Raw genomic sequence first — 54,763 nt, forward strand, 5'->3', positions numbered from 1 at the left:
TCGCTACAATTAGGGCAACGTCTATTTTGGTTTAAAATCTTATCCGGCGCTACATAATATTCATGACCACAATCGTTATGTTTTACAAGAATCTTGTCTCTCGCTGTTGTGTATTGACCAAGTACAGAATACTCGTCTTTTAATAGCTTGTACATTCTTGTTACAAATTCATTGTGATTAGATTTATTATATGGCCCTTCAGATTTAGGTCTTCTCTTTGCCAATAAAGCTGCTGTTTTCCCTGTGTTCTTATTGGAGCAAAAATTACATCTTCTTTTTCCGCTATTTTTAAAAGAGTCGAATGTGGTAACAAATTCGTTTCCGCACCTACATTTAAGTTTAATAGGTGTTTTACAATTTGTGTATTCGTTGCTAATTAAAGTGCAACCACTGTCGCTTTCGAGATCAATAAAGGCTTTTATCTCGCTATAAGTGAATATCTTATCTTGATTGCATCTTTTGAAACCGCACTTATTACATTTACGTTTCCCTTTCCTAAATTGATTGAAAGTGGTTATAAATTCATCTCCGCAGTCACATTTGAACTTCATTTTTTCGCGATTGCCAACATATTCATCTGAAATCAATGTACAATCACTATTCTCGTTAACGAAAGAAATAGCATCTTCTAAACATCTGACTCTTTTAGACATAACAAATACCCCTCCGACAGAGTTTTTATCCGATTATTTAATTTTTAAATGAGAAAAAAGGTGCCGGAACATTCTTTCAATTGAGGTAGCTAATCCAAATCTATCTCTCTCCTATATTATACCATACTTGAAATTGTTGATAAAACTTAGGTTTCCCCGAATTCACACGATATTTTATGCTGCCGATTTCTCGACAACCGGGCTAGATTTAACCCCAATTAATGTAGGATTACCGGGCTTAATTAAAGCTCCATTCGCAGCCCATTTAACATCGAAAGATGGCAGACCTTCACTAGCCCAATTTACTGGGTTTAATGATCCATTTACACTAATCTTCGGAACAGGAATGTGAACGCCACTGAACATATTTGAAACACCTTTTTTAATTTTATCAATCCATTCCATAACACCTTCCCAAGCATTTTTAAATGGGGTTGCGATTGCATCTTTCACTTTTCCGAACACTTCTTTTATCACTGTAAGGGTGTCTCCTGAACTTTTAAAAATACCTTCGAACATGTCAGAAAATACTTTCTTTACACCTTCCCAAGCTTCTCCAAACAGTCCTTTCATTTTGCTGCCTATTTTGCCAATGATGCCAAGTACCTTTCCAACTCCCCATATTTGAATGAAATTCCAAATGAATTCCCATGCTCCTGATAAAATCTGTTTAATGGCTTCCCATACACCAGTCCAATCACCAGTTAGTAAGGAAGAAAATAATTTAATTGTCCCTAAAATGATATCAAGAGCGCCGTTAATAACACCTTTTATGTTTCCCCAGACATCTTCAATAATGAATAGAACAACAGGCATTACAAATTCTATAATTCCTTTTATAATATCGAATGCATTTTTTACAGCTTGAACAATTTGATCTCCGTTTTCTTTCCAAAATGCCGCGATTTTTTCTATAATTCCGTTCACAAACGACATCACATCTGTTAGCAAAGGTAGTAAGTAAGGAGCTATCGTATTAAATACACCCTTAATAAAATCCCACGTAGCACCAATGATTCCCATAATTACTGGAGCAGCAGCTGAGATTAGAGATTGTACATTTTCTATAAAACTACTTAATTGGGCATGTACATCCTGAACGAACATAATAATATCCGCTTTTTGTTCTGGAGAAAACCCTAACTTATCCAAGAAATTACTAGCGGCTCCCCAATCACCAGATATGAGGGCTTTCATAGTTTCTACACCATATTGCACTGCGGCTGTAGTTTCTTGTATAAACTGAATTGCATTAGCCGAAAAACCTAGTTTAGTAAGGATGTCATACCCTTCAACTAGCGCATTCCTATCTCCAGTTGCAGCAATCCAGAATTGCTCGATAGCAGCTCCCACTTGTTGGATGATTCCAATTGCATCACGAAGTGGTTCGAATACTTTATTCATCGCTTCTTGACGTTGACGAGTTTGCTCAATACCCTGTTGGAGTTTCTGGTATTCAACTTCAGATTGGTCGAGGATTTTATTGGCTTCTTCTTGAGTCATGGTCCCTTCCTCGACCTTCATTTTTAACTCTTCTTTTTTCTGAGCTAACATACCATCGGCATTCATCATATCTTCAGCGTGCTTCTTAGATAAAGCAAGTTTTTCATTATACTCTTCTTGCGTTATCTTCCCTTTTTTGAGATTCATATCAAGAATGGCTTTAGATTGAGCTAACTGCTGATCAGTTTGTTGCATTAGCTTAGCTGCTTCAACAGCTCTACCAGATGGATCAAGCCAGTCAGTAAGAGATTTAACAGCACTATTTGTTCCGTTTGTCATTGCAACAAGTGCTGGTTCAACATGTGAGAAAACAACAAGCCCTAAATTTTCTAATTGTGATTTAACGCCATCAACTGCACCTGATAAGTTATTTGCCATTGTTTCAGCCATAACCTTTGCAGAGCCTTCAGCAGTTTCGAGGGTATTTACCATATCATCAAAGGCAGGTTTACCACCTTTAATAACTTGGATCCATCCTGCATACGCTTCTTCACCGAAGATTGCTTTTGCAGCAGCGATTTGTTGAGCGTCGGTTAACTTCCCAAACCCATCGTGTAATTGACCAATAATCTCATTCATTGGTTTTAAATTACCTTGTGAATCCTTTACAGTTACATTTAATGCTGATAACGATTTAGCAGCTTCTTTCGGCGGGGCAGCTAAACGAGATAATCCGGCACGTAATGCAGTACCAGCCATAGAAGCTTTGATACCGTTATTTGCAAATATCTGAGCAATTGCAGCTGTTTGTTCGATGTTTAAACCGAATGTAGCAGCTACAGGAGCTGCGTATTTCATGGTCTCGCCGAGTTGTTCAACATTTAAGTTGGCAGTCGCTTGGGCTAACGCGAATACATCGGCCGCTCTTCCTGCTTCAGAAGCCTTCATTCCGAATGGTGTCATTGTATCTGTTACGATATCAGAAGCCTTTGCAAGGTCTAATGCACCAGCAGTTGCTAAATCAAGTAGTGGTTTACTAGCTGCAATCATTTGGTTAGAATCCCAACCTGCGAGAGCCATATATTCATAGGCCTCGGCTACGTTGGTAGCAGACCATCTGGTATCAGCACCAAGTTTACGAGCGTTAGCTCCAAGCTCAGCCATTTGTAGTCCGTTCGAACGCGAAAGAGCTTCTACCTTTGACATTTGTTTCGTGTACTCAGAACCAACATGAACTACACCAGCAACTGCGGCACCAACACCGACAGCGATGCCGACTAATCCGCCCATAGCTATAGCAGCTCCACCAACAGAAGAACCTAAACCAGCTGCCGCAGCACCAACTTGACCAAATCCACGACTTAATATACCTGTGGTCCTTTGCCCGCTTCTTTCTGCATTAGTCAATCCTCTTTGTAACTGATCATCCTTTAAGAAAATTGACCCAAACATCTTAAATAGTTCCATCTATTCACCCGCCTTTCCGCGGATTTTCGCAACACAAGCAAACACTTCTTCTTTTGTGAGTTTCTGTTTCGGTGTTTGTTCGATTGAATTGCTATATTGATGCACCTGTTCTTGCGTAGGATTTTCACGCTTATGTTTAAATTGAGGAAATGTTTCATCGCAGTACGGTTGTAGCGCGCACCATTCCTCCCATAACATACGATTCATTTCTTTTTTCTTTGCGGTGAGATACAGATTAATAACTATCTCGGCCTCCAAGCCACGTATGTACTCCATGTTTGGATAACGAGAAGCTAACGTATCGATGAAGTCTATTTCATCAAGTTCACCGCATTGGAAAAAAGTTTAACCAATCCAACTCCTGAATCTTTGATTGCAGTAAACAGCTTAACTAACTCTTCTAGATTTAAAGTTCGTATTGTTTCCCAATCTGGAGATGTTTTTTTACCCTTTTCATCTTCATGAACTAAAAGTCCAGCTACAAATTCAAAAAATTCCTGTTCCGCTTCTTCTAATCCGAAAATAAACTTCATGATAATGTCGTAACCAAAAGCCTCTTGTGCAGCTAATACATCAGCTTGTGTTGCCCCTTCTTTATTTCGTACGCCCATCATTAAATCTTTAAGTAAGTTAATATCAACCTTAAATTTCGATTTCTTCAAAATACGAACTACAGAAAATAAATCTCCGCCATGAATTTGTCTCACTTTGTATTCTTTTTCTTGAATTGCAATAGTCACATTTATTCCTCCTTAAAATAAAAAGAGCAGGGATTGTCCCCACTCTTTAACCTGCTGGTATTAATTTTGCTACTTCTGTTGCTGTTAAAATACGTTTTTTCCATGGTACTTTTCGAATGTTTTCTGGATCACGGTGTCCTGTGAATGTTACTTCTGGAACAACTTCACTTTCGTTTTCAAATCCTAGTTCTAATGAACCGTCAGATAATGCGTTATATACGATAATTTCAACGATATCGCCACCTAAAGTTTCGCCAACCCATGCTACATTTTTAAGATAGCTTTCTTTCGTAAGACGTTCCGTTGCTTCAATTACATCGTATTTGATAGTTTTTCCGTCTTTCGTAACGGTTTCTTCGAAAACTTTTAATCCAGCAATAAAGTTTTTAATTTTATCTTTATCAAGGAATTCAAGTGTTTTAAAGCTGATTTGAGTTTTTGACTTAGTAATACGTTTCATCCCCATAGTGTCACCTGGAGAACCATCATATTCAATTTCTTTAAACTCTGGTTCATACTTAAACGAACCACCACCTTGTGTGGCACCTACTGGTAATTCATCTTTTTCCCCGTAATTAAAGAAGAATGCCCCCCAGTCTCCGAAGAGAACATTTTCTGGTTTTGGTTGTGGAGCTGCCATATAATCAACCCTTTCTATTGTTTAAAATAAGTTCTTAAAATGAACCGCACTTCTTTGCGTATGATATTTGGGTCTGAATCAGGTACTTTCTGACTCGAAAGATAAGAAATAGCAGCACCAAATTCAGCGCTGCTTAATCTTTTTCTATGAAGATTGCTTTCTAGTTTCGTAATCAGTTCATCTATTTGGGCAAGATGAGCAGCAGTACCGTAAATATCAATTGTAAGCATGATATTTTTTCTTCCCCATGGTTCTTTATCATCATTAACCGTGTACACCAAATAAGGCATTACAGCGGTTGTTTTAGCGATTTCATAATACGTTTCTTTATGAATCTGTTTTAATTCACTGTGTAATATATTTATAAAGTCATTCATGCTATCTACCTCATTAACGACGAATAGGTTCGCGTGCCAACTTGTGTAATTTGCGGTTTATTGCTCTCTGCTGCTGGTCTAAGAAAAGGCTGTGCATGTTGCCCTTGAGTTTTAACCATCTTCCCTGTTTTAGGGTTACGGTACATCCAAGGAGTTTTACGCCCATCACCGTATACAGCATAAATTCCTGTTCCTTTCTCAACATAAATTCCATGATCAGCAGAAGTACCGATAACAACTTTTTCTTGCTCTGCTTTAGAACTAATGCTTCTTCTTAAATTGCCAGTGTCTACAGCAGCAAGTAATTTAGCTTTAGAAGATACAAACTGACCAATAGCAGTATGAGCTGCTTTCTTTGCAGCCAAATGTCTCGCCATAACAGCGGCTCTATTGGATTGGAATTTCACGCTCATATGGCAACATCTCCAATTCTATTTGAAAGAATCTACCCGCATTCATTGGATCGCCCGGATAAGTAACGCTGTATACCTTCTTATCGATAACTAATCTATCTTGAATAGTTACGTCGAAAAGCATGCAGTAAAAGAAATGTGTGCTTTTCTCTTCTACTTTCTTATTGCGAGCATCCTTTGTCCCTTGGATTGTATCCAATACACCTTTAATAGTATTAATTTCTTTCCATTCTTCTGTTGGATATGGTCCATCATCAAAACCAGCGTTGCGAAGTACTGTAGCATCTTTTCCAAACTTGCGAATCATTGACTGAATCATCGAACACGTAACCTCACTTTCAGCCCCTTCGTGATGCTTGCTGGATAATCTCCCACGTCATCATAAGTAACAGAATAATTACCTAATGATTCGCTTTTCTTCCCTTCTCTCTCCCGCTCCTTATACTGATGAAACACCATTTTAGCGATGATACCAGGATAAGCAGGAGGGAATTCAGGAATAGTTCTATTGGTATACTCAGCAACCATTAACATTGTATCTTCAATGCTTATTAATACGTTTTCATTACTTACATTAGGCACTTGTAGCTTTACACGTTTTAAAATTTCTGCCTTCATATCTTCCATCTAATCACCTACTTACGTAAAAGAAAAAATGGAGAAGGCTTATTAAGCCCCTCCACCTGGTTTTTCCGGAGTAATTGATGTAACTGTAGCTGTAAGTACCGCTATTGACTCTTGACGAAGGATATCCCCACCATAAACCATAAGACCACGAATACCATCTGCAAAGGAATTTTGCAGACGTTGTGCCTCTGTTTCAGTTAACTGTGTCCCGTATCCAATGGCAGACTTATGAAGACCTAAAATTTTATACTTACCACCAGTACCGTGAATTTCTTCTGATACAACGATTTGTGATCCATTAATAATCTGTCCTTCAACAATACCATTTTCTAAAACAACAGGTTGCTTAGTAAAGCGATCATCTTTAGATAATAAACCTAAAACCTGAGAATTGATGATTGTGAATCGTTCAGTTTTAGGAACCTTTTTAATATTTAAAATCGTATTTAAGTCTACAATGTAATCATATGCATTTTTAGGTGATAACTCAATTGGACTAGAGTCACTCCCAATTGTATGAGTTTTATGAGCGCCTTTATAAAGCCCTAATACGAATGTATCAACGGTTTCCTGAAGTACCGCTCCTGCCTCTTGTGTATGTGGGTCGATTAAATCTCCAGCAGCCTGAACTGCATCTACATCATCAACTTTGAAAGCAAAATACTTTTGTTGATCCATATTAATTTCTACTTTAGAAGGGTTGGTATCATCCCATTCGATTGTACCATTATAATCTTTTACATTTACTGCGCCTACACGATTAAAGATAATCTTATTACCTTCGATTTTCGTTGGCGTTGTTGTAATTAAATCTGCAATAGAACGCTTGTGGAAGTTCGCCATCAAGCGCGCTTCCCAAATTGTTGGAATAAAAGTTGATACTGACATATATTAATTCCTCCTTAATGTTTTTCCATAACAAAAAAGATTACTAAATTAGCAATCTTTTTTGTTCGTTTTATATTTTTTTGAATGTACTATTCAGATCACTTAACTTTCCTAGTGCGTACTACTTACCCCAATTGCGCATATCCTTCTGAATTTGTGCCCAGTTCGCATTAATTTCAGCTTGGCTCATTGAATTTACTTGTTCTCTCGTAAATCCCCCTCCAGTTCCGCCACTAACATGGATTTCTCGGCCAGCAGCTTTAAACTTTTCAGCCACTTTTACTTCCAATGCAGTAGAGAATAAATCATTAAACTTTGACACCCTAACTTTTGTATCTTCTACATCTGAACCAATAACAAAATCTACAAATTTAAGATCCAATCCAACCGCTGATAAACCATCTGATGCAACACTCTGCATTTCTTTCTGATGAAGTACTCTTTCTCGCTCTTCTAGTTGTTCCTGAAGTTGCTTCATCTCATATTCAGCTTTCTCTTGGGCAGTCATAGAAGCGGTTTTATAGTTCTCTAATTCCTTTTTTGTTGCATTCAGTTCTTTCGAATATTTAGAGCGAACTCTATCTTCTGCTGATTGTACCATCTTCTCAATAAATGTTTTTGTTGCATCATCTAATTTCGGTTCTTTTTGTTCACCAACTGGCGGTTCTTTTTGCTCTTCAACTAGTGAATCTTTTATATCATCCGCAGGTGATGTTTGTTCATTCTGTAGTGTCTCATCTGCAGGTATTGCAGGATCAGAAAAGAATTGCAGATTTGATAAACGAAACGGTAACCTTGTTAGTTCTCTTTTTTTTAAAAACTGTACTTCCGCTTGCTTTTGTAATTGTTTCATTATTATTCCTCCTCTGAGTTCCTATAATTGCGCCCTATTAAGTTCGTAATCTATAAGCCCTCAAGTGTTTTTTATTATTCAAGAGAGTCTTTCCATTCTTCATAACTAACTGCTGTAATAACCTCATTCTTACCTGTAGTTGGGTTTCTGGCCCTTCTCTCAATAAATGGGCTAACATCCGCTACCTCAGTAATGAAAGTACAGCGGCATCGTACAACTTCTTTAGCAGGTAAATTACTATCATGTGGATATTCGCAACTATAACCACCGACTTTAAATAATCCTTTAAACGGTACTTTTTGATGATCTGCTGCTTGGTGAGTAGGACGCGTACGTTTGTCTAATGTAGAAATCCAAATCTTCTTCATTGATACGCCTTCATCAAAAGCGTGAGAAGCACTGTCATAAGTACCTAAGTTTTGCACCCTAGCACTTTCTGTCCAAGCGACCATTTGGGCTTTCTTCGCATCACTATCAAGTATCGGCTTAATCCGATTTGCCATTGTTGCATATCCTTCGCCTTTTCTAAGACCGATAGATAACTCTCTGCGTATTCGGTTAACTATCTGTACTCGATGTGTACTTAACCTTTGATTGAGTGTCATTTTATCGATTGGCAATTGTACCGCTTGTTTAATGACGTTCGGGTCAAGAAGACCATACGAAAGAACCACGCCGACTTCTTTCTCGATGAGATAACTCGTATAATAAAAAGACTCTCCATACTGATTGGAGAGCGTTTCATTGAGAGTTTTCTTTTTCTCATATGTTATTTCATTAATTACTTGTTGCAGTTCACTTTGCATGCTCTTATATCGATTAAATCGGCGCATTTCTTGCATACTCAACTGCTCATTTAACGCATATTTAGCATAATAAAAAGCCAGTATTCCTCTGACTTCTTCTAAAGCATCTTTATACAGGTAGAGAATCGCCTTTTCCAGTTCGTCCTCTATCTTTTGGAGGTGTTTCTGCTTCTTGTCCCATTCCACTAGGCTCACCTACCTTGTCGAGATTCATGGAATCAGCCTCTTCTTCCTGCATCTTCTGTATCTCCGCTTTCGGATCAGAAACAACAGATAACATAGATAACCGTGTTTCTTCGCTTACTAAACCTTGTAGTTTAGACTGCACATCAGCTTCATCAGCTAAATTAGCTGGAAGGTTTCGCGTGAATTGGAACGTCATACAAAGGTAGTCTAGCTCTCCTTTATTTGAGCGTAAGTTCCAAGCGTCAAACAATAACTTGAATTGTTGGCGCAGTGACTTAGTAAACTTCATTTCTAGCGTTCCTGATTTCGTTTCTAAAGCTAATAATTTATAACGAATAGCAACACCAGTAAGGTTACCACCAAATGATTCATCAGAAAGGTTCACATGCTTTGTGAAACGGCATATATTCTTTTCTAATCTGTCGAGATGGTGTTCTAAGATGTTGTCATTAAGGTCCTTAGTTAAGAAAGAAGCCTCACCATTCTCACCTACATCAAGAGCACCAGTTTGTCTTAGCTTCTCGATAGTATCATCATCTATATCAACGCCTTTAAAGATCATATAAGCCAGACGAAACTGTTCAATCTCACTGTTTACATCGGAAAACGAACGGTCGTAACCTTCAATAAGTGATATAGCTTTATCTACATCTCCTTGTAATTCTTCATTGTTAGGAAACCCAATAAGTGGCACACCTTTAAATAAGTTAGGAATACGTTCAGTCTCTGTTAACTTATCTAAATCTTCACCAGTGTACTCAATAATGTTTGTTTCATTGTAAAACTCTACTTTGTAACCATCCTTGAAATCATCGCCATCAATTACTTTGATTGGATAGCAGCGTATAGCGTATTTAGGTTCTGCAATGCTTGAATTCGTAAGAAATATAGCTTCGTAAGGTTTGATATTCATAACCTTTTCGATGCCTTCTTTATCGTGATACAGTAGTCTCGCTCCGTATCCACAAATAGAAGCGAACTTCCCTGTTTCTGCGTCAGCATCCTCAGTATGATTCGCTTTTAAAAAGTCCTGAATACGTTTCAATACTTCATCATCTTCATGATCTAAGCTGTATGAGATAGGCAACCCAAACATATAACCGATTTTTGTATCAATAATTTCAGAAAAAAAGTCATTGTTTAGCTTATTGTTAACCTTATCTTTATTACCATCACCTTTAAACTCGCGAGTAAAGATAGGCACACCCTTTTCACTTGCTTTGTATCGCTCGTACCTGTTAATCATGCGTTGTTTTAATGGTTCAAACTCATCAATAATTTTTTTTAGTAACTTTGATGTAGGCTCGCCATTTTGTTCATCCAGCAACGGAATATAGTGTTCAAACATCGTCTCACCTCCTTAATAGATTGACTTAACAGCCTTAGCTTTGTTATTAGTTACAACAACTGTATTTACAAAGTAACGATCACCATCCATTTGGTGGTCATTCTCTTTATTTGGTTTATCTTCACCACGAGCTGTAGCTTTTTCATCCCAAGTATAAGAAGCGTATTCACGGAATGTTTCTTTACAGCAGTCGTTGTATTTTATCTTCTCTTCATTAAGAAGTCGCGCTACATTTCTTATGCCATCTATAACTTCATTCTTAGCTTTAAGTACTTTGAATCGATTCTTTTTCAATAAAGCAATAAATGAAGCTGCTGATGGGTCAACTATAACCCCGCGAATAGAAATATCTCCGATGAATTCTTTTAGGTCGTCAAGATACTCATCATCTGTCTTTTGCCGTGAATTTTTACGACCATCATAATGGTACTCTTTTGTTTTGTACCATATACCTTTACACAATCCCCATAGTCCATATGTCATAGGGTTCTGTGTACCATAGTCACAAGATACATAATACTTCTCGTATTCTCTTTCTACTGTTTTTACAACATGCTTTTCTTTGTTAAACATGTCATAGACAATACCTTCTGCAAGCACCCATAAACCTAAAATGAAGCGTTGAAAGAAGACTCCACTATACATACGATAGTATCTTTGCTTCACTTTTTCAGATAAAGAAAGATTATCGTCCATTGTAAAATGAATATGTAGCAGGTTCTTGTCTTCCTTATTATCTATCCATTCAAGTTTAAACCAATGATACGGGCCGGCAGGGTTACAATTAAACCAATACTTTGAGCCTTCAATAGAACAACGTCCTGTAGCTTGGTTCACAAAGCTTTGCGGCATAAGAGCAACTTCATCAAAAAACATACCAGCTAATGTAATACCTTGGATAAGTTCTTGTGATGATTCGTCCTTACCACCAAATATATAGAAATGATTCGTATGGCCATCTTTACTAATGGTAAGCATGTTCTCTGATAGATGGTCTTTCACTTTATATTTACGTGATTTTAACATCTTCTTTAATGGAGTAATTACGTTGCGTCGCAGTGATCCAATTGTTTTACCTGCCATACCTAAGTTTTCACCATTAAATGTTTCAGTTCCCCACATAACATAAGAAAGAGCCATCGAAACAGTTTTGCCAGCACGAATAGAACCATCGCATATAATGCCGTCATGGTCCTTCACAGGTGAATCTTTTCTCCACCAAGTGAGTACTTGTAATTGTTTCTTTGAGAATGGTCTAAATTTAAAAGGGGCAGGTTTAAGTTTCATCTTCCCACACCTCTGCTGTTTTACCTTCTAACGCATCGATGAATCCGTCATCTTCATACTCTTCACCTTCATCACCTTTAATACGAGAAGTATCTGCTTTAATTTTATCAATTTGAGCTTTCTGCACTTCCATCTGCATTTTGTGGCGTTCTTCTTCGATTTTATGTTTGAAATTGTCAGGTACTAAGTCAAAGTACTGAGATAGTTTGTCCAGTGCTTTCATCTTGTCAGCAAGTTTTACTGACACGCCATCTTTTCCGAGTTTTACTTCGGTTATTATAGAACCATCAACCATGTCAGCCTCGTGTAAATCTACATAATTTATGATACGAGTTATTTCTTTACCGGATTCATCTTTCATCGGGCCAAACATCCCCATTACAGGTACTTCCTTCTGTCCAAAGGTTACATAGTTAGTAATATCAGCAAAAGCAATCTTAATGTACTCTTTAAGCACATCCATCGCTTCCACAAATACATTCTCGATTAACTCACCTTTAAGCTCTTTTATATAGGAAGAAACTCGTTCACGTCTTAGCAATCGACTAGCCTGTACATGAGCACCGTCTTTGGAGTATCCAGCCTTCAGTGCAGCTTGTGTACCATTGAAGTATTTCACATAATACAAACAAAAGAGCCTTTCCTTTTCGGTCAGCTCTTCATCTTCTAAAATCTCTTTCAGTTTTTCTTTCGTTTTGGGATTTTTAACATTAGTAACGCTCCTTTTCGCAATAGTAACGTTACCATTCATTTGTTCATCCCATTTGTCTTGTGATTTCCACTTTCTGATTTGCGAAGGCTTAAGGTTTAACTCAGCAGCAATATCAATTAATGGCTTCTCACCTTTACTTACTTTATATATTTCAAATGCTTTATCTCTGTCCGGGCTACGTTGTCTAGCCATAACCACCACCTCACGATAGGCTCTATTAGTTTTTTAAGCTTTTAGGAATTCTTCCATTGTTTTATCGAGCAAACTAACCATTGCTTCTCTCTTTTGCTTTGGTGTTGTGTTATCTTCTAACTCATTAAAGATTGGAATTGCACTTTCTAATTTTTGTTTATCAATGCGCTCATTTACAAGGTCCTGTCCTAACATTGAAATGAATGTACCAATTGCAACCGCTTGTTCTTGTTTAGTTAGTTTCATTTACCTTTCTCCTTTCATAATCAAATCCCCATTCTCATCAAACATCACATCATCTCTAATCAATAAAGCTTTACAAAATGTCTTAGGGTTATGACAAGGTAAGCATAAATACTGTAGGTTCTCGTGATTCAATGTGATATCTGGATTGTCTATACTCTCGGGTGTTATCTCAACAATATGGTCAACTATATATCCAGGTACTTCTTTGCAATGCTCATACATTCCATCTAATGTTGTAGCAATATATGACTCTCTGCACTTCTTCCAAGCTGTTGACTTATAAAATTTCTTTGCGTATTCCTTAGCCAACCATATCACCCATCACCTTCTATATAATAGGAAGTAATTTGTATAATTCCTCCTTTTGATAAAACCTCTATAAAATAAAAAAGAAACTATTATAATAGTTTCTAAAAAAAATAGGATATTTGATACGAACTTAGACTTTTTTATTTATTGAACGTGATATTATATATGTAAGCCGTCTAAAAAGTTTGTAAATCCCCTCTATACCTGCTTTTCAGAAAGGGGGTGAAATTATGCAAACTATGATACTTGTAGTAATAACTACAATGTTAAGTACTTATACAAAAGAACTTACAAAGGATATTTATCACGGCAAGAAAAAACCACTTAAAACGATTGCCGTCGTGTTTAAGTGGTTAATGCGTTTCTTCTTCCGCCATAAATAATCCGTCACTTAATCAGATAAGCAGTGCGGCTTAAACCATAAGAGTAGGTAGACTCTTATGGTTTTTCTATTTTTATAATTGTCCACATGTGTAAATGTACACTTGTGTAATTTATACTTTTATTATAGCACCACGTTTAAAAAATAAAACCTTTTATATTTTTACCATTAATTCCAAAACACCATAATAAAATAAAAAAGCAGCGGATTCGCTACTTTTTATTTTATTATTTACTTCTACTTCGAAATTCCTGCCGTAGCTTTTCATATTTCTCCATCATAATTCCTCCTCTTTTAATTCTTTGGCTTTAGCATAAATAGTAGAACGCGGAACTCCCGTCATTTTTGAAATATCATTTACACTCAAACCATTCTCTTTCCTATTAAAGAATAAGTTCATAGCCTGCTTCACCTGTTTTTCATCCTGCCCCTTACGGCCCATATGTTTGCCCATTGCTTTAGCTCTTTCTCTTCCTTCAGCTGTTCTTTCGTTAATTAAATCCCTTTCAAACTCAGCAATAGCCCCTAGCATAGTAAACATCAATTTACCTGCAGGCGTTGAAAAATCAATTTGTTCTTTAAGAAACACCACCGCTATTCCTCGATCAGCTAATTGATTTACAATCTTATGCAAATCAAATATTGATCTGGCTAAACGATCTATTTTACAAACAACAAATTTATCCCCTTCTCTCATATACTCTAATGCCTTTTGCAATTCTTCCCGATCACTATTAGCTCCACTGTACTTTTCAGAATATATCTTTTCACATCCATATTCTGTTAACCTTTCAATTTGTGCATCTAAGTTTTGATCTTTTGTACTCACCCTTGCATAACCAACGATAGCCATCCAAATCACCTCAAAATAGTCTAAAAGTCTTAAGAATTATATACTTTAATTTTAGACTATCTTTTAGACATTAACAACTATCTGTTTACAAAGTTTTTACCCTATACATTTCAACTGTACAAAAGGGTCAACTTTTAGACAGGTACGCAGGACATTTCTTTTCGTTCGTTGTGTTCGCTTGTTTTGTAAAATGTTAAATCCAATTGAAACTGCGTCCTTCGGGTTAATAAGTACTAATTAAAAACATAATAAAAAAGAGTGCGTTTTTCATCGCACTCTTTCAAAAGGCTTTACCAATCTCGATGCTCACCATGTCCATGTCCATGCTCATGCTCACGATCGCGGTCATGATTACGTCTACGACGACACTCATCACAATCGCAGTCACGTCTACAATGACAATCATTAAAATCATTTCTTCTTCGTCTACGGCCGCAACCGCAAAATACTAAATCATCCCAAAATCTATTACAATCTCGGGAATGTCCAAAATTATTATCCCATCCCATAGATATGATTCCCTCCTCTAAAATAGAATTCATCATATTCTATGATTAAAAGGTAGAAATAGTTTGTTTACTAGTCTATGTTTCAAAATAATAATATTTCAATTTCTAAGTCTATCTCACGTCTTATCTTTCCTTAACAACAAATAAAACGCCACCCAGATCACGGCAGCGCCTACGATAATTGTTATAAACTTAATCAAATTTATTTATCCTCACATTATTTATTTCTTTGCTTCCATACCCCATTCTCTTTACGATAAGTATTCTTGCCATCCATGAATTCAGCTGTATTACCAGGAATACTATATTTCTTATTCTTATTCTTTTTCTTAGCCTTCTTCTTCAATCTCTTCTCTTCTTGAACAGCTTGCAAATCCGCCTTCCATTGTTTCAACAAATCCTTTTCACGTCGCATCGAATTTGTACCCCTTGGATTAAAATGTGAACCAAATAATTAGATTCTACCTATTTATATAGAATCCTTTAATCCAAATGTCCATTTTGTTCAAAATAAAAAGAGTACCCGTCATTAGGTACCCTTTAGCAAATAAGTATGGCGCTCCAAGTTTCATCTCATATGATAACTCGTCCCACGAATTCATCATATGCTCGTCTTATTAGAATGCTCACTAGTTTAATGTGTAATTTCTACATAACAAAGAATAAAGCACCCATTATGGATGCTTAATTCGTTGGCAAAGGTATATATACTCTCTCAATATTATTTACGTACTCATCAATGAGTGTTGCAATTGCTGTTAAATCTGATGCGTTAATCACATCAGACACAATTGAATTCATTCTTTGCGAATCCTGTGGATTAACATCTGTATTCTGCTGAATATAAGCGTTAAACGTTAACATTGCATAACCAGTCGTCGCCTTCACTTCATTAAAGTGATGATCTGAAAAATAATCTGTATTCGCCATTTGAGCTGGGTCTCCCCATCGTTCTAACATTTCTCCGTCTTGAGCACCAAAAGCCCGACGAATAAAAGTTTCATAACGTAGTGCTACTGTCATATCCTTCTCCTCCTTTCAACTTTATATTTATATAATATAATTATTATCTATTTTACGCTAGTAAATTGCTTATAAAAAAAGAAACCGCTACAATTAAGTAACAGCTCTTTTACGTCTTATAAAAATATTAAAGGGCTGAGAGAAGACTAAGAATCTTCTCGTTTATGCTCCGTAGAGCTTGTCAATACATCGGGTGTCGCTACCCTTAGCTGACCAATATCGAATTATAAAGGATTTATATCCAAGGCGTATATGGTTCTTCCGACGCCTTGTTTGAACCAATACACTAGAGGGATAGAAGGGGAATGTTTCCGCTGTATTGGCTCAAACAAAGAGTGGAACTCTTTGCCCTCGTTTTGGTCATTAATAAGAACCTTGAGTAATTACTAATGTACGAGATACGTATACTTTTTAGCTTTTTAGAATGCAAGTGTCACTCAATCATAAGCAACCACCCCCATTCCGTTTTCAAGAACCGACATATTAGAGGGAAATAGACTTATATTTATTATCAACCCAGAGGACGCATTCCGAGCTGATTGATAAATACAATAGAAACAGCATGACGAATGCGAATTATCTCACACCCGCCACACTGGAATATGTCATTGTAATACATTCATTGGTCTTTTCGTCTTAACGCGGGTTCGTACCGCCTTGCCCGCCCTACTATGCGGTATACGTTACCGTGACATTCTCGCATAAGAACGTTTCACTTATAGGTGTACTAATCCTCTTCGATATGCGGTTGTCAAAGAACTGTCCAAAAGCTCTTGAATGAGCTTGTATATTAAGAATATCGTTGATCTCATTATCAAAATTCCCCCTATTTAGTCCCCATTTTTATCGGCATTTTGTCGAAGTTTTTAAAAACATAAACATTCCAATTTATTATATTTTTTCTTTTTTTGATAATATTTGTATCCAGTTCAGGTAATAATATCATATAATTAAGCTATTATAATTTTATAAAAAGCAAGGATGGTTAGACATGACGGTACAACAAGAAAAAGTAACAAAGCGCGTGGTTTGTAGGAAATGCAAATCAGATCAAATAGTCGGTAATAAGCGTGGTTATAATTTCAAAAGGGCGTTTTTTATTCTGTTTCTTCTGTTAGGTACACTTATAACTATTGGAATAGTTTCTAATTTTTTATATGTTATAGTTCCTCGAAATTCTATGGATGGAGTTGTTGGACTTTCTGCAATTGTTGGTCTTCTTATTGTACTTCTAGGACCACCGATAATTTTATTCAGTGGATTTGTTGGTAGAAAAAATATTGTTAATGGTTGCATGAATTGCGGACATACATGGATGCCTAAAAAATAAAACATAAAAAGCCAAATGGATAGTTAATTAAAAACTGTTAATTTGGCTTTTTTTGTATTATTAAATCATCCCTAAAGATGTAGCGATCAATCGAATCGCATTTTTCTTCTTATAATAGAAGTGATCTTTCTTCATCGATAATTCAGTGTAAATAAAGCTGTCTTTCGGCTTATCTGCATTTAAGTATTTCTTCTTGATGATTTCTGCCTCGTCATAGTCTAAAACGTACTCTAAAGCCTTATCGATCTGCTTGAACTTGATATTGCTAATATATCTCGTGTCTCTAATCTCCGGGAACAAACTGATTCCTTCGTGTTTTAACTCCACTTCATTCTCAAAACGCGTTTTCAATGCGCGGTATTCCTTTAGAATTTTCACTACTTCTTTCTGAACCTGTTTTTCTGTCTCTCTATCGATATCCGGTAATAAAGTTAATTGTCTCTCCATGAAGGAATCCCCCTATTTCTGAATTTGTCTTTTTACATTCACATCAGGTACGTGAAATTTTACTATCTCTTTGTTGAATAAGGGAAACATGCATAACGAGTAGCCCCCACTATACACTCTGCATTGTTCCGTTATTCATTAAGCCTTTAATAATCTATGTTTCTTGTTGGCCATTTTCTCTTTTGCTGCTTCAATGTTATTTGCTACTTTCTTATGGTCCAGATCAAATTGAATCATTCCATCAAACATAACTGGTGCTACTGCTTCATCAACGTATTGCAAGTAATCCACTGGCGCTCGTTCTGTCTGTTCTACTAAATACCCATAAATATCAAAGTCTGCTCTTGGTATAGACTTCTTGCCTTTTGGTTGATGAGACATCCTTACATAAGATTGAATGACTGATAGTGGCACTGCGAATACTGACTTATCCTTACTGAATTCTATAAGGAAGAAGCATACCGCTCCCATCTTCTCTGCTTTCTCCAGGTAATCCAATTGATGCTGTGCAATGTTCTTTAAATCAAAACGTGTATCTTTCTCTGTAGACTTCGCTTCAAATGCTACAGCTCGTCCCTTATATACACCGTCATAGTCTACTGTACTTTTAGCTTCATAGAATCCACTTAGTACACGACTACCTTTACTTTTCAACACCTTCACAGGAGTCGGACGCTTGTTTATAAGCGCCACTCCCTCTCTTTGATACATTTCATTTGCTAGATTGATAAGCATTTCAAATGCCATCCCACGGTTTCCTTGTCCCATTGCTATTCCTCACTTTCTATTATATTTCCACAAAACGGAAACTAATATATAATTAAACTATTCAAATTTTAGGTGGTGATACACATGACTGATACAATCCGAATCGCTCTTTTCACTCTTGTAGGAATCAGTGCTTTATTCTCTGTAATTAAAGAATTTCAAAAACCAGAAAAAAGAAAATTTTGGATTACATTTGAAACTTTAGTCCTAATCGGGGCAGCCTGGATGTTAATAGGACTTCTCATGTAACCTACATAATTAGTAACCCCCTGAATAAAACTCAATATTCCGTTAATACTGTAGACAACCCATTAAGTTACTTTCTCCTCGTTCCCCCTTGGAGAACCGAGCAGTTAGCTTTTGCTAGCTGCTCTTTATTTGTAAGAAGCACTCAATTAACTGGACTCACATATAATATTCTGAGTTCCTTTCTTTATAAAATAGTCGTTATAAAATGAGACTCGTCACGAGAGCACTTTACTAAGTGCTCTTTTTATATTCCAACCTAATACAAAATGAAATTTTTATATAAAGTTTTCTCAATATCTACAACCTGGAAATAAATTACCTTTTATGGTAACCTATTGGTAATCCCATAAAGTTCTATTGTTCCATTAAAAAGGACCCCTACCCCTTTTCCGGGTCCTTTTTCAACGTTTTCTACTAAAATAGCATTTTTTATTCAAATTGATGCTCTGCTTATTTGGGCACATTTACCAGTATTTTTACCAAAAAATTCATGATATTGTTAATTAGTCGAGTACGTCATTACTTGACGATTACCCTTAGGGGCTCCCCAGACAAATGGGGCTCCTTTTATTCAAATAACGATTTTGTTTAAATTTCATTAACCTTATTGATTCCTTTACATACAGTATTATCACAAGAAATTCAATAAGTGCTCCGGTCTAGTTACCTTGAATTTCTTGCAAATCTTGTGGGAAGAATCCGTTTATAACAAACGGGTTCTTTTATTTATTCATCATAAAATAACTATTTTGTTCACTTTTTTGATACATTTACGAAACATTCATATGTTATCTTCAGTAAGTTCTTTTCTTTTCATAACATTGTGTGAGTTATACCGACACAAGAAGCCCTAGATCCCTAAATCTAGGGCTCCTTCGTTTTAATAACCATTTTGTTTGATTTGATGTATAGACAACTATATATTTAGATGTTAAAATATTATTGTGATTCCCACTTGGTTTCACATACGACTCTTTTTCTGTGATTATGGGGTTCTTACGTAATAGTAAGGACCATTTTTTTATTTAGTGCCCATAGCCAGTAAATCCGAAACCCATATTTCTCCTTTCTGATTCTAATAATCCCAACGTTTCTACTAACGCTATGACGCTTACAGGTGTCTCGCTCAATCAAATGAATTTCTACCCTTTAAATACGTCATAACGCTATGTCCCCTAATCTAAATTCATTATCTCTTCTAAGGTTCTATCGGAAATATACGTGGTAATAATCTGTATTTTTCCGTATTTTCTTTTAGCCATTTCTATAGCTTCGCTCTCGGACTTCGCCTCAAACCAACGAAGCTTCCACTTCTCATCTTTATCGTAAAACTCTACTGAGTACGTCATAACGCTATTACGCTTCAAGAATTTATTCACGGTACTTGTTGCGGTATAATCGAAACTTCCGACTACATCCTCCAGTGTTAGTTGTTTCATGCTCCTAACCCCATTGGACGCGATTTGATTTTGTTCTTATCTGCCTGATCCATAATTAATGCAGCGATTTCTAGTTGATGCCTTCCTAGCTCTTTTGCTATTTCAAGAATATCTTTATCCTCATCCCACATTTCTCTTAATCGAATCACTTCGCTTTCATCAAACACTAAGTCTAACTCTTCTAAAGCAATATATAAGTTACGACGCGACTTCTTCATATACTTCCCCTGCTGCAACGCCATTGTGTAATTCTCCTTTTCCAAATCCGTTCCAAGTCGTGGCATCCCATTTCCCCTCCAGCTGTAATTGATGAATTTCTCTTAACTCCGCCATAACGGCATGACGTCTTCTATCCACTTCTTCAGGACTGCGATTCCCTGCTTCGCAAATACACGGTGCAAATTGATAGCAGCCATTCCCCATATCGTTGCTAATTACTCCCGTTCCTTCACATACACACATCGATTATTCCCCCTTTTAAAATGGCAATGCCTTTCTTCTGTAATCCTTTGTTTCTTTGAAAGTAATCGTTCTGAAATTATTGAGAATCCGCGATACAATCCTTTCATCGTATGCCTCGTCTAAACGCTTCCCTGTGAGGTTTGTCGTGAAAATAGTAGATTTACCTTGCCTACCATCGAAAACATCGAATAGCACCCTATTAATGAAGTTTGTTGCTTTTGTATTGGCATCTAATGCGCCTAACTCAGCCCCTAAATCATCGACTATTAATACTTCTGCTCTCACTAAACTTCTTATAATTGCATCTTCAGTTAATGCGGAATCTTTACTGAAAGTACTTTTAATCTTCCGTAGCAATTCGCCGACTGTAACGAAGACAACTGACTTCCCTGCTCCTGCAAGCTGATCCGCTATAGCGTAAGCAAGATGTGTTTTCCCTGCTCCGCAATTCCCGGCCATAATCGTATTAAAAATCTTTCCGTTGAGATAATCCGTAGCAATTATCTTTGCGAGTCCAAGGTTCTTCGCTCCTTCCTTGCTAGTAGGTTTGTAATTATCAAAGTTAGCTTTCTTAATGTTGCTATCGGCTATCATGCTTTGTTGGTGAAACATGAATTTCTTCTCGTTCGCTTTATCCGCATCGTATTTCGCTTGTTCCTGTTGCTGAAGCTTCTTACTATCGTTTTCAAGAAAGCATCGAGGGCAAACAACTTGTCCACCGAACTTCATCTTATTCATGCCATGTGTATCACACACATCAGAATCCATAGTCATATTCACCTTTTTGGCTATATCGGTTGGTATTGCTGCCGCTGCTCTCTGCATTGTTTTTTGCTCCTTTTTTAGGTTGTTGGTTTAAGTATTCTTCAAATTTATTACCGAATAATGTTGATGGTCTTAAATACTGGTTATACTCTTCATCTGTTAACCAGTGAGAAGCTTTGATTTCTATTACCTTCTTAAAATCATTTACATTAAAACCTTGATTAAATCTCGCCTTAATTAGGTCTTTAGTTTTTTTAGTAGACGAGCGATAGGATGTAAAGCATATGTCATTGAGATAGGTAACTATCTCGACAATATGTTTATTAATATCTTTATCTTCTTCTAGTTCTAATTCTTTTTCTTCTTCTTTGTCCGTTTCAATTGCGTTACCATCTTCGTTACCTGTAACGTTACATCCGTTACCTTCATTTAAAAGACTACGTTTTTTTCGTTCACGATACGCTGCTACTCGTTTTTTAGTGTCTTCACGAATCTTATCTAATCCATTTAAACTCTGATGTTTCCCCCAATTCGAGACGCTAATAAACTGATTGCTATCAACCTCAATCATTCCAAACTGTTTAAACGTTTGTAGAGCAAGCCGGACTACTGCTATCGGTCTATTAAATATTGTCGCGAGCATGTCTTCTGTATATGGAATATTTTCATTCAAGAAAATGTAACCATTGGCATTTGTTTTCCCAGCCTGAGCAAGCAATTTTATCCAAATAATTAGTAATGTATCTGCTTCTGGCATACTCTCAATCAATCGAATTTTTTCATCTTCAAACATATTAGTAGTTAACTTAATCCATTTAACATCTGCCATTTAATTCACTTCCCTTTCGCATACCGCTATACCGCCTTTAATTTTGATGATTTTATATCCTGGGTAGCGATCGGGAGTAATGTACTCAATCGCCTTTTCTTTCGCTTCTTTTTCATTTCGTGTGCCCTTCCACACCCACGCTGGAAGGACGACTTTAGATTGTTTTTTTTCTAACATAGGCCTAGCATCTCCTTAGTTTGTTTGTTCTATTTTTTCTACTTGTTCTTGCTCTTCAGTTTCAGAAGTTTCTTTTTCAGCCTGTTTAACCCACTTTGTTAATTTCTTAAGTACTTCTCCAGCTTGTTTTAATGTCAATTCGCCAACCTCTTTAATACCTAAGTATCCTTTAATCGTGTCTTCATCCACTTTTCGAAGGGTAGCTAATTTTTTTATGTTTACTTTAATTGCACCAACTTGTTGAGCAGTAATCATTTCCTCTTGGATCTCTGGTAAATCTTCCCCTGCATAGATGTACAATCCTAATCCGTGAAGTGCAATTGCCTTTACTAAGCAACGTTGGATACTTGTGTTAATATCAAAGCTGTTAGGCTCTGCAATCGGCTTGTTCTGATTGTTAAGTATCGGGTGAATCTGACTTAGTGCTATTCCTTGTACAGTTACTTCAACTTCTACAAAGTAACCACAATCTGTTTTGAGGTAAGGAACTCCATCAAATCGTTTTACTTCCCATGTGGCTGTTGGATCTACTTCACGAAGCTTTTTAACCGCCCATGCCCACGATAAGTAATTAAAACGCCCTTTCTTCTCAACATGTCCCGAACAATCTATTTGAGCCAATTTAGAAAAGTAATTTTCAGTTATCATATAATTCTTCCTCTCTTTTAAAATGGTGATATTTCCGTTTGTTTACTAGCTTCATACACTTCCATAAGTGACTGCAATCCGTATTCATAAGCTACAACCATTGAAGCAGCATTAGGTTCATCGCTTTGCTTATATCGTTCAACAAGACTCTTCATAATTTGAATTTCAGCTTCAATTTTGTTTTGTAGGACCACCTTATTCACCTGCTACTTTCTTCATCGAATGTTCTTCAACGTACTGTTTGATGCATTCGGATTCGGTATGGATTGGATCACCACTAAAATCAAGGTACCCTTCTCCGTAGAAGATTTCTCCACCACACCCTTGGCAATAATCCATGAAGTCTCTTGCTGATGAATCGTGATGGTTTCCGTAAGTAATTGGATTTTCAATCATTTTTTTGAATTCCTCCTTATTTACTGAGAGAAAACTTATGGTATAATATAGGTAGCTAATTTTAGGGAATGTTTTCTCTACATCGCTCGTTGCCATCGAGCGTTTTTTATTTTTTAATAGCTAACTTTCTGAAAGTTTGTTAAAATTTAGTTACCGATATGTGTAACAACTGGCCTGTGCTTCTGTACGGGCTTTTTTGATGCTTTCACGCATCAAAATATCCAGGGATCCTTTTACTAGATGGGGAACATCATTAAATTCCTGAATATTACGACAAGCGAATGCGCGTCTTATCCTTGTAGGATTTTCCTCCTTTCTGTCGAATTACTTAGGCTGGAAGGAGGTGTTTTTATGAAACCAACTACTATAAATATTCGTGTTGATTTAGATGATATTTTCAAACTATCTCATCATGAAATTGTTGACGGTGTTTTAAAATACGTCCATGAACAATCGCACCAGTATAATGATTTAACTCCAGAGAACAGTCTAGAAATGGTTATAAAAGAAGCGACAAAAGCTTATGAAGATAGCTTAAGAAAACATATGCATGAACGATATAGTGCTACTATTTCTGGTCAAGTTGAAGTACAACGTTAGATTCACAAATTTGCTTATTATTTAATAGAATTTTCACTTCTACAACAGCCTCTGTTACCGCAGGGGCTTGATTCTTGTTTTCTTCCACATGAATCACTCCTTTTATCAAATTTTATCGTGTTCATAAATCTGTAAAATCTTTATATAAAAATTTAATGAAATATGTGTTAAACTTATTACATTCCAAGAAGTCCTTTACTTTTAGAATCGACAATTCTTCAATACCCTTAGTCTTGCCCTGCATCCCCTTGCAGGGCTTTTATCATTTAGCTAGAGTGATATACCTCTTGTATGTTTCCTCAACCTTATCTGCGCTGTTATGTATCCCTCTATTTCGTAAATCACGTATCGTTTTGATGATGTTTACTTTGTCTTCCTTATCCTTCTGCTGTTTATCCATCAATTTTCATCCCTTATATACCGTCTATCTATCCAATCCATTAAACGAATGAATCCGGCAAGTAAAATGAATAGAATCAGAATCATTAGATGTGATAATGTGCTTTCTTCCGTCATTTAAACTGCCTCCTGCTCTTGCTCTTTCTTTAGTCGGTCTATGATGTAGGCTTGTCCTTTTGGTGTTACGTATGTTGTTGTCCATGTGAATGCTTCACCATTCGGTTTCTGTTTAACACCTTGTGCGATTTCAAAGTATCCTTTTTCAACTGCTAGCTGAGTTGGTTCAGTGGATCTTTTGAACATTAACTCCCATTCTCGAAGCTTTGCGAATAACTGGCGTTGGCCAATTTTTACTCCTTGTTTTGTTGCTAACTTTGCAACTTCACTTACTTTCAGTGTTTGCTCTGACTGCATACACGCTTCAGCGAAGACTACTAATGGTTGTTGCTGAACAATTTGTTGTTGTGCTGCTGCAAGCCTTTCTTTTTCTTCTTTTAATTTAGTGAGAAGACCAATTACGAAGTCTGGATTTGTTACTGCTTGTTCCAGGACTTGATCTGTCATGTATGCTCCGTGTTTTCTAATAGAAGGAAGTACTTCGCTTGTAACCCATTTTCGAAATTCTTTTGCTTTCTGAGTTTCTGATTCGAAAATCAGCTCATACAATCCATCTTCGGTAATGTATGGTTGTCCATCGTGGACAATTACTGATATATCAGCTTTTTGGATGACTTTCTCGATACGATCTTTTCGAAGATAAGTTTTCCCTTTTGCCACTTTCGTATATCCAAGTGACCACGCTACATTTTCAAGATTAAACATTTCCTTACGGTTAAGGTGTATAACCTCTAACGCTCCAAATTCTTGATGATTGAAAACCTGTAACTGCTTCATTTTCTTTCCTCCTCTTAGTTCACAAAAAGTGAACGTTTAGTTAAAAATAATAGTTAACTTTTCGTTAACTTTCTACTAATTCATCAACTGTAACATCATACAATTTAGACAACAAACCCAATCTGTATATACTTGGCTGTCTCTTGCCAGATTCAAGTTGTGAATAAGCGGATTTTGTTGAGTAACCAAGATAATCACCTACATAAGCCTGACTATAACCACGTTTCTTGCGTAACGATTTGGCCTTTTCGATATTTAGTTTCATGTTTATCACCTTTGTTCTTTTCGTTAATTTGATAATAACACAATGTTCACTTTTTGTGAACAGTAAAATTTATTTTTTTCTATAAACTTAAAAAGGTTGTCTTTGAGTGAACTTTCCTGTTAAATTTTATATATATTGACTATAGTTAATGAAAAAAAGTAAAAGATAATAGTAGACGGGACTTCTATAAAGGGGAGAAAACTGATGAATCATCAATTGATTAGTAAAAGGGTTAAAGAAATCAGAACGGAAATACTCAAAATGAGCCAATCTGAATTCATTAACGCACTAGGACTAAAAAGTAAATCTGCTGTATCTATGTGGGAGAACGAAGAAATAGATAAATGTCCATCGAGAAAAACTTCTTTAGATATAGCTAAACTCGCAAATGTATCCGTTTCTTATGTATTAGGTGAATCCGATGAGAAGAATCCTGAATTAACAGCTAAGGATGACTTAGAACAAGTAATGATAGATATTCGATCTAAGAATCCTGATAAACAAAAAGAACTTATTGAAATGATAAAACAACTAGTTAAAATATCAGGCGATTGATAGCGTTAAATGCTACCGATCGCCTCTTTTATTTTCAAAAGAATTTCATAAGACTCAGCATCCCCATTATGAGCCGCATTAAAGATTCCTTGTAGATTACTTTCAACTTCAATTAACTCTTTTTCGATTGTATTTTGTTCCATCACCAACATCCTCCGATATTTTTATAGTATTTTGTGAATTTATCACAATGTATAACTAATATTTAATTTTGAAATTTAGTTAATCCCCCTATAAACAGCGAATGCGATTGCCCCATTAAGAGACAATCGCATTCAATCTATTTATATCGGACCCTTAACCAGAAAATTATCCCATTCCTGTCCCTGGGTCCATTCTAAGCATAATTTGAGTTTGAGCATCCTTTGCTACTTGTTTAGGCTGCTCCTTTTGACCTTTAACAGGAGATACATATAATACTCCGACTAAAGCCAAAGTTGTTACTAAAGCTAGTACTTTTTTCATTTAGCATCACCCTTGTATATTATACTATTTTTATTAATATCTACCAATATTTTTCGAGGTAAATAACTATAAAATTTACACCCTTGCGAGTAGAATAACTCAATTGATTTTTCTAGTAATTTTCTATCTTCCAATGCCATTCCTAAATAACATAATTTCATTGGAGACAGACTACCATTCTCTTTTTCGTACTTTCTTAATATAGTGGCAGCTTTTTCTTTTTCTCCTGTTACTATATATAGAAGCGCTTTCTCGCCTACATCAAAAATTTGTAAATCATACATATCCTTTTGATGGATTATTCTAATGTAAGACCTCATATTTAAAAACTCTTTTTTTCGGTTTTCTGCTTTCTCATAAGATAGTTGGTCTAGCATCTCAATCCCTTTATTTAAATACCATAAAGATTGTTCATAATTTTCAACGTATGATTCACCTAAATATCCTAATGCAGAAATTTTTAATAACCTTAAATAACCTAATTCATCATTAACATTCAATATACTATGGCATAGTTCTCTTGATTTTTCTATTTGCTCGTCCATTAGCAATGCATACGCATACCATTCCTTTACACGGCTACTGTATATATCTTTTATAAATTGGCTAGAAAGTTCAGATATTTTTTCCTGTAATGTTTGTATATACCCATCTAAAAGTTTAAAATCCCTACAATCATACATAGAATATAATGTTAAAATATCAAACATTATTTTAGTTTCTTCATTTTTAAGAACTTTACTCTTTTTCCTATTCTCAGTCTCCGTTAAAAGTTTTTCAGCTGTAAAAAATTTCTTAGCTCTTAACCAAACGAGTTCATATATATATGCCCATTCGTAAGTTTTAGAGTTATTAGATTCAAAGCCTCTTTGAATCGCGATTCTAAGGAGTTCCAAATCCCCTAAAGCATTTCCATACTCCATAGCTATTCTTAAATTCTTTTTACTTTTAGTTTTTTTACAAAATTCATGGATCATATAATTCTTTTCAAGCGGATCTTCATATAATAATTCAACTAACTTTACTACATTTAAAAAATTCAATTCACTTTTCCCTGATAAATTCTTTGAAAACGCAGGGCCACTTATTCCAAGTTCTTTTGAAATACTCTCTTGGCTCTTTTTTTGAAAATCAATTTGATCAACAACTTTAAATAACCAATATTTCATTTTGCTCCTCCTTGCCGGAACAAAAGACACGTAAACCCCATAAAGGAAAACGTGCCACCCTCAATCTATGGTGTGTTATAATTATATGTATAAGATCCGCGACAATGTTCCCTAGGGTAGTAGGGGCAGTGTAAGAGTGTTACCAGCACTACTTGCACCGTGGGTCTTTTTTACGTCCGTTTATTTTATTATTTTCATAATATCATATTTTTGCCAAAATTCAGTCGTGTGGTTATCAGAAAAATGTTGAGAAAGTTTGAAAATAGCTGTATATCAATGCTTTCTCACACTTACGGATAAGGATATGCAATAGTGCATCTTTTTTTAAGCTTATATACAATGCTTATACTAAAGTTTGGTACAATTGTATTGTATATTTTTGGTGGTAATTTATAAGAAATGGGGCGAGGTAGTTGGGAGTAAAAATAGCAATATTAATTGGTGTAAGCGAATATAAAAATATTAGTAATTTAGATGCATGCTTATGTGATATTGAGGTAATGCATGAACTACTTAAGCAAACAAATGAATATAGTGAAATTTTATTTATTAACAAGAATTTGAATAGTAATCAAGTAAAAGACCAAGTTGTAGAGTTTGTAAAAAAATATGAAAATCCTGAGGAAGAAATCGATCAGGTATTTTTCTATTTTACTGGACATGGTAAGACAAACTCATCTGATGTTCATTTCTTGTTATCAGATTATGAGTCCACAAAGTTAAAGGCTACTTCTTTACAAAATTCAGAGGTAGATAGTTATTTACGATTGTTAAGTCCTAAATTAGCTGTAAAGGTCATTGACGCATGCTATTCAGGTGCTACATATATTAAAGACGATGAACAACTTGTAGAAAAAACTTTAAGGGAATCTGCAAGGAAACAAGAATTGAGAGACTGTTATTTTATGTTTTCGTCTCAAAATAATGAACCTTCTCTTGCACAAAGGTTAAGTTATTTTACAGAAAGTTTTGTCCAAGCAGTTCTTGATCAAGATGCTGGAACTACAATTAGATTTAAGAATATTACAGACAGAATATCTGATACATTTAGTTCAATATATAAAGACGAGCAAACTCCTAAGTTTGTTTTTCAAGCTAATCTTACAGAGGATTTTTGTTCAGTAACAACTGAGTTAAAAGAACAAGTTGAAAAAAAATTAGAGGATATCGGGGCAGTTACTTCAGAAGCCTTAGTAGAAGAAAAAGAAGAATTTTCCTTAATCGAAATGGTTAAAAAAGAAGCAGAAGATTACTGTACAGATTTTTCGGAAATCATAAATGCTGTTGATATAATAGGGGATAAGTTTGAAAAGTTTACACTACCAAATCACATAGCTGACCTCTATGAGTTATCAGTTAATAAAGGTTGTATAAATAGAGGGATTCCTTTAAGTAATATTGATAAACATAAAGCTGTACTTAATTTACTTAAAGAAAAACAAAATGATTATTTTGTTAATGTAATATATGAAGAGGAAGAAGAATCTACAAATCCTTATAGCCTTGCTTCACTATATCCCTCATTTGGAAGGAAAAAAGAAAAGAAACCTATAGATTTAGAAGTGCTATCTGGGGATATTCCCTTTGATTATATCTCTATTGAAATTAAGGCGAAGTATCCTAGTCTTAAATCTTATAAATTTTCGTTAATAATTTTCCTGTCACGTATGAATTTCCTGATTATGAATTCTGTTGCGCCATATAAGGAAATTGCATGGAATCAATTTGCAACAGAAGAAGAAGAAATGAAATGGGTATACAGGGAAATTAAAATTAAAGACACTCCACATTTGACAATCACTACTGAAAAAATCTTAAGTCAGTGTACGAATATCATACTTGATGAACTAGGAACAAAATTTGAAATGCAAGGTAAAGACAACAATGGTAATTTGATTAAAACACCATAATAAGATTCAAAAAAAAGAAATGTCTATAGCATAATTAATTATGCTTATACAAAAGGAAAATATACATTTTGGACACTCCCTTTCGCTCATAACATATTCAATAATTGAATTTCTAAACATATTACAAATTTGTGTATATTACCTAAAAAAGAACTTGTAGTGATTTCTACAAGTTCTTTTTGTTTTTTAGTTAAATATGAAATAATTAAAATTGTAGATTTAAAACAAAGGTTGATTAAGGATAGTCCAAAATTTCATTCTATGGCACATAAAATGAAGCTATTTTGAAAAAAGATTAATCAAAATGCCTTCCTTTCTTCTCGGATAAGCATTCTATTTTAGAAAATAGTTTAATTAAACACATTTAGTTTATATATATATAAGGTTATTTGATTTTGAAATTAATTCCATAAATCTAAGAAATCTTCATCCTGTTTTCTCATTTGAACTAGATAGTCTTTAACCTTACTATAGCTTAGGCTAATTTGTGAGTGCATTAGTGATATTGTAGCAAGATAAAGCTCACTTAAATTTATATCAGAATCTTTAAAGAAAGTATTTTTGTTAATTAACATAATGTTATCTTCTTTAACATCAAGGTGATTAAAAAAAGATAATCTAGGTATTGAGGTTCGAGCTTTTTCTATGTTTTCCTTAGATTCTATTTTTATAAAAGGATAATTTTTTTCCTTTAAAATACCGACAAGGATCTCATTGTTATCCACTGGATTTTCATATGACGCCATTGGGTTTTTATATGGAGCTGATCCTATTAGGTTTTGGTTTTCTAACTCACCATTACTAGATCGAACTGGTCTTATAGACATAGATTTTAGGAATATGTTATATTTCGCTTGACATTTGTCACGTGTAATTCTATATAATTTACCCGACAAATCTCTTTTATCCCCGTCTATTAAGCTTAACATTTCATCAACCATGTCTTTCTTAATTTGTGTCATTATATATTGTTTTAAAAAGGTTTTCTCTCGCAATTGTAGTATATGTCCTGTTGGGGGCTCTTTTTCAACATGTTTTAGAAATGAATTCAATAGAGGTTCCACCAAGACAGAGTCAAAAGTACTTCTATCTATATCGACATATATTTTAAGCATGTTCTCATAATCTAATAAGTCTTTCTTCATTAGCGACTGAAGAAAGTTTGTCTTCTTAATATGAGTTGATATATATTTAGCAGTAAAATATTCTAAAAACGATTTGTGAATCCATTTATAATCAACACCATCTTTTGTTAATAAAGGTACATGCTGAGTTATATCAACAAATATGTCGTGGGCTTGATTCTTATTTGAAAAATAATTATCTTTTAGAACTTCTCTAATAATATTTTGTAAGGGATCAATCTCAAAGTTACTTATATCCTTTATAAAGCAATAATAAGCAAATTTTTGAAAGAAAAACTCTAGTTCATCTCTGGAAAGGTCACTGCCTCTGTCCCTTTTAAATTCATCATCTTTTGTTAAATCATGATCTGAATACAAAGCATCATAGACCGTACGATAGAAAGAAGCTTGAGTAAGAGGTAACTCTCTTTTATTTTTGTAAGTAACATAGAGCAGTGAAACAAACATTGGATTTTTCAAGAAGCTGTTAAAATGTTGCTCAGAGTTTTTAATGGTTTCTATTAATTCTTTTTGTAGACGATATCCGGTTATATTATCATATTTTCTTATTATCGAAAATGCCTCATCTAATTTTAGATTTCTAATTTTGTATTTTTCAAAAGTAGCAAGATTTAACCCAGCATCCGGTCTAGATGTAATAATAAATCGGTTCTTGTTAGCGTGAATTAGAAATTGTTTTAAATCTGCTGATACTTTTTCCCTATCTGAGCGGGAAATTTCATCATATCCGTCTAAAAAAAATAGAAAATCTCCATCCTTAATTAGCTCTAGAATGTTTTCTTTATTGAATTCATCTGATAAATAGTTAATCTTTTTATATATTTCATCAAGAACAGAGTTATCATTTTTTAAATGTCGTAATTCGATGAATATAGGTAGTTGAATTCTTTGCTGCATAGCTGATAAAAATAAGAATTTTAGAAAAGTAGACTTTCCCATCCCCGCATTATCAAAAATTATTAGTTTAGGATGATTTTCAAAAAAACTATCATCATAATTTAACAGCGTATACTCTGCTTGGTTCGCTAAATCGTTTACCCCAGCTTCTTTTAGAGTCAAAGGTTCGTATATATTCTCTAAACATACACGCTTATCTTTTAAGGCCAGAGTAGGAATGGAACTATATTCAAAATAGCTCTTCTCTAAATAATTACTAAATTTTTCGGCTAATTCTTCATATGAATCTGCACTGATCTTTCTCTTATTAAAAACCTTCTTAATCTTCGTATCTAAATTACAGAATAGATACTTTGCTATTTCAGTTGTTACAGCCCTAGATGCAGGTTCTAATAAAAGCTTTGATACTGTATCTATAGTTTCAACTTGAGCCACATCCTAACCCCCTCGTATGTAGAAACACTAATAAATAAATTATAAATTAAAAGATGTATATTTTCCCCAAAAAAATTATATATTAGAAAGTAATAAGTAAAAATGATTATTTTATGGAGGCATTCTATAGCTAAAGTAAAAGATGCATATTATACTTAAAAGATATTTAAATACAGGTAGAATTATAATTGGTAGTACTCAAAAAGATAGCAATGCGAAGATCTCTCAATGTATAAAACAACTTAACATGGTAAAATAATAGTCGGATGGAAGTCCAATACATATTATTAAAATTAAAGTGGTTCAAGTCGGAAGGCACCTTAGGGTGTCTTTTTTTTATGATGTAGTCCCTGCAATATCTAATATTCCTGACTACATCATTCACTCTGTGTTGAAATTAATTGTTAACGCGTTATAATAATTATCACATAATCATTATATATACGTGTATTAGGCGAAAAAGAAACAGCACTCTAGTGGGTGTTTTTATTATTTTAATAGAAAGGAGGATGTAGAATTAATGAATTCATACTTAGAAGTATTAAGTAAAAGCATCCAGTTTGGAGAAGAGACTTTAAAGAAAATAGAAAGAAAAACCGATTTAAAAATAGAACATAAAATAATCCTCTCTCTTTACAGAAAATTATTGGAGCAAGTTGACGGTAATTATATTTTAGCTGATCACAAACTAGAAGGGCCGGCTAGGGTTTTAATAAGATCAGCACTGGAAACAGTTTTAGCTATAAAATATATTATTCAAGAAAAAAGAAGAATCAAAGATAGAGCTTTATCTTATTATATTGGTTTTTTAAAAACAGATTTACAAGTTGCTAAGGATTCTCTAGAGTTAGATCTTAACGATATATATATAAATAAAAAAGAATTAGAACTTAGTATTAAACGGTCTGAATCAATATTAAACCAAAGGCAATTTAATAAGGTGCTAAGTGAATGGGAACGGGTTAATGAAAAATCTATATATGAGCCTAAATGGTATTCACTATTTAATGGTCCTACATCAATAAAAAGGCTTGTTGATGTGGTAGCGGATGATGAAATTTACCTTCTTTATGGTCTTTTATCAAAGGAAGCTCACGGTTATCAAGCATTAAGTGCAGTTATACATAAAGATTTAACAAAAGATGAATTCGCACTAAAACCTATAAGAAACGAAATTTCTGATGCAATTATTAAATATACAAGAACACTACTAACCGGAATAACCATGAAAATAATTAAAATTATTGCCCCTGAGTTTAATCCTGATCTAATAAAATTCGCAAAAGAAATAGGCATAATATCTAAAACCCATCCTTTTGTTATACCTAAAATTTAAAAATATATATTTGGTTCAAGTCCCAAGAAGGCACCTTTGGGTGTCTTTTCTTTATGATTAGCAATAAGTTCTCTAAATTTCGCAATGACATCCAACGAGCTTATGAGGAGCCAGACGGACGTCAGCAAGGTCGTTTTTTCAAAAAATTACCAATTTATCCAATGAGGGCTTCGGCTCTCTTTTTTATTTACTCTTTTTAAACTAGAACCTTTTTATACAACCTTCATAATATATATGGGACAACCTTAAACTCTTTTTTGAGAGGAATGATTAGATATGGCAGATTATTTCTGTAAAGATGGAAAGAAATATTACAAGAAAAAAGAAAAATCATGTAACCCTTCAAACTCCAATAACTGTTCCATAGAGACATTTACAATTTTCGGATCTGAAACTACCCCTACAAGTCTTGAAATTCCACCAGGTTCTACAATTACCCTATTTGAAAATTTTACAACTAATCACAATAAAACTCTAATTCGCTTTAGTTTTAGCCCTGTATTTGCTGCGTTTGTTACATTGACTATTAGAACATTTAATTCCACAACTCCACAAACAATTACATTAACACCAGGAGATAGAAAAACTTTCTTATTTGAGGATGTTCAAAGTATTACTTTCTCAAATGCCACTACAGCTAACGCTGAACTTAGTCCATTATTTATCCAACAAACAACATGTATTTGCTGTGATAATTCAGATTCATATTATTATGAATCTAGTGGGGATAATTATTGATAATTGGTTTTAGAGGGCTTCGGCTCTCTTTTTTATTTTCCTTCGACACATTATGACAATATATAGATGTTTATTTTGATAAGATTGTCCAGAAATATTACATTATATATATCTTGGAGGAATTAAATTATGAGCAAAAAATTATTAATGGCTTTAACATGCAGCGTGTTACTTATGGGATTGGCTGCTTGTGGTTCAAATGATAAAGCAAGTACATCAGAAGAACCAAAACAAGAAACTAAAAAAGAAGAGGAACAAAAGAAAATAGAAGAACAGAAAAAGGCCGAAGAACAAAAACAAGCTGAGGAACAAAAGAAGTTAGAAGAACAGAAAAAAGCTGAAGAGCAAAAGCAAGCTGAGGAACAGAAAAAGGCTGAAGAACAAAAGCAATTGGAAGAACAGAAAAAGGCTGAAGAACAAAAACGATTAGATGAACAACGCAAACAAGAAGAGGCTCAAAGACAACAAGAAGAACAAAAGAAACAACAAGAAGCAGCTCGAGCAAAAGAGCAGGAGCAACAAAAAGCTGCAGCTAATACAGCACCTCAGCAACAAGCTGCACCTAAACAAGAGAAAGTTCACTTTGCAAACTGTACAGATGCAAATAATGCTGGCTACTATGATATAACTCCAGATAGCCCAGCTTATGCTTCGCATTTAGATCGTGATGGCGATGGTGTAGCTTGTGAACGAAATAAAGGACATAAAAAATCTAGTAAAAAACATTAGATTTATGGAAAAGCACTCTTTTGAGTGCTTTTTTATTTTTCATTCGACAAAATATGACAATATAGTTGTAACTGTTTCTGTTATGATGTTCTAGAAATCTTACATTTTATATTTTTAGGACGGAGTGAAAAAGATGAAATCTAAAGGTATAGCGTATTTATTACATATTTTCCTTGGATTCTTAGGTGCAGGAAGATTTTATGTTGGGGATATTGGCATGGGTATCTTGAATCTCCTGACTTGCGGAGGATTAGGGATTCTATGGTTTATTGATTTATTCTTATTAAGCGGACGTGTGGATTACAAGAATGCATTATTCGCGGCCCGTACAGCTGGAACAAACAATGTAAATAACGTTAACACTGTTCAAGTTAATATTGATCCTAATATGTTGAAGGCAATGCAAAATGAACCTGCTGCTACAACACTAGGAAACAAAACAGACGGTGTGGATCTATCTAAGAATTAATTGTCTAGGCACTCAGAAGAGTGCTTTTATTATTTTGATTTTGGAGGTTATCATGACAAATACAAATCAATATTTGCACCGTGAAACAACAGGTCTTCATACACCTGCTGTAACTGAAATAAAGAACTTAGCTGAGTATATAGATTTATTCTCTAGTGGGGAATTTACAAATTATTTATTTAGAGGAGAGCCAACCAATTATCATGAAACTTTCTCTTCAGGATTAAGAAATACAACACCCCCTGGTTATAGATCAGAACAAGGAACTAAAAACGCAAATACCTTTCTTAATATGCAAAAAGAGTTTAAAAAAGAAGTTTGGTACAAATTAACACCTGATGAACGTACTCATTTTTCGGCTTTTTCTCAACATCATGGGATTCCAACAAACCTTATTGATGTAACTACCTCACCCCTAGTAGCATTATATTTCGCGTGTCAAGATTATAAAAATCCGAAAGATACAAATGAAGAACAGCTAGATGAAGAAAGAGGATTCGTATATTTGTTTAAAGATAAATTTATTGATATTACAAACATTTTAACTAAATTTGAAGATGCGAATATATTAGAAATATTTGCATCTAATAATGACGATATATTCTTAGATATGTATGGTGCGTTTTTAAGATTCGAAACCGAACATCCTGAAATATTTTATGATTGCTTAAAAAAACAAAATGCTGATCTTCATGAACAGATTGAATCTTTCTTTATATCATCAGAAATGCCAATCATAGATGTAAATAAGTTTCCTCCTTACGATGAAGGTCTATATGAAATGGCATTCTTTGAACCTTGTATGAAGTTGTTAGAATTAAAGAAATTTAAAAACCTAAGTGAAAAGATACAAAATCCTTCTTGGACAATATTCATCTACACTGTCTATCTACAAGAAGTATTACATAGCATACATTACAGACCAGGGAATAAGAACGCATGGTTAAATATACTTCCTAATTTTAAATATGCTCCTATATTGACTTTTGAAAGGGGACGTAACCAACAAGGATTATTTATATATCAAAATTATCTTCAGAGTGGTCAATTTATAAAGAATCCTTATATTGAAGGTATACAAAGAATTGTGCCCGATAAAGTAGTTGTCATTAACAATAAAGAAAAAATTCTTGATGAACTTAATTTTATAGGGATTAATGGTAAATTTATTTATGGAGATTATGACAATATAGCGAAATACATAACAAGTAAATTTCAATAAAATATAGATTCGAATAACATTTCTCAATGTGTGAAACAACTAAACATGGTAAAATAACATTTGGATTGGCGTCCAATACATATTATTAAAATTAAAGTGGTTCAAGTCGGAGGAAGGCACCTTAGGGTGTCTTTTCTTTATTTCCAAAAAGGGGATCAAGGGACTAGCCTTTTCTAATTTGAAAGTAAACTTTTGAATATAAATTCACAAAAAAAGTTTGAGTTCTATACTTCTTACCCCATAAATAATTTAGTTTTCTTCCAATCATTGACTTGAGATTCACTACTAATAGAACTAATTATTTTTAAATCTTTTCATATTAATTGTATAGTTTGAATATTCAATTAAATATTTATAAATAAATTCAAATGTTAGAAAATACAAATAATATGGTATTGTTATTTATGTAATATTCATTCCAAAAAAGGGGGATTTTTCATGTTCAAAAAAGTAATAATTGGAACATTAGCAACTGGAATTATGTTATCTGGTGCTGGAGGAGTACTTGCGGAAACACCTACTGATACAGGTGTAAAATTAAAAACGATTGATAATAAAAAAAGTTTTGTTAAGAAAAAAGAAAAACAAGACTTTCCTGGTTACAAATCAAAAGGGGAAATACCTACTGTAAAAGAGTGGGATGGAGTGACTTGGTATTTAAAAGGAGCAACTGAAGTAAGTAAAAATTCATGGACAGGACATTATGAAGGATGGCGAACAAGTAATAATTAAGAAACTTTAATTAAGTTTTCCAAGAAAACAAGTAAACAAATAAAAAGAAGACCGAACTAGATTGTTATTCTAGTTCGGTCTTCTTTTTATTTTAAATTCATTAATAATTAATTTTTTCATATCACTATAAAATACCATTATTAACATCCCTAATATAGTTATAAATAAAGAAATTCCTTCAATGTCATTTTTCAAAATTAAGATGGTTCAAGTCCCAGGAAGGCACCTTTGGGTGTCTTTTCTTTATGAATAAGAGGTACAACAGAAATAATAGATCATAGATCATAGTTCATAGATATAGCCTGAAAATTCTTAACTATCTTTTTTATTTCCTTTCGACATAATATGACAATATAAAGATATTAAATTTGTTATTATTAACATGGCAATCTTACATTTTACATAATTGGAGGAACAAACGTGGGAAAAATATTTAAGTTTGGATGCCTAGGCATTATAGCTTTATTTGTAATCGGAATAATTGCTATGGTTGCTGGTGGTGGAGATTCAACAGAAAAAACTTCAACAGACACTAAAGCGGTATCAAAAGAAGGTGTATCTTCTGATGTGAAAATCTCTGTAGGATCTATGGAAACAGTAGATTCTGTGGGTAATGAATACTCAAAAGAACAAGCACAAGGTGTCTTTAAAATTTTAGAAGTTACACTTACTAATAATCAAAAAGACGCTATCACTGTTGATACTAACAGCTTTAAATTGGTAGATAACAAAGGTCGTGAATTCACATCTTCTGTACAAGGTCAATCATCTTTTGACTTAGCTAACGGTGGAAAAACTGACTTCTTCTTAAAACAATTAAATCCTGGTCTAACACAGACAGGGAAAATTGTATTTGATATACCAAAAGATGCTGAAGGACTTTTCTTAAAAGCTAGTGGCGGTATGACAGGTAAAGAAATTAATTTAAAAGTAGAATAGGAAAAAGGTACTCGAAAGAGTGCCTTTTTTTTCTTAACAACTGACATTACTTAAGGTAGTAAAATAATGTTTGGACGGGAGTCCAATACATATTATTAAAATTAAAGTGGTTCAAGTCGGGGGAAGGCACCTTAGGGTGTCTTTTCTTTATGCATAAAAAAGCCTTATCTTCCTATAAAATAGATAAGACCTTTATATACTACCTATTATCCGATTCATCAATTTTATCATAAACACATTTAGCTTCTCCAAAAAGACCACCTGTGTCCCATTCGCCACCATAATGAGCACAATTCAAAGGGGTACGATCGTTTCGCATACTTGGATTTGAAGATAATTCATAGCCATTATTTACAATACTACCAACAATAAATATCCCTCCGATTACAAATACTACAGCAACGATTAAGAGTGTTTTCCTAAATAAAAAACAAGAGTAATCACAAAGACTACTCTTGTTTCTTTTCCTTCTCTTCTTTTTCAATTTCAAAATCCCCTTATATTCAAAGCTAGTTAACATATGCTCTTTCTAAAATAGGGTACAGAAACCAAGAGTAATTGCAAGAACTACTCTTGTTTTTTTGCTTTCTCTTCTTTTTCAATTTTAGATACCGATTTTGCTGGTTTTTTCATGTAGTTATCATATAGTTCTCCAGAACATCCAAAATGATCTTCAAAATTCTCTGTGGTACTAATACTTGCTACAAACCACAATTCTTGATCACCATTTATATATCCTTTTATAGTAGGGATTCCCATCGGATTCAACTCTTGTTTTGTAAACGTAATAGATTTCACATCTTTAATATTGTAATGAACATATTTTTCTACTCTTGTTTCTTGTGTTTTCCAAAACTTTTCTTCTTTTTCTTTTTGTTTTAAGTATTCCATTGTAAAATACCCTCCTGCTATAATACAAATAATGGATATGAAAATTACCAACTTCTTCTTCATAGGAAATCCCCTTATATTTCAATATAGTTAAAATATACCATGAAATGAGTTGAAACATATGAGTGAATTTAAAAAGAATACCATTGCAACAGATGAAGATTTTTTCAAACTATCAAGTGATGTTTATAACGATGAATTTTTACAAAAAGGAGCCTCAATAGAAGGGGTTAATGGTCAAACCTGGAGGGTCATAGAATCAATAGATGCAGATTCTCAAAAAGTAAAAAATGGATTAGAAGCTATCGCGGTAGTACCAGCAGACAAATATGATGAAAATGCAACACATTATGATGAGATAATCCTAGCATTTCGTGGGACAGAGCCTAACCAATTAGCAGATTTCGAAACAGATATCGATCAGATTACGTTTGGAATTAAAACACATTCTAAAGTAATTACTCCAAGTAACAGTCAAACTATAAAACCTGATTCTGAAACATCATTTGATACTGGATTAAAATGGACAAAAAATGACATCGTAGCAAAATATAACCCTTCTTCTCTTCATACCACTGGACATAGTAAAGGTGGTGCAGAAGCAGACCTTATCGCTGCAGAATTAGATTGTTATGCAACTACATATGCTGCACCGAATCCCTATCGTATACTAAGTCCTGAAGCAAAAAGACGAGTAGATGAAGGGAAAATGGAGAATAAAGCAACTGATTATACACATGAAAATGACCCGATTGGTAACCACACTCAATTCGGTGCACCTCTAATTGGTAAGCAATACACAGTGAGGCAGAACGATACAAAACAAGGACTTTTTACACGTTTAACTATGGACGGACACGGCAGAGATACATTTAAGGGATCCTTTCATTCAAATGGAAGTCCCATATTAAAATTAGAACCTGAAGACATTATAAGACAAGCAAAAAAAATTCAAACACTCAGCAATCGATTATCAGATATCGCAAAAAATATAGAAGAGTTTCAAAGAAACGAAGCTGAAGCAGTTCAAAAGTTAAAAAATCAATTAAAACATGAAACAGGGCCAGGTGGAAGATATCATTTATTAGAAGAACACGAAGTAGATGAAGCCATCTCACAAATTGCTAAAATTAGAAAAGGTGGAAATGACTATTTTCATGACGCAAACCTAGCAGAAGAATTAATCCATCTTTTAAAAAAAGAACAAAAGAGTTTAAGCCGATTCGGAGATGATATTAGTGATGCAGCAAATTCACTAAGAGATAAAGACAACCAATTAGCATCAAATTTTCAAATTAAATAAGGGGATAATTATATGATCGATTTTATAGGAGAAATTAAAAAGATAGAAAAACAAATCGAAAATGCTGCAGGAGCTGCAGGAGATTTAGCAAATCAGGTTGTTGATGAATTACAAGCTGCTAAAAAACAAATTGAAAAAGAAATGCAGCGTATGATGTTAAAAACAGAGGTAGAGTTTAAATCAATAGATATTATAAAAGAAGATACATATGCTCTTCAAAAAAACATAGGGATATTTCACGATTTACAAACAAATACAAGAGATATAGCATCAGAACTAGAGAAAAGTTTCGAAAGTAAAACTGGTAGTAAAATAAATGAAACATTAAAAAAATATGAAAAACAAATTAACAACAAAATTTTTAATGAGCATGTTCACTTGGCAAACAGTTGCGGAAAAAAATAAGGGAAATAGAAAAAAAGTCCTCTTAATATAGGACTCTTTTTTTGTTATTCCTGAAAGTAAACTTTTGAATATTAGTTTACTTTCAAATCCTCTAGAACATTGCGCCCCAAACCAATTCCCTTGATATCATCAAAAATGATAAAAAAGTATACATTCAAAACGCTGTAAATAACCAAGAAAAAGCAAAACTCTACATTCTAGCATTAACTTCTCCTGTGCCTGCAGCAAGGTATGTAATAAAGAAAATGAAATCATAAAATGTAGTTATCAGGTCGGAGGAAGGCACCTTAGGGTGTCTTCCTCCGACTTGAAATTCATAAAATTCCTATGTAATTAAAATAAAATTTTTATACATTTCCATCAAACAAACTACTAATTATTTTCTTGATTTAATTCTTTTTCCTTAGTCTCCAAATAAGCCATGCACTCGTGCCAATCATTAAAACTTAGCTTATCCTCTTTCCCTTCTAACAACTCCAACGTCTCTCTTGCCTTTTTTAAATCTTCTACGTACAAATAAGATACTCCTAATATATAAACAAAATCATTTTGTAAATTCCTCTTATCTTTTAAAATATTAATTATTTCATTGTATTTAGGATTTTCACTAATAAACTCTAAATATGCTATACGTTCTTCAACATCTATAACTTCAAATACATATGGATTTTCTTGATGTTGTTTTTTTATTTCTTGAAGCAAATCAATAATTTTTTGAATGTTTTGCTCCTCACCAATATCCACTAACACTTGAGCTAATAAATATTTACAAAATGTATCATCTGGGTTATCTACTAAACTACTCTCAAAACATACTTTTGATTTTAATAAATCTCTTTTTGTACCTTTATAAAATACCATCCCCGCTAAAACCTTATCCTCAAAAATTTCTAGGTAATCATCATTATCCAAATTATGCTTAGTTCTTATCTTATCGTAATCTTTTTGTTCTAAATTTCTTAATGCAAATATCCATTCTTTCCCTTCATATATCTGTTCCTTATATTCCACAAGGATTGCAAATACTCTTTCAAATGTCAAAAATATAGTAACTGTTAAAAATAGCAAACTTATGGAACCTTGCGTTTTATTTTGTAAAATATTTGAAATTACAATAGGTATAAACACTATAAATATGACAAATCTTTTCGCTCTAATACTATCTTTATTAAAACTTGAATACGTAATTAAAATAACAAAAATAGCTATCCAAAAAAACAAAATCTCCAATATATGGGCTACAAAGAAAGTATCTGGCACCATTGCATATGTAATAAATAATGTAACAAAAATAAAAATTGGCCCTATAATAACTAAAGATTTTTCTATTTTTAAATTTATAACTACTAAACGTAATATACTATTACTTATCGCTAAAATTTTCACCATTCTAAACTCATTATTATCTTTATTTAAATAAACTATAATAGCAGAAATAAATGCTATTAAAACTAACCATAAAAATATATCTTTAAAACTTATATATGGACTTGGTATTATAAATAAGGAGGGTGATAAGAATTCTCTCTCTCCTGTAAAGATATATCCTAAAGTTTTTACAAAAGATACAATAATGCTATTAAAAGATGGTAAGAAAGTAATAAAAACATATAGTAATGCCCCAAAAAAATACGAAAATAATAATAATGCCATTAAATCAATAGCATAAATACCCAATTTCTTTTTAAATTTATTTTCGGATTCATTCAATTCGTTTTCCCACTCATCAAATTTTAATAGGGCATCATCGAGCATCTTTATAATTAATAAAAATATTCTCAAAAAAGCCATAAATTATATTCTCCTTCTTGCAAAATTTCCTATTAAATTTAATAAATAATAGATCATTTAACTATATAGAAAAAATATTATTCAATCTATATGTTAAATTTAAAATATAAATAATCCCATTTATTGATGGTATAATAAGCTTACTCGATAATTGTTGTATTTTTAGCAATACAATACCTTCTTAGCACCAAATGTCCAAGTAAAAGAGAACTCATAAAACGCCTTAAATTATTAAATTTAAATATAACTATTTTATTATAGAATAATAAGTTAATGTTAACACTAAAAATTTGTTATAATTAGTAAAGAATTCTATTAATTAGATAGAGAGGATACAATATTATGGGTTATAAATTTCGTAGAATTATCCAGTTTTCCCCGGGTGTGAAAATTAACTTTACATACACAGGTATGGGAGGGAACTCTATTTCACCTGAATCAAGAACAACAACTTATGTACCTGGAACTGGAATCTCGTATACACCACGAATAGCTGAGTCAAACAATTATTATATACAACGAGGATATCAAGGACCAAACACTTCCTATCCCACTATGGATGAACAAGATTACAATACGGTAAATGCATTTGAGCCAGTAAAAGAAACCCAAACTTACCTTGTCACTGCTTTTCGTAAAAAGGATAATCAAGTAAACTCCGTAGGTAGAAAACTAATGAAACCACTTTCCATAATTACAGGCGTTTTTGCGGGCCTATTCTTAATTATGATGCTTATTATACCTGCTCTAATCATGGCATTCTTTTCTTTCCTATGCTATAAAAATATAAAAACACCATTTGCAGTTGTATGCCCAGAATGTGATGCTGAAAATCTATTCATTTTTGAGGAAGAGAAGATTACTTGTCGTAAATGTGAGAGCACTCTTATAATCCAAAAATAAATAGTTCTCAAATTAACGGCTTTTTTAGTAGACAAAACAATAAAAATCTAATTATAAATATAAACAGATAATAGAGAGGCAAGTGAATATCATCATTAATTTTGAAGCGTTTAATCCAACTATAAACGACTTAGCTATTAAACTTGCTATGGTACTGTTTATACCGTTATTCTTAGCATTGATTGTCAAAGTGATACTTATGAAATTTATGAAAGAATCAATTGCTGGCAGATTAGCAAGTCTATCTTTGTTATTCTTTATGTATTATGTATTTAAATTTATTACAGCGTAAAAGGCACCTTTGGGTGTCTTTTTTCTGCATTAAAAATGCCTACCTATTTCCCTAGGTAGGCATTTTGTGACTTTGTATTTACAAACGATGATATTATGACAAAACCCCATAATCCTCAAACTCTCTAATCGTTCTTCTTCAATACGCTTAAACTGGTTCTATGTATACTAGTCTAAAGTACGAGCAGCTGCATAGAATGATCCAGAACCACCATTTCTGTGAGTAACTTTAAGCTTATATTTACCTTTTGGAAGAGTATTGTACGTATTTGTAAAACCCTTTCCTGCTGCTAACGATCCAGAACCAATAACATTACCTTTTGAGTCTTTTAAAGACCAATCAAGTGTACCTTTAGTATTGTTTGTCATATGAACTCTCATATCTGCTTTTTTTACATGCTCGAACGGTACCTCTCTTTCACCATTCATCAGACTGAAATCATCTTTAAGTATTTGGGTACGTTGGACAATTGGTGCAGAATTTTTAGTATTATCTACACCTTCTGTACTTGCTGATGCTGCTCCAATCCCTCCAGTTAATGCGATACCAGTTGCTAGTGCTCCAACTACTAATTTCTTAAACATAATAAATCCCCCTTAAATATGTTTTATAACTTGCACCTTAAATGTATCACTTTTGTAACTTTTGTAAATATTTTCAATTTATATAAATATTTATTTAATTATTAACAATATTGGAATTACATTTTATCAAATGGAAAATAGAGGGATTTGAAGGGTTATGTAAAAATGCATAATAAATCAAGCAAATATCATGATATACTCTCAAAGAACTAATACAAAATTTCTTTAGATTGGAAAACTAAAGTCTTATCTACCTAAAAGGAAGGCGTCTTTTCTCTATTTTCAAAAGGACCTGCTCAATTCATTCTTGAAAACATAAGGTAAAGTGAACCCATTAAAATCCATGGAATGAACCCTAGTTTTACCCTCTAATCTAAAGGAGGCACTATTGTTATGGGATATGGTGGTAGTTGTGGCGAAGGCTGCGGTTTCGCTGGAGGTTTCGCTTTATTAGTTGTATTGTTTATTTTATTAATCATTATCGGATGCAGTTGTTTCTGCTAAAAACTATTGGAAAAGGCACCCTTATATGGGCGCCTTTTTGTATATTAAAAACCTACCTATTTCCATAGGCGGGCTAAATATAATTTTGCACAATTGAGTTATAGCAAAATCATTTATATTGAAAGTAATTAAAATTAACTTATTAATCCTAATACCTTAATAATCTCAATTGTTTTATTATCTTTTATTTTGAAATAAAGCCTTTTCCCTATACGTTCACTAATTACAATATTTCCAGAGGCTAATTTACGCAAATGTTGTACAATCAAATCCTCTGTAATTCTTGTTTGCTTACTTAAATCAGAAACTGACAACGATCCATATGTAATCAATTTATAAACAATTGATAAGCGAGTAGAATTCCCTAATAACCCTAAAACTTTTATACTTTCGGTATAGAAACTAAAATCCATATAAAAAGCATGTAACAGATCTTCCAACCTCCTAAAATAAGATGAATATCAACCAAAATATCTTAACATAAAAATAGTGAAAAACACCCTAAAATATACCAATTATTCATTGAGAAAAATAATACTTGAATGGGAGTCCAATACATATTCTTAGAATTAAAGTGATTCAAGTCGGAGGAAGGCACCTTTGGTGTCTTTTTTTTGTATTTATAACTTTTTTTAGAAAATATTTGAAATATTATACAAATAATTATATCATTATATTGTAATTAATTATAATTACAGAAATATTTAGGGGGATTTTTAATGAAATTAGGAAAATTAGCATTAGCGGGAGCATTAGCACTAGGTGGATTTACAGGATTGGCAGCATTGGACACAAAACCAGCAGCGGCAGCATCAAATGTTCAAGCGACAGTATCATATGACGACTGGGGAATTACAAATACATCTGAATTGTATCAATTTATTCCAGACTTACCGTATGAGTACAAACAACAATTCAATTACAGCTACAAAACAGGAGATTACTTCTCAATTATTGGAGCATATTCTAACTCTTTAGACTCTGATGACCAAATTAAGATTTTCCGAGTAGCAGACAATGGTAGCGGTGAATTAACTCGTTATAAAACAATTAATTGGCATACGGAATCTGCACTCCCAGGTAAAGCAATTTGGGATACTCAAATCACAGATAACTATGACTCAGGGCAATACGTAGCAGTCGCTTATCTGTATGGCAAACATTATAAATCTGGATTCTTTGTTATTAATAAGTAATGCTATACCGTCCTAAGCAAGACGTCATAAACTGCTTACTCTCATCTTAGATACTACAGCGATAGTTTCATACATAAAATACAATTATCAAGTCGGAGGAAGGCACCTTACGGTGTCTTTTTTTTGAATTTATAACTTTTTTTAGAAATTATTTGAAAAAATATACATAATAATATATCATTATATTGTAATTAATTAAATTAAAATATTTAGGGGGATTTTTAATGAAATTAGGAAAATTAGCATTAGTTGGAGTATTAACATTTGGTGGATTTACTGCAGTAGAAATGATTAAACCTACTTCACAAGCCGCAGCAGCTTATGAAGAACCATATTCTGATCCATATAATGATAGTTGGGGATTTTCATCACCAAATAATTTTGAATATCTATCCAAATTTCCAAATGCACACATGGTTAAAAAATCATATAGAACTGGAGATATCTTAAATTACTCTCTTAGCTCAATAAAAGATGACTCAGGAGCTGTTATGAAGATTTTTAAAGTTGAAGCTGGAAAAAAACCTGTACGCTATAGAACAATTTATCCTCAGTTTGATGCTAATTACCAAAACCCTACTTGGTCAACTGTGATTACAGATGTATATACTCCTGGTAGCTATATTGCTGTTATAAAACATGTCAATGATTCAATAGGTTACGGCGTAAGTGATTGGTTTACAATTAATAAATAATAACAATTATCCTTGTAAACACCATCTTTATTGTAATGATAAAGTGGTTCAAGTCACAGGAAGGCACCTTTGGGGTGCCTTTTTGTTTATGGATTTTTTTAGGGAATATTTGAAATATAATACAGTTGATTATATTATTATGTGTGTATGATTTCTGGTTTTAAAAATTACAAAAATTAATAGGGGGAAACAATAATGAAGTTAGGAAAATTAGCATTAATTGGTGCGTTAACTTTTAGCGGTTTTACTGCAATAGAAATGAGTAAGCCTACCTCACAAGCAGCTGCAGCTTACTCAGATCCACTTAATGATGATTGGGGATTTAAAACCATTGTGGATTTACAAAATTCAGAGGAAAGTACATATCAACCAGATTGGAAGATTGGGAATTTAATAACTGGTGATACATTTTACTTAGCACAACACTTTGGTAGAGAACATTTTGGTGCGCAAATGAAAATTTTTAAAATCCACACAAATGGTATCCTAGAACGATTCCAAACAATAGAACCAGAATTTATTCCTGGAACAGAAATTTGGCAAACCCCTATCACAGATAGCTATACAAGTGGTACTTATGTAGCTGCAATTAAATATCGTGGTGAATTCACGTATTCAAATCAATTTACAATCAATTAGGGATGTAATAAATTGAAAAAAGACTCACTTGGGTTTCTTTTCTTCTGTACATTATATCTATTACGTGCTCATTTATTTTTTACGAAACCCACCCTTTTGCTTTGGACGGCGACGAGGAGTGGGTTTTTTGTTATCTTTTTCTAAAATTTGTTTCCTAAAAACATACGCAGAAACTTCACGTACAATGGCTTTCACAAATTCTTTTAGAAGCTCAAACAAAAACTCCATAGGTATATCACCCCCTTTCCTTCCAAATGGAAAGAAGGGATAACCAATCACACTCACAATATACAGTTAATCCTATTTTATTATACTAGTACAATCTCACCAATATAAAAAAGGACCACCATTACTGGCAGTCCTTTTTTGGTAGTTTTAGAAATTAAATTATAACATATTAATATACAAATTAAAAATATACCTTTACAAAAGATACTATAAGTTTTTTATAATTCTTGATTTCTCAATTTTCATTGCATGATGAATTTTTCTATAAGTATTAACAACTAACATTAAAATTATCAATCCACTAAATTATTAGAAAAAACTGGTTATCTATATAATCATTTGGTAAAATATAGATATAATTTAAGAGGGTAAAGTTAATATAGACCAACTAAGTAATGCTAAGAAAATATTTTATTGCATAAAAAAAGGCTCCATTGCTGGAGCACTCAAAATAAACAAACGAATTAAAACAAGAAACAGACAATTTAACTATATAGATAAAACATAAATAAATCTATATATATGTAAAGATGCATATAAAAACTCTATTTATTGATGCTATAATAGGTTTACTCGATGATTGTTATATTTTTTTATGGTTTTTAAGCAATAAATACCTTCTTAACACCAATTGTACAAGTAAAAGAAGACATCTTAAGCGATGTCTTCTTTTCTTATATAATAAAAACACAATAAAATTAAGATGGTTCAAGTGGGAGGAAGGCACCTTTGGGTGTTTTTTCTTTGTCGAATTTGCCTAATAGGGGCAGCACCACATTGCTATCAAGTTAAAAATTTTTTTCACCCAAAACAAAAAAACGAGCTGAATTCACATAAATAACTATGGAAGAAAACAAAAACTTGGGATTAAAGAACTTGTGATGTATGACTATATTGGCTGTTTTTATCCAGAAGGATACATTTGTATTTAATCATGAGGATATTGAAGGAATTATATTTGTAGGTTTTATAGATGAGGAAGAAGAGGTATTTGTAGGATTGCTTAATTGAATAGGATCTAGAAACAGGTAGTCTTCAAATTTTGATAAAACTAGCAATCTCCACGCCGAAATTGGTTAAATTATAAGGGGGAAAAGCTGGTCACGAAAATGATGAAGAGATTACTATTTTTAAATCAGTTGGTTTGGCTGTAGTAGATATTATTGTTGCGAATTATTTGTATGAAAAAGCAGTGGAGCGCGGGATAGAATTGAGTTTTGAGGGACTGCCTTTTGGTGGTCTTTTTTGCATAAAATCTTGTAAAGCAAGAAAAAGTAGAATATTAATATTCTAATATTCAATAGAAAGATAAAACGTTTAAAAGTTCAGAATAATAGATTATAATATGTTTAGTAAAATTAACCAATATATATTTTGCTCATTATGTATTAAAGGGGAAATGAAAATGGCTGGACAAATTCGTATGTCACCAGAGGAGCTTAAATCGAAAGCGGCTCGATATGGACAAGGTGCAAATCAAATTGAGGACATTTTAAGTCAACTACAAAACTTACAAAATGAATTAAGAGGAGAATGGGAAGGTCGTGCTTTTGAAGGTTTTGACCAACAGTTCAATCAATTAAAGCCAAAGGTACAAAACTTTGCACAGCTATTACAAGAGATTAATATGCAGCTTAATAAAACTGCAGAGGCTGTTGCTTCTCATGATGAAGAATTATCACGTAATTTCGGTTTGAAATAAAAATTGTCATACTCTATATAACAAGCATTTCAAATGAGCCATACAGCTTATAGTGTATGGCTCATTTGATTGCATGCCCAGCGAGTGATATTGATAGGGATATATATAATGAGATTTCTTTAATGCATTTGGAAAATTTATAGAAAGGATTTGAAAGAATGGGACAATTTCAAAGTAATTTACAAAAAGCAACACAAATTGCTACGAAAATGGGATTAGCCTCTGATAGGATTCAAAGTGCAACCAGTCGTTCTATAACAAAGGCGACGCGTACAACGTTGTCTGTTAATTTCAAAGCACAAGAAGCGAATCAGCAAGTTTTAGACTTGACGAAACAATTTTCCGCTGCCTTTCAACAAGCGGTTGATAATATTCATTCGGTATCTAATGAATTTGAGAGAATGGATAATGAACTTCACAACACTTTTCGCTAATGTGACAACCTACGTAAAGTAAAATAGTAGGAGGAAAAAGATGAGTCAACATATTGAAAAACAAATTAATCAAGTAAATCAAAAGTTACGAAGTGTATTTGAAGAACAAGACCGAAATCAATCTGCGATTCAAAAATAGGAAAAAGTAGAAGAAGATTTTCATGTATGGAAGAATCAAAACCATCGTTTGTTTGATCGTATTTTAGGAACTTGGCATAAAGATAGAGAAATGTCATTGTTTTTTATGGATATTCGTCAAGAAGCACAATACATCGAACGAAAACTTACATTTGAATTGGAAAGCCAAAAAGAAACATTGTTTAAAGAGAAACGAGATCTTAGTGATTTAGAAAATGATCTTTCATATCAGCAACAACAATTAGTAAAGGAGGCTAATTCATGAGTTTAAATATGTATTTGGGAGAAGTACAAAACCAAACTCAAAGTATGAATGCTGTATGTACGGCCACCATTCAAGGTATGGAACAAGCAATTCAGTCGATTGATGCTTTTGCAACTGATACTGTGTTACAGGGGCAAACATATAGCAGTGCAAAAGCATTTTTTGTACAAACTTTTCGACCTTTGGCACAAGGAATTATTTATTTGTGTGAAGAATTAATCCGTCAGAATGGTGCTTTTCCAAGTCAATTTCAATCACAAGTCGCTTCCACAGATGTAATTGAACAAGAGATATTAGAACAAATTCGGGAAATTGACCGAATGAAAACAAGTATGGAAGCTGTCAATCAAGCTATGCCAATGCCGGGTATGGATGCTATGGTAAATCTTTTTATTGTTATGAGGCAAAAACTGCAAGAAAAGCTGGATCATTTGTATCAATTCAATCAGAACTCTAGTAATAATTATAGTACAGCACTTCAATTAGCAACTAGTATTGCTGCAGGTCTTGCGGAAGTTCAAAGTGGGAAGGGATTTAGTGTTGTCAGCGGTACATTTAGTACGCAAGGATTGAATATGGATTGGACGGGGCCTATTCAAACAATTACAGAAGATAAAGCTCGTGAAGTTGAAAGGTTAAATAAGGATTCTGAATCTGGTGAAGTAGACAAAAAAGAGTCATTTTTAGGTATGACTGGATTCAATTGGAATGCACCATTGGATGGAGCGGGGAATACATTCGGAACACTTACAGGTGCAGTTGTAGTAGGGAATACAGCTCATAAAGTAATTAATGGTTATAAGGTAACATACGATTTGGACAGAAGAGCACAACGCGTCCTTGTAAGAGAATATTCCGGTTTTAAGGGCAATAAAAAAATTAATGGAAAGTATAGGGATTATAAGATTTATTATGTAGATGATGTCGCGGCAAAAATGAAAAATGGAACTGCTAGCAAGACGATAAAAGAAATAGATGCTCTTATAAAAAATGGAAGTGCGCTAAGTGCGTCTAAAATGGCTTTAAAGGATAAACTTGGATGGTTTAGTGTGGCTATAGACTCATATACGGATACAAGTGAGAATATCAAAAATAATGAATCAAATGATAAAATCGCCGGGGATATTATTGGTAATGTTGTTGTAGGAGGAGCAGTAACCGTAGGGGCAACGGCTCTTACAGTTGCTGCCCTCCCAGCAGCACCAGTTCTGGCGGTTGCGGCAGCTGGATTTGCTGTTTCAGTAGGACTAACATATTTTACAGAAGGTGTGAAATGGGATGTTGATTTAGATGGTGATGGTGAAGATGATAGTATTAAAGATATGGTGAAAACGGGTGCGAAAAAAACTTGGTCAACAGTAGCGGGGTGGTTTAATTAATATGAAAAAAATTATAGATTTTAATAAGAAAGCTTTTGCACATTATATGGCTCTTTATCCTGTAAATGAAATAAGATTCCAAATAATTGCCCTTGTTCTTGTGGGAGCGGACATATTTATTCTGTTGCCCGCTTTTGCGAATCCTTTTCGATTACTCTATGTATATATAGTAACTCCTCCAGTTGTTTTTTTAAATTTGTGGGGGATATGGATTGCTATCAATCCTCGGAAACGACAATTACAATACACCCTATTTCGAGGAGTATATGGCGCCATATGTTCAGTCGGATTATTGGTTATAACTCAAAAATATGCTTATGAAGTGTTACAATTACAAACTCCCATCTATTTTATTCTTTCATTTGGTTTGTATGGTTTTGCTTTGTATTATTTTTATAAAAATCATATTGAAAAACTTCAGGAACCAAGAAAAAAATCAAAATCATCGAAAGGAACTGGTGGTGTAAAAGTAGCAGCTATTGCAGCGGGATCGGGGCAGTTAATTGCTAATATAATTCTTAGCATTGCAACACAACAGATGGGGGCAATTGTATTTATGTCTGCATGCACAGTGTTTTCGTTTGTTTTGTTTTATATGATTATAGAACTCCATAAGTATTATTATTTACGGAAGCATATAGAAGATGGAGGGAAAATACGTATAGGCTTTTAAAGAGGATTTGTTGCATTTCAAGTATATAATCGCATTCTTCTTCTAGTTGGTTAAAGGATAGAAAAAATAGGAGGGAGAGTTAATCTCATGAATGTGGAATTACATTTAGATAGCAGAGATATCTTTTTTCTATTTTGGGTGATAGGGATAAATAATACTTAATCGAAAACGACAGGATGGTGCAAGTGAGATTCTGCGCTATTTAAATAATCTTTGAAAAATATATCAGCCGTATAAGAAAGGGCGGACAATTATGCAATTTTCTAAAGAAAAGCTGTTACCAAATGGCTCTATTGTTCTGTTAAAAGGAGGGACAAAAAAGGTTGTAATTTACGGGAGAAAACAACTACTTATGGTTGAAGAACCGGTTATGTATGACTACATAGGCTGTTTTTATCCAGAAGGATATATTGATCCTGATTATACATTTGTATTTAATCAGGATGCTATTGAAGAAATTATATTTGTAGGTTTTATAGATGAGGAAGAAGAGGCATTTGTAGGATTGCTTAATTGAATAGGATCTAGAAACAGGTGATCTTCAAATTTTGATAAAACTAGCAATCTCCACGCCGAAATTGGTTAAATTATAAGGGGGAAAAGCTGGTCACGAAAATGATGAAGAGATTACTATTTTCAAATCAGTTGGTTTGGCTGTAGTAGATACTATCGTTGCGAATTATTTGTATGAGAAAGTAGTGGAGCGCGGGATGGGATTGAGTTTTGAGGGACTGCCTTTTGGTGGTCTTTTTTGCATAAAATCTTGTAAAGTAAGAAAAAGTTGAATATTAATATTCTAATATTCAATAGAAAGATAAAATGTTTTAAAGTTCAAAATAATACATTATAATATATTTAGTAAAATTAACCAATTTATATTTTGCTCATTATGTATTAAAGGGGAAATGAAAATGGCTGGACAAATTCGTATGTCACCAGAGGAGCTTAAATCGAAAGCAGCTCAATATGGACAAGGTGCAAATCAAATTGAGGACATTTTAAGTCAACTACAAAATTTGCAAAATGAATTAAGAGGAGAATGGGAAGGTCGTGCTTTCGAAGGTTTTGATCAACAGTTCAATCAATTAAAGCCAAAAGTACAAAACTTCGCACAGCTATTACAAGAAATTAATATGCAGCTTAATAAAACTGCAGAAGCTGTTGCTTCTCATGATGAAGAATTATCACGTAATTTCGGTTTGAAATAAAAATTGTCATACTCTATATAACAGGCATTTCAAATGAGCCATACAGCTTATAGTGTATGGCTCATTTGATTGCATGCCCAACTTAGCTGGACACACGTTTAAAAAGAGTGATATTAATAGGGAATTTTCATATATTTATTGGGATTTTTTTGGCATCTTCTGAAAATTAGAGAAAGGATTTGAGTGATGGGACAATTTCAAAGTAATTTTCAAACGGCACAACAAATTGCTACGCAGATGAGAACAGCTTCGAATATAATCCAAAGTGCAACAAATCGTTCTATAACAAAGGCGACGCGTACAACACTATCTGTTAATTCCAAAGCACAAGAAGCGAATCAACAAATGTTAGATTTTACGAAACAATTTTCCACTGCCTTTCAACAAGCGGTCGATAATATTCATTCAGTAGCCCAAGAGTTTGAGAGAATGGATAACGAACTTCACAACACTTTTCGCTAATGTGACAACCTACGTAAAGGTAAAATAGTAGGAGGAATATAATGAGTCAAGATATTGAAAAACAAATCAATCAAGTAAATCAAAAGTTAAGAAGTGTATTTGAAGAACAAGACCGAAATCAATCCGCGATTCACATTCAGGAGCAAGTGGAAGCAGATTTTTATGAATGGAGAGGTCGAAACCATCGTTTGTTTGATCGAATTTTAGGAACTTGGCATGGTGATAGAGAAATGTCTCAATTTTTTATGAATACATATCAAGAGGCACAACATATTGAACGAAAAGTCACATTTGAATTAGAAAACCAAAAAGAAACGTTGCTTAAAGAAAGACGAAACCTTAGTGATTTAGAAAACGACCTTTCCTATCAACAACAACAATTAGCGAGGGAGGTCAATGCATGAGCTTAAATATGTATTTAGGAGAAGTACAAGGCCAAACTCAAAGTATGAATGCTGTATGTAACGCTACTATTCAAGGTATGGAACAAGTCATTCAGTCAATTGATGCCTTTGCAATTGATACTGTTCTACAAGGACAAACTTATAGCAGTGCAAAATCATTTTTTGTACAAACCTTTCGTCCTTTAGCGCAAGGAATCATTTATCTGTGTGAAGAGTTAATTCGCCAGAACGATGCTTTTCCAAGTCAATTTCAATCACAAGTCGCTTCCACAGATGTAATTGAACAAGAAATATTAGAACAAAT

General features: G+C 33.6%; 74 protein-coding genes and 4 pseudogenes (2 of these 78 only partly in view). 34 read left to right on the top strand and 44 right to left on the bottom strand.

Features of this window, described 5'->3' with window-relative positions; genetic code table 11:
• The 17 genes from GBN91_RS21395 to GBN91_RS21475 all read right to left on the bottom strand — a co-directional run.
• On the bottom strand, nt 1-653 hold the 5' portion of the coding sequence (locus tag GBN91_RS21395) for a DUF2726 domain-containing protein (protein WP_098005715.1). The gene continues 367 nt to the left of window position 1, outside the view; 653 of the gene's 1,020 nt are visible here — the first part of the coding sequence; the start codon lies at nt 651-653; its stop codon lies off the left edge, out of view.
• Between the two features lie 174 nt (nt 654-827).
• Nucleotides 828-3,563, bottom strand: a complete 2,736-nt coding sequence (locus GBN91_RS21400; RefSeq protein ID WP_226800182.1) for a phage tail tape measure protein — start codon at nt 3,561-3,563, stop codon at nt 828-830.
• Nucleotides 3,564-3,770 carry a hypothetical protein gene (locus GBN91_RS21405; RefSeq protein WP_170952447.1) on the bottom strand — a complete coding sequence of 69 codons (207 nt, stop codon included), beginning with the start codon at nt 3,768-3,770 and terminating at the stop codon, nt 3,564-3,566. It abuts the gene before it with no gap.
• A gap of 104 nt (nt 3,771-3,874) precedes the next feature.
• The gene (locus GBN91_RS21410) at nt 3,875-4,303 is read right to left on the bottom strand and encodes a hypothetical protein (protein WP_152122252.1); all 429 of its coding nucleotides are present in this window, start codon (nt 4,301-4,303) and stop codon (nt 3,875-3,877) included.
• Between the two features lie 46 nt (nt 4,304-4,349).
• Complete coding sequence (locus GBN91_RS21415) at nt 4,350-4,943, bottom strand: hypothetical protein (protein WP_025967168.1); 594 nt, start codon at nt 4,941-4,943, stop codon at nt 4,350-4,352.
• 14 nt (nt 4,944-4,957) lie between these two features.
• Nucleotides 4,958-5,320, bottom strand: a complete 363-nt coding sequence (locus GBN91_RS21420; RefSeq protein WP_152122254.1) for a hypothetical protein — start codon at nt 5,318-5,320, stop codon at nt 4,958-4,960.
• Nucleotides 5,321-5,325: 5 nt separating this feature from the next.
• Nucleotides 5,326-5,733: an HK97-gp10 family putative phage morphogenesis protein gene (locus GBN91_RS21425; RefSeq protein WP_152122256.1), complete on the bottom strand. Its 408-nt coding sequence runs from the start codon at nt 5,731-5,733 to the stop codon at nt 5,326-5,328.
• Complete coding sequence (locus GBN91_RS21430; RefSeq protein ID WP_152122258.1) at nt 5,708-6,052, bottom strand: head-tail adaptor protein; 345 nt, start codon at nt 6,050-6,052, stop codon at nt 5,708-5,710. The genes GBN91_RS21425 and GBN91_RS21430 overlap by 26 nt, the downstream gene beginning before the upstream one ends.
• Nucleotides 6,049-6,360 (bottom strand): head-tail connector protein, encoded by a 312-nt coding sequence (locus GBN91_RS21435; protein ID WP_152122260.1) that lies wholly within the window; start codon nt 6,358-6,360, stop codon nt 6,049-6,051. Before GBN91_RS21435 ends, GBN91_RS21430 begins: the two co-directional genes overlap by 4 nt.
• Nucleotides 6,361-6,402: 42 nt before the next feature.
• Nucleotides 6,403-7,248 carry a phage major capsid protein gene (locus GBN91_RS21440; RefSeq protein WP_000116908.1) on the bottom strand — a complete coding sequence of 282 codons (846 nt, stop codon included), beginning with the start codon at nt 7,246-7,248 and terminating at the stop codon, nt 6,403-6,405.
• Between the two features lie 121 nt (nt 7,249-7,369).
• Nucleotides 7,370-8,101, bottom strand: coding sequence for a DUF4355 domain-containing protein (locus GBN91_RS21445; RefSeq protein WP_152122262.1), 732 nt, complete (start codon nt 8,099-8,101; stop codon nt 7,370-7,372).
• A 74-nt stretch (nt 8,102-8,175) separates the two neighbouring features.
• Nucleotides 8,176-8,943 (bottom strand): phage minor head protein, encoded by a 768-nt coding sequence (locus GBN91_RS21450; protein ID WP_152122319.1) that lies wholly within the window; start codon nt 8,941-8,943, stop codon nt 8,176-8,178.
• Nucleotides 8,944-9,016: 73 nt separating this feature from the next.
• On the bottom strand, nt 9,017-10,441 hold the full coding sequence (locus tag GBN91_RS21455; protein WP_121868651.1) for a phage portal protein: 1,425 nt from the start codon (nt 10,439-10,441) through the stop codon (nt 9,017-9,019).
• A gap of 12 nt (nt 10,442-10,453) precedes the next feature.
• Nucleotides 10,454-11,728 (bottom strand): PBSX family phage terminase large subunit, encoded by a 1,275-nt coding sequence (locus tag GBN91_RS21460; RefSeq protein ID WP_152122264.1) that lies wholly within the window; start codon nt 11,726-11,728, stop codon nt 10,454-10,456.
• Nucleotides 11,718-12,632, bottom strand: a complete 915-nt coding sequence (locus GBN91_RS21465; protein ID WP_152122267.1) for a terminase small subunit — start codon at nt 12,630-12,632, stop codon at nt 11,718-11,720. Before GBN91_RS21465 ends, GBN91_RS21460 begins: the two co-directional genes overlap by 11 nt.
• 33 nt (nt 12,633-12,665) lie before the next feature.
• Nucleotides 12,666-12,878, bottom strand: a complete 213-nt coding sequence (locus tag GBN91_RS21470; protein WP_070179323.1) for a hypothetical protein — start codon at nt 12,876-12,878, stop codon at nt 12,666-12,668.
• The gene (locus GBN91_RS21475) at nt 12,879-13,187 is read right to left on the bottom strand and encodes an HNH endonuclease (protein ID WP_152122321.1); all 309 of its coding nucleotides are present in this window, start codon (nt 13,185-13,187) and stop codon (nt 12,879-12,881) included.
• 230 nt (nt 13,188-13,417) lie between these two features.
• On the opposite strand from GBN91_RS21475, the gene GBN91_RS28945 reads away from it, so the two are divergent.
• Nucleotides 13,418-13,570, top strand: coding sequence for a hypothetical protein (locus GBN91_RS28945; RefSeq protein ID WP_157639064.1), 153 nt, complete (start codon nt 13,418-13,420; stop codon nt 13,568-13,570).
• Between the two features lie 276 nt (nt 13,571-13,846).
• Here the strand turns inward: GBN91_RS28945 and GBN91_RS21480 are convergent, their stop codons facing one another.
• From GBN91_RS21480 to GBN91_RS21495, 4 genes are all read right to left on the bottom strand, one after another.
• On the bottom strand, nt 13,847-14,422 hold the full coding sequence (locus GBN91_RS21480; protein ID WP_001018890.1) for a recombinase family protein: 576 nt from the start codon (nt 14,420-14,422) through the stop codon (nt 13,847-13,849).
• A gap of 290 nt (nt 14,423-14,712) precedes the next feature.
• On the bottom strand, nt 14,713-14,931 hold the full coding sequence (locus GBN91_RS21485) for a hypothetical protein (protein WP_098876409.1): 219 nt from the start codon (nt 14,929-14,931) through the stop codon (nt 14,713-14,715).
• Nucleotides 14,932-15,148: 217 nt separating this feature from the next.
• Entirely contained in the window at nt 15,149-15,346 is a 198-nt protein-coding gene (locus GBN91_RS21490; protein WP_098213109.1) for a hypothetical protein, read from the bottom strand.
• 269 nt (nt 15,347-15,615) lie between these two features.
• Nucleotides 15,616-15,954 carry a hypothetical protein gene (locus tag GBN91_RS21495; protein ID WP_000214975.1) on the bottom strand — a complete coding sequence of 113 codons (339 nt, stop codon included), beginning with the start codon at nt 15,952-15,954 and terminating at the stop codon, nt 15,616-15,618.
• Nucleotides 15,955-16,945: 991 nt separating this feature from the next.
• On the opposite strand from GBN91_RS21495, the gene GBN91_RS21500 reads away from it, so the two are divergent.
• Complete coding sequence (locus GBN91_RS21500) at nt 16,946-17,284, top strand: hypothetical protein (RefSeq protein WP_000218074.1); 339 nt, start codon at nt 16,946-16,948, stop codon at nt 17,282-17,284.
• Between the two features lie 60 nt (nt 17,285-17,344).
• On the opposite strand, the gene GBN91_RS21505 is transcribed toward GBN91_RS21500, so the two are convergent.
• Together GBN91_RS21505 and GBN91_RS21510 are read right to left on the bottom strand one after the other, a co-directional pair.
• Entirely contained in the window at nt 17,345-17,731 is a 387-nt protein-coding gene (locus GBN91_RS21505; RefSeq protein ID WP_152122269.1) for an ArpU family phage packaging/lysis transcriptional regulator, read from the bottom strand.
• A gap of 138 nt (nt 17,732-17,869) precedes the next feature.
• Nucleotides 17,870-18,499 carry a Holliday junction resolvase RecU gene (locus tag GBN91_RS21510; protein ID WP_152122271.1) on the bottom strand — a complete coding sequence of 210 codons (630 nt, stop codon included), beginning with the start codon at nt 18,497-18,499 and terminating at the stop codon, nt 17,870-17,872.
• Nucleotides 18,500-18,583: 84 nt separating this feature from the next.
• Here GBN91_RS21510 and GBN91_RS28950 point away from each other — a divergent pair, with 84 nt between their 5' ends.
• Nucleotides 18,584-18,748 carry a hypothetical protein gene (locus tag GBN91_RS28950; protein ID WP_193222123.1) on the top strand — a complete coding sequence of 55 codons (165 nt, stop codon included), beginning with the start codon at nt 18,584-18,586 and terminating at the stop codon, nt 18,746-18,748.
• Between the two features lie 1,175 nt (nt 18,749-19,923).
• On the opposite strand, the gene GBN91_RS21520 is transcribed toward GBN91_RS28950, so the two are convergent.
• From GBN91_RS21520 to GBN91_RS21550, 9 genes are read right to left on the bottom strand one after another with little or no spacing between them, the layout of a single operon-like run.
• Complete coding sequence (locus GBN91_RS21520; protein WP_086404367.1) at nt 19,924-20,187, bottom strand: hypothetical protein; 264 nt, start codon at nt 20,185-20,187, stop codon at nt 19,924-19,926.
• Nucleotides 20,184-20,429 (bottom strand): hypothetical protein, encoded by a 246-nt coding sequence (locus GBN91_RS21525; RefSeq protein WP_002094320.1) that lies wholly within the window; start codon nt 20,427-20,429, stop codon nt 20,184-20,186. The genes GBN91_RS21520 and GBN91_RS21525 overlap by 4 nt, the downstream gene beginning before the upstream one ends.
• On the bottom strand, nt 20,386-20,649 hold the full coding sequence (locus tag GBN91_RS21530; protein ID WP_152122273.1) for a hypothetical protein: 264 nt from the start codon (nt 20,647-20,649) through the stop codon (nt 20,386-20,388). The genes GBN91_RS21525 and GBN91_RS21530 overlap by 44 nt, the downstream gene beginning before the upstream one ends.
• Before the next feature lie 15 nt (nt 20,650-20,664).
• Entirely contained in the window at nt 20,665-21,423 is a 759-nt protein-coding gene (locus GBN91_RS21535) for an ATP-binding protein (RefSeq protein WP_152122275.1), read from the bottom strand.
• Nucleotides 21,407-22,243: a phage replisome organizer N-terminal domain-containing protein gene (locus GBN91_RS21540; protein ID WP_087965638.1), complete on the bottom strand. Its 837-nt coding sequence runs from the start codon at nt 22,241-22,243 to the stop codon at nt 21,407-21,409. Before GBN91_RS21540 ends, GBN91_RS21535 begins: the two co-directional genes overlap by 17 nt.
• On the bottom strand, nt 22,244-22,420 hold the full coding sequence (locus GBN91_RS28955) for a hypothetical protein (protein ID WP_193222124.1): 177 nt from the start codon (nt 22,418-22,420) through the stop codon (nt 22,244-22,246).
• 15 nt (nt 22,421-22,435) lie between these two features.
• Nucleotides 22,436-23,068: a Sak single strand annealing protein gene (locus tag GBN91_RS21545; RefSeq protein WP_152122277.1), complete on the bottom strand. Its 633-nt coding sequence runs from the start codon at nt 23,066-23,068 to the stop codon at nt 22,436-22,438.
• Between the two features lie 17 nt (nt 23,069-23,085).
• A complete protein-coding gene (locus tag GBN91_RS28960; protein ID WP_153595693.1) occupies nt 23,086-23,262 on the bottom strand; it encodes a hypothetical protein in 177 nt (58 codons plus the stop codon).
• 1 nt (nt 23,263) lies between these two features.
• Entirely contained in the window at nt 23,264-23,464 is a 201-nt protein-coding gene (locus GBN91_RS21550; protein WP_000572098.1) for a hypothetical protein, read from the bottom strand.
• A gap of 351 nt (nt 23,465-23,815) precedes the next feature.
• Here GBN91_RS21550 and GBN91_RS21555 point away from each other — a divergent pair, with 351 nt between their 5' ends.
• On the top strand, nt 23,816-24,064 hold the full coding sequence (locus GBN91_RS21555; RefSeq protein ID WP_152122279.1) for a hypothetical protein: 249 nt from the start codon (nt 23,816-23,818) through the stop codon (nt 24,062-24,064).
• Between the two features lie 516 nt (nt 24,065-24,580).
• Here the strand turns inward: GBN91_RS21555 and GBN91_RS21560 are convergent.
• Together GBN91_RS21560 and GBN91_RS21565 are read right to left on the bottom strand one after the other, a co-directional pair.
• Nucleotides 24,581-25,357: a phage antirepressor gene (locus GBN91_RS21560; protein WP_152122281.1), complete on the bottom strand. Its 777-nt coding sequence runs from the start codon at nt 25,355-25,357 to the stop codon at nt 24,581-24,583.
• A 64-nt stretch (nt 25,358-25,421) separates the two neighbouring features.
• The gene (locus GBN91_RS21565; RefSeq protein WP_000773131.1) at nt 25,422-25,622 is read right to left on the bottom strand and encodes a helix-turn-helix domain-containing protein; all 201 of its coding nucleotides are present in this window, start codon (nt 25,620-25,622) and stop codon (nt 25,422-25,424) included.
• A 204-nt stretch (nt 25,623-25,826) separates the two neighbouring features.
• Between GBN91_RS21565 and GBN91_RS21570 the strand changes: the two genes are divergently transcribed.
• The gene (locus GBN91_RS21570) at nt 25,827-26,177 is read left to right on the top strand and encodes a helix-turn-helix domain-containing protein (protein WP_001016404.1); all 351 of its coding nucleotides are present in this window, start codon (nt 25,827-25,829) and stop codon (nt 26,175-26,177) included.
• A gap of 5 nt (nt 26,178-26,182) precedes the next feature.
• Here the strand turns inward: GBN91_RS21570 and GBN91_RS28965 are convergent, their stop codons facing one another.
• From GBN91_RS28965 to GBN91_RS21575, 3 genes are all read right to left on the bottom strand, one after another.
• A complete protein-coding gene (locus GBN91_RS28965; protein WP_000437474.1) occupies nt 26,183-26,320 on the bottom strand; it encodes a hypothetical protein in 138 nt (45 codons plus the stop codon).
• A gap of 166 nt (nt 26,321-26,486) precedes the next feature.
• Nucleotides 26,487-26,642, bottom strand: a complete 156-nt coding sequence (locus tag GBN91_RS28970) for a hypothetical protein (protein ID WP_000756311.1) — start codon at nt 26,640-26,642, stop codon at nt 26,487-26,489.
• Nucleotides 26,639-27,811, bottom strand: coding sequence for an AimR family lysis-lysogeny pheromone receptor (locus tag GBN91_RS21575; RefSeq protein ID WP_000878552.1), 1,173 nt, complete (start codon nt 27,809-27,811; stop codon nt 26,639-26,641). The genes GBN91_RS28970 and GBN91_RS21575 overlap by 4 nt, the downstream gene beginning before the upstream one ends.
• Nucleotides 27,812-28,224: 413 nt before the next feature.
• On the opposite strand from GBN91_RS21575, the gene GBN91_RS21580 reads away from it, so the two are divergent.
• Nucleotides 28,225-29,721: a caspase family protein gene (locus GBN91_RS21580; RefSeq protein WP_152122283.1), complete on the top strand. Its 1,497-nt coding sequence runs from the start codon at nt 28,225-28,227 to the stop codon at nt 29,719-29,721.
• Between the two features lie 401 nt (nt 29,722-30,122).
• Here GBN91_RS21580 and GBN91_RS21585 read toward each other — a convergent pair whose 3' ends face one another.
• Nucleotides 30,123-32,198 carry an NACHT domain-containing protein gene (locus GBN91_RS21585; RefSeq protein WP_152122285.1) on the bottom strand — a complete coding sequence of 692 codons (2,076 nt, stop codon included), beginning with the start codon at nt 32,196-32,198 and terminating at the stop codon, nt 30,123-30,125.
• A gap of 520 nt (nt 32,199-32,718) precedes the next feature.
• On the opposite strand from GBN91_RS21585, the gene GBN91_RS21590 reads away from it, so the two are divergent.
• The 7 genes from GBN91_RS21590 to GBN91_RS21625 all read left to right on the top strand — a co-directional run bounded on the left by GBN91_RS21590 (nt 32,719) and on the right by GBN91_RS21625 (nt 38,363).
• The gene (locus GBN91_RS21590) at nt 32,719-33,534 is read left to right on the top strand and encodes a DUF5677 domain-containing protein (RefSeq protein ID WP_152122287.1); all 816 of its coding nucleotides are present in this window, start codon (nt 32,719-32,721) and stop codon (nt 33,532-33,534) included.
• A gap of 276 nt (nt 33,535-33,810) precedes the next feature.
• Nucleotides 33,811-34,272: a hypothetical protein gene (locus tag GBN91_RS21595; RefSeq protein ID WP_152122289.1), complete on the top strand. Its 462-nt coding sequence runs from the start codon at nt 33,811-33,813 to the stop codon at nt 34,270-34,272.
• 129 nt (nt 34,273-34,401) lie between these two features.
• Nucleotides 34,402-35,001: an excalibur calcium-binding domain-containing protein gene (locus GBN91_RS21600; RefSeq protein WP_152122291.1), complete on the top strand. Its 600-nt coding sequence runs from the start codon at nt 34,402-34,404 to the stop codon at nt 34,999-35,001.
• 133 nt (nt 35,002-35,134) lie between these two features.
• Nucleotides 35,135-35,470, top strand: a complete 336-nt coding sequence (locus GBN91_RS21605) for a TM2 domain-containing protein (protein WP_000836916.1) — start codon at nt 35,135-35,137, stop codon at nt 35,468-35,470.
• A gap of 52 nt (nt 35,471-35,522) precedes the next feature.
• Nucleotides 35,523-36,692 carry an FRG domain-containing protein gene (locus tag GBN91_RS21610; protein WP_152122293.1) on the top strand — a complete coding sequence of 390 codons (1,170 nt, stop codon included), beginning with the start codon at nt 35,523-35,525 and terminating at the stop codon, nt 36,690-36,692.
• A gap of 438 nt (nt 36,693-37,130) precedes the next feature.
• On the top strand, nt 37,131-37,424 hold the full coding sequence (locus tag GBN91_RS21615; protein WP_000475237.1) for an LCI fold-containing protein: 294 nt from the start codon (nt 37,131-37,133) through the stop codon (nt 37,422-37,424).
• A gap of 420 nt (nt 37,425-37,844) precedes the next feature.
• Nucleotides 37,845-38,363 carry a DUF4352 domain-containing protein gene (locus GBN91_RS21625; RefSeq protein ID WP_016513719.1) on the top strand — a complete coding sequence of 173 codons (519 nt, stop codon included), beginning with the start codon at nt 37,845-37,847 and terminating at the stop codon, nt 38,361-38,363.
• 199 nt (nt 38,364-38,562) lie between these two features.
• Here the strand turns inward: GBN91_RS21625 and GBN91_RS21630 are convergent, their stop codons facing one another.
• Complete coding sequence (locus tag GBN91_RS21630) at nt 38,563-38,847, bottom strand: hypothetical protein (RefSeq protein WP_226800184.1); 285 nt, start codon at nt 38,845-38,847, stop codon at nt 38,563-38,565.
• Between the two features lie 83 nt (nt 38,848-38,930).
• The gene (locus GBN91_RS21635; protein WP_070179603.1) at nt 38,931-39,317 is read right to left on the bottom strand and encodes a DUF1433 domain-containing protein; all 387 of its coding nucleotides are present in this window, start codon (nt 39,315-39,317) and stop codon (nt 38,931-38,933) included.
• Nucleotides 39,318-39,375: 58 nt separating this feature from the next.
• On the opposite strand from GBN91_RS21635, the gene GBN91_RS21640 reads away from it, so the two are divergent.
• Both GBN91_RS21640 and GBN91_RS21645 read left to right on the top strand, forming a co-directional pair.
• Nucleotides 39,376-40,557 carry an alpha/beta hydrolase family protein gene (locus GBN91_RS21640; protein ID WP_070179602.1) on the top strand — a complete coding sequence of 394 codons (1,182 nt, stop codon included), beginning with the start codon at nt 39,376-39,378 and terminating at the stop codon, nt 40,555-40,557.
• Nucleotides 40,558-40,569: 12 nt separating this feature from the next.
• Complete coding sequence (locus GBN91_RS21645) at nt 40,570-40,962, top strand: hypothetical protein (protein ID WP_070179601.1); 393 nt, start codon at nt 40,570-40,572, stop codon at nt 40,960-40,962.
• Nucleotides 40,963-41,334: 372 nt separating this feature from the next.
• Here GBN91_RS21645 and GBN91_RS21650 read toward each other — a convergent pair whose 3' ends face one another.
• Nucleotides 41,335-42,753 (bottom strand): hypothetical protein, encoded by a 1,419-nt coding sequence (locus GBN91_RS21650; RefSeq protein WP_152122295.1) that lies wholly within the window; start codon nt 42,751-42,753, stop codon nt 41,335-41,337.
• Nucleotides 42,754-43,095: 342 nt separating this feature from the next.
• Between GBN91_RS21650 and GBN91_RS21655 the strand changes: the two genes are divergently transcribed.
• Both GBN91_RS21655 and GBN91_RS29310 read left to right on the top strand, forming a co-directional pair.
• Nucleotides 43,096-43,656, top strand: a complete 561-nt coding sequence (locus tag GBN91_RS21655; RefSeq protein WP_000540755.1) for a DUF4236 domain-containing protein — start codon at nt 43,096-43,098, stop codon at nt 43,654-43,656.
• An 82-nt stretch (nt 43,657-43,738) separates the two neighbouring features.
• Nucleotides 43,739-43,948: a hypothetical protein gene (locus GBN91_RS29310; RefSeq protein WP_001021325.1), complete on the top strand. Its 210-nt coding sequence runs from the start codon at nt 43,739-43,741 to the stop codon at nt 43,946-43,948.
• Nucleotides 43,949-44,115: 167 nt separating this feature from the next.
• On the opposite strand, the gene GBN91_RS29600 is transcribed toward GBN91_RS29310, so the two are convergent.
• Complete coding sequence (locus GBN91_RS29600; RefSeq protein ID WP_098014146.1) at nt 44,116-44,532, bottom strand: hypothetical protein; 417 nt, start codon at nt 44,530-44,532, stop codon at nt 44,116-44,118.
• Between the two features lie 393 nt (nt 44,533-44,925).
• Between GBN91_RS29600 and GBN91_RS21670 the strand changes: the two genes are divergently transcribed.
• A complete protein-coding gene (locus GBN91_RS21670; RefSeq protein ID WP_000540371.1) occupies nt 44,926-45,036 on the top strand; it encodes a YjcZ family sporulation protein in 111 nt (36 codons plus the stop codon).
• Nucleotides 45,037-45,170: 134 nt separating this feature from the next.
• On the opposite strand, the gene GBN91_RS21675 is transcribed toward GBN91_RS21670, so the two are convergent.
• A complete protein-coding gene (locus tag GBN91_RS21675; protein WP_152122325.1) occupies nt 45,171-45,449 on the bottom strand; it encodes an ArsR/SmtB family transcription factor in 279 nt (92 codons plus the stop codon).
• A gap of 306 nt (nt 45,450-45,755) precedes the next feature.
• On the opposite strand from GBN91_RS21675, the gene GBN91_RS21680 reads away from it, so the two are divergent.
• From GBN91_RS21680 to GBN91_RS21690, 3 genes are all read left to right on the top strand, one after another.
• Entirely contained in the window at nt 45,756-46,232 is a 477-nt protein-coding gene (locus GBN91_RS21680; protein ID WP_061660559.1) for a DUF5065 family protein, read from the top strand.
• A 224-nt stretch (nt 46,233-46,456) separates the two neighbouring features.
• Entirely contained in the window at nt 46,457-46,927 is a 471-nt protein-coding gene (locus GBN91_RS21685) for a DUF5065 family protein (RefSeq protein WP_000765904.1), read from the top strand.
• Between the two features lie 195 nt (nt 46,928-47,122).
• Nucleotides 47,123-47,566, top strand: coding sequence for a DUF5065 family protein (locus GBN91_RS21690; RefSeq protein WP_016121981.1), 444 nt, complete (start codon nt 47,123-47,125; stop codon nt 47,564-47,566).
• A gap of 72 nt (nt 47,567-47,638) precedes the next feature.
• On the opposite strand, the gene GBN91_RS28975 is transcribed toward GBN91_RS21690, so the two are convergent.
• On the bottom strand, nt 47,639-47,794 hold the full coding sequence (locus GBN91_RS28975; RefSeq protein WP_000394762.1) for a hypothetical protein: 156 nt from the start codon (nt 47,792-47,794) through the stop codon (nt 47,639-47,641).
• Nucleotides 47,795-48,636: 842 nt separating this feature from the next.
• Here GBN91_RS28975 and GBN91_RS21695 point away from each other — a divergent pair.
• The 13 genes and pseudogenes from GBN91_RS21695 to GBN91_RS21755 all read left to right on the top strand — a co-directional run.
• A pseudogene (locus GBN91_RS21695) lies at nt 48,637-48,805 on the top strand (DUF4176 domain-containing protein); the annotation flags it as partial.
• Nucleotides 48,806-48,881: 76 nt separating this feature from the next.
• Nucleotides 48,882-49,001, top strand: a pseudogene (locus tag GBN91_RS29605) (ornithine cyclodeaminase family protein); the annotation flags it as partial.
• A gap of 198 nt (nt 49,002-49,199) precedes the next feature.
• Nucleotides 49,200-49,496, top strand: a complete 297-nt coding sequence (locus GBN91_RS21705; protein ID WP_000918591.1) for a WXG100 family type VII secretion target — start codon at nt 49,200-49,202, stop codon at nt 49,494-49,496.
• Between the two features lie 158 nt (nt 49,497-49,654).
• Nucleotides 49,655-49,930: a TIGR04197 family type VII secretion effector gene (locus GBN91_RS21710; protein WP_006923578.1), complete on the top strand. Its 276-nt coding sequence runs from the start codon at nt 49,655-49,657 to the stop codon at nt 49,928-49,930.
• A 40-nt stretch (nt 49,931-49,970) separates the two neighbouring features.
• A pseudogene (locus GBN91_RS21715) lies at nt 49,971-50,333 on the top strand (DUF3958 family protein).
• Nucleotides 50,330-51,712, top strand: a complete 1,383-nt coding sequence (locus tag GBN91_RS21720; RefSeq protein WP_152122297.1) for a T7SS effector LXG polymorphic toxin — start codon at nt 50,330-50,332, stop codon at nt 51,710-51,712. Before GBN91_RS21715 ends, GBN91_RS21720 begins: the two are co-directional and overlap by 4 nt.
• A gap of 1 nt (nt 51,713) precedes the next feature.
• A complete protein-coding gene (locus GBN91_RS21725; RefSeq protein WP_152122299.1) occupies nt 51,714-52,385 on the top strand; it encodes a hypothetical protein in 672 nt (223 codons plus the stop codon).
• A gap of 253 nt (nt 52,386-52,638) precedes the next feature.
• Nucleotides 52,639-52,902, top strand: a complete 264-nt coding sequence (locus GBN91_RS21730) for a DUF4176 domain-containing protein (RefSeq protein ID WP_138101366.1) — start codon at nt 52,639-52,641, stop codon at nt 52,900-52,902.
• 76 nt (nt 52,903-52,978) lie between these two features.
• A pseudogene (locus GBN91_RS21735) lies at nt 52,979-53,170 on the top strand (hypothetical protein); the annotation flags it as partial.
• A gap of 126 nt (nt 53,171-53,296) precedes the next feature.
• Nucleotides 53,297-53,593 carry a WXG100 family type VII secretion target gene (locus tag GBN91_RS21740; RefSeq protein WP_000918587.1) on the top strand — a complete coding sequence of 99 codons (297 nt, stop codon included), beginning with the start codon at nt 53,297-53,299 and terminating at the stop codon, nt 53,591-53,593.
• Between the two features lie 186 nt (nt 53,594-53,779).
• Nucleotides 53,780-54,055 (top strand): TIGR04197 family type VII secretion effector, encoded by a 276-nt coding sequence (locus GBN91_RS21745; protein ID WP_000529655.1) that lies wholly within the window; start codon nt 53,780-53,782, stop codon nt 54,053-54,055.
• Nucleotides 54,056-54,096: 41 nt separating this feature from the next.
• Nucleotides 54,097-54,459: a DUF3958 family protein gene (locus GBN91_RS21750; protein ID WP_000076125.1), complete on the top strand. Its 363-nt coding sequence runs from the start codon at nt 54,097-54,099 to the stop codon at nt 54,457-54,459.
• Nucleotides 54,456-54,763, top strand: the start of a protein-coding gene (locus GBN91_RS21755) for a T7SS effector LXG polymorphic toxin (RefSeq protein ID WP_152122301.1). It continues 1,294 nt past the right edge of the window; 308 of the gene's 1,602 nt are visible here — the first part of the coding sequence; it begins with the start codon at nt 54,456-54,458; its stop codon lies off the right edge, out of view. The genes GBN91_RS21750 and GBN91_RS21755 overlap by 4 nt, the downstream gene beginning before the upstream one ends.

It is taken from the genome of Bacillus sp. B1-WWTP-T-0.5-Post-4, assembly GCF_009183795.1.
Classification (GTDB): Bacteria; Bacillota; Bacilli; order Bacillales; family Bacillaceae_G; genus Bacillus_A; species Bacillus_A cereus.

Coding starts and splice junctions, on each gene's coding strand:
- GBN91_RS21400 (WP_226800182.1), bottom strand. CDS start 3,563: ATGGAACTATTTAAGATGTTTGGGTCAATTTTCTTAAAGGATGATCAG.
- GBN91_RS21405 (WP_170952447.1), bottom strand. CDS start 3,770: ATGAATCGTATGTTATGGGAGGAATGGTGCGCGCTACAACCGTACTGC.
- GBN91_RS21415 (WP_025967168.1), bottom strand. CDS start 4,943: ATGGCAGCTCCACAACCAAAACCAGAAAATGTTCTCTTCGGAGACTGG.
- GBN91_RS21420 (WP_152122254.1), bottom strand. CDS start 5,320: ATGAATGACTTTATAAATATATTACACAGTGAATTAAAACAGATTCAT.
- GBN91_RS21425 (WP_152122256.1), bottom strand. CDS start 5,733: ATGAGCGTGAAATTCCAATCCAATAGAGCCGCTGTTATGGCGAGACAT.
- GBN91_RS21430 (WP_152122258.1), bottom strand. CDS start 6,052: ATGATTCAGTCAATGATTCGCAAGTTTGGAAAAGATGCTACAGTACTT.
- GBN91_RS21435 (WP_152122260.1), bottom strand. CDS start 6,360: ATGGAAGATATGAAGGCAGAAATTTTAAAACGTGTAAAGCTACAAGTG.
- GBN91_RS21440 (WP_000116908.1), bottom strand. CDS start 7,248: ATGTCAGTATCAACTTTTATTCCAACAATTTGGGAAGCGCGCTTGATG.
- GBN91_RS21445 (WP_152122262.1), bottom strand. CDS start 8,101: ATGAAACAATTACAAAAGCAAGCGGAAGTACAGTTTTTAAAAAAAAGA.
- GBN91_RS21450 (WP_152122319.1), bottom strand. CDS start 8,943: ATGCAAGAAATGCGCCGATTTAATCGATATAAGAGCATGCAAAGTGAA.
- GBN91_RS21455 (WP_121868651.1), bottom strand. CDS start 10,441: ATGTTTGAACACTATATTCCGTTGCTGGATGAACAAAATGGCGAGCCT.
- GBN91_RS21460 (WP_152122264.1), bottom strand. CDS start 11,728: ATGAAACTTAAACCTGCCCCTTTTAAATTTAGACCATTCTCAAAGAAA.
- GBN91_RS21465 (WP_152122267.1), bottom strand. CDS start 12,632: ATGGCTAGACAACGTAGCCCGGACAGAGATAAAGCATTTGAAATATAT.
- GBN91_RS21470 (WP_070179323.1), bottom strand. CDS start 12,878: ATGAAACTAACTAAACAAGAACAAGCGGTTGCAATTGGTACATTCATT.
- GBN91_RS28945 (WP_157639064.1), top strand. CDS start 13,418: ATGCAAACTATGATACTTGTAGTAATAACTACAATGTTAAGTACTTAT.
- GBN91_RS21480 (WP_001018890.1), bottom strand. CDS start 14,422: ATGGCTATCGTTGGTTATGCAAGGGTGAGTACAAAAGATCAAAACTTA.
- GBN91_RS21485 (WP_098876409.1), bottom strand. CDS start 14,931: ATGGGATGGGATAATAATTTTGGACATTCCCGAGATTGTAATAGATTT.
- GBN91_RS21490 (WP_098213109.1), bottom strand. CDS start 15,346: ATGCGACGTGAAAAGGATTTGTTGAAACAATGGAAGGCGGATTTGCAA.
- GBN91_RS21495 (WP_000214975.1), bottom strand. CDS start 15,954: ATGACAGTAGCACTACGTTATGAAACTTTTATTCGTCGGGCTTTTGGT.
- GBN91_RS21500 (WP_000218074.1), top strand. CDS start 16,946: ATGACGGTACAACAAGAAAAAGTAACAAAGCGCGTGGTTTGTAGGAAA.
- GBN91_RS21505 (WP_152122269.1), bottom strand. CDS start 17,731: ATGGAGAGACAATTAACTTTATTACCGGATATCGATAGAGAGACAGAA.
- GBN91_RS21510 (WP_152122271.1), bottom strand. CDS start 18,499: ATGGGACAAGGAAACCGTGGGATGGCATTTGAAATGCTTATCAATCTA.
- GBN91_RS28950 (WP_193222123.1), top strand. CDS start 18,584: ATGACTGATACAATCCGAATCGCTCTTTTCACTCTTGTAGGAATCAGT.
- GBN91_RS21520 (WP_086404367.1), bottom strand. CDS start 20,187: ATGAAACAACTAACACTGGAGGATGTAGTCGGAAGTTTCGATTATACC.
- GBN91_RS21525 (WP_002094320.1), bottom strand. CDS start 20,429: ATGGCGTTGCAGCAGGGGAAGTATATGAAGAAGTCGCGTCGTAACTTA.
- GBN91_RS21530 (WP_152122273.1), bottom strand. CDS start 20,649: ATGTGTGTATGTGAAGGAACGGGAGTAATTAGCAACGATATGGGGAAT.
- GBN91_RS21535 (WP_152122275.1), bottom strand. CDS start 21,423: ATGACTATGGATTCTGATGTGTGTGATACACATGGCATGAATAAGATG.
- GBN91_RS21540 (WP_087965638.1), bottom strand. CDS start 22,243: ATGGCAGATGTTAAATGGATTAAGTTAACTACTAATATGTTTGAAGAT.
- GBN91_RS28955 (WP_193222124.1), bottom strand. CDS start 22,420: ATGTTAGAAAAAAAACAATCTAAAGTCGTCCTTCCAGCGTGGGTGTGG.
- GBN91_RS21545 (WP_152122277.1), bottom strand. CDS start 23,068: ATGATAACTGAAAATTACTTTTCTAAATTGGCTCAAATAGATTGTTCG.
- GBN91_RS21550 (WP_000572098.1), bottom strand. CDS start 23,464: ATGATTGAAAATCCAATTACTTACGGAAACCATCACGATTCATCAGCA.
- GBN91_RS21555 (WP_152122279.1), top strand. CDS start 23,816: ATGAAACCAACTACTATAAATATTCGTGTTGATTTAGATGATATTTTC.
- GBN91_RS21560 (WP_152122281.1), bottom strand. CDS start 25,357: ATGAAGCAGTTACAGGTTTTCAATCATCAAGAATTTGGAGCGTTAGAG.
- GBN91_RS21565 (WP_000773131.1), bottom strand. CDS start 25,622: ATGAAACTAAATATCGAAAAGGCCAAATCGTTACGCAAGAAACGTGGT.
- GBN91_RS21570 (WP_001016404.1), top strand. CDS start 25,827: ATGAATCATCAATTGATTAGTAAAAGGGTTAAAGAAATCAGAACGGAA.
- GBN91_RS28965 (WP_000437474.1), bottom strand. CDS start 26,320: ATGGAACAAAATACAATCGAAAAAGAGTTAATTGAAGTTGAAAGTAAT.
- GBN91_RS28970 (WP_000756311.1), bottom strand. CDS start 26,642: ATGAAAAAAGTACTAGCTTTAGTAACAACTTTGGCTTTAGTCGGAGTA.
- GBN91_RS21575 (WP_000878552.1), bottom strand. CDS start 27,811: ATGAAATATTGGTTATTTAAAGTTGTTGATCAAATTGATTTTCAAAAA.
- GBN91_RS21590 (WP_152122287.1), top strand. CDS start 32,719: ATGAATTCATACTTAGAAGTATTAAGTAAAAGCATCCAGTTTGGAGAA.
- GBN91_RS21595 (WP_152122289.1), top strand. CDS start 33,811: ATGGCAGATTATTTCTGTAAAGATGGAAAGAAATATTACAAGAAAAAA.
- GBN91_RS21600 (WP_152122291.1), top strand. CDS start 34,402: ATGAGCAAAAAATTATTAATGGCTTTAACATGCAGCGTGTTACTTATG.
- GBN91_RS21605 (WP_000836916.1), top strand. CDS start 35,135: ATGAAATCTAAAGGTATAGCGTATTTATTACATATTTTCCTTGGATTC.
- GBN91_RS21610 (WP_152122293.1), top strand. CDS start 35,523: ATGACAAATACAAATCAATATTTGCACCGTGAAACAACAGGTCTTCAT.
- GBN91_RS21615 (WP_000475237.1), top strand. CDS start 37,131: ATGTTCAAAAAAGTAATAATTGGAACATTAGCAACTGGAATTATGTTA.
- GBN91_RS21635 (WP_070179603.1), bottom strand. CDS start 39,317: ATGAAGAAGAAGTTGGTAATTTTCATATCCATTATTTGTATTATAGCA.
- GBN91_RS21640 (WP_070179602.1), top strand. CDS start 39,376: ATGAGTGAATTTAAAAAGAATACCATTGCAACAGATGAAGATTTTTTC.
- GBN91_RS21645 (WP_070179601.1), top strand. CDS start 40,570: ATGATCGATTTTATAGGAGAAATTAAAAAGATAGAAAAACAAATCGAA.
- GBN91_RS21650 (WP_152122295.1), bottom strand. CDS start 42,753: ATGGCTTTTTTGAGAATATTTTTATTAATTATAAAGATGCTCGATGAT.
- GBN91_RS21655 (WP_000540755.1), top strand. CDS start 43,096: ATGGGTTATAAATTTCGTAGAATTATCCAGTTTTCCCCGGGTGTGAAA.
- GBN91_RS29600 (WP_098014146.1), bottom strand. CDS start 44,532: ATGTTTAAGAAATTAGTAGTTGGAGCACTAGCAACTGGTATCGCATTA.
- GBN91_RS21670 (WP_000540371.1), top strand. CDS start 44,926: ATGGGATATGGTGGTAGTTGTGGCGAAGGCTGCGGTTTCGCTGGAGGT.
- GBN91_RS21675 (WP_152122325.1), bottom strand. CDS start 45,449: ATGGATTTTAGTTTCTATACCGAAAGTATAAAAGTTTTAGGGTTATTA.
- GBN91_RS21680 (WP_061660559.1), top strand. CDS start 45,756: ATGAAATTAGGAAAATTAGCATTAGCGGGAGCATTAGCACTAGGTGGA.
- GBN91_RS21685 (WP_000765904.1), top strand. CDS start 46,457: ATGAAATTAGGAAAATTAGCATTAGTTGGAGTATTAACATTTGGTGGA.
- GBN91_RS21690 (WP_016121981.1), top strand. CDS start 47,123: ATGAAGTTAGGAAAATTAGCATTAATTGGTGCGTTAACTTTTAGCGGT.
- GBN91_RS28975 (WP_000394762.1), bottom strand. CDS start 47,794: ATGGAGTTTTTGTTTGAGCTTCTAAAAGAATTTGTGAAAGCCATTGTA.
- GBN91_RS21705 (WP_000918591.1), top strand. CDS start 49,200: ATGGCTGGACAAATTCGTATGTCACCAGAGGAGCTTAAATCGAAAGCG.
- GBN91_RS21710 (WP_006923578.1), top strand. CDS start 49,655: ATGGGACAATTTCAAAGTAATTTACAAAAAGCAACACAAATTGCTACG.
- GBN91_RS21720 (WP_152122297.1), top strand. CDS start 50,330: ATGAGTTTAAATATGTATTTGGGAGAAGTACAAAACCAAACTCAAAGT.
- GBN91_RS21725 (WP_152122299.1), top strand. CDS start 51,714: ATGAAAAAAATTATAGATTTTAATAAGAAAGCTTTTGCACATTATATG.
- GBN91_RS21730 (WP_138101366.1), top strand. CDS start 52,639: ATGCAATTTTCTAAAGAAAAGCTGTTACCAAATGGCTCTATTGTTCTG.
- GBN91_RS21740 (WP_000918587.1), top strand. CDS start 53,297: ATGGCTGGACAAATTCGTATGTCACCAGAGGAGCTTAAATCGAAAGCA.
- GBN91_RS21745 (WP_000529655.1), top strand. CDS start 53,780: ATGGGACAATTTCAAAGTAATTTTCAAACGGCACAACAAATTGCTACG.
- GBN91_RS21750 (WP_000076125.1), top strand. CDS start 54,097: ATGAGTCAAGATATTGAAAAACAAATCAATCAAGTAAATCAAAAGTTA.